Origin of the sequence: Pseudarthrobacter sulfonivorans (assembly GCF_031454915.1) — a bacterium.
Taxonomy (GTDB): Bacteria; Actinomycetota; Actinomycetes; order Actinomycetales; family Micrococcaceae; genus Arthrobacter; species Arthrobacter sulfonivorans_C.
Map to the genome: position 1 here is coordinate 115,344 of NZ_JAVDRS010000010.1, position 57,671 is coordinate 173,014.

Annotated in this window: 49 protein-coding genes (2 of these 49 cut by a window edge); 13 read left to right on the forward strand and 36 right to left on the reverse strand. The window is 64.7% G+C overall.

Going from position 1 to position 57,671, the window contains the following annotated elements; all coding sequences use genetic code 11:
* A protein-coding gene (locus J2808_RS19470; RefSeq protein WP_309820108.1) for a bifunctional [glutamine synthetase] adenylyltransferase/[glutamine synthetase]-adenylyl-L-tyrosine phosphorylase crosses the window boundary here: on the reverse strand, positions 1-1,487 show its beginning. 1,525 nt of this gene lie to the left of the window's left edge; 1,487 of the gene's 3,012 nt are visible here — the first part of the coding sequence; its start codon is at positions 1,485-1,487; its stop codon lies off the left edge, out of view.
* Between the two features lie 9 nt (positions 1,488-1,496).
* A complete protein-coding gene (gene glnA / locus J2808_RS19475; RefSeq protein WP_309819943.1) occupies positions 1,497-2,837 on the reverse strand; it encodes a type I glutamate--ammonia ligase in 1,341 nt (446 codons plus the stop codon).
* Between the two features lie 266 nt (positions 2,838-3,103).
* Between glnA and panB the strand changes: the two genes are divergently transcribed.
* Entirely contained in the window at positions 3,104-4,009 is a 906-nt protein-coding gene (panB, locus tag J2808_RS19480) for a 3-methyl-2-oxobutanoate hydroxymethyltransferase (protein ID WP_309819945.1), read from the forward strand.
* A 131-nt stretch (positions 4,010-4,140) separates the two neighbouring features.
* Here panB and J2808_RS19485 read toward each other — a convergent pair whose 3' ends face one another.
* On the reverse strand, positions 4,141-4,305 hold the full coding sequence (locus J2808_RS19485; protein WP_309819948.1) for an SPOR domain-containing protein: 165 nt from the start codon (positions 4,303-4,305) through the stop codon (positions 4,141-4,143).
* A 123-nt stretch (positions 4,306-4,428) separates the two neighbouring features.
* Here J2808_RS19485 and map point away from each other — a divergent pair, with 123 nt between their 5' ends.
* The 3 genes from map to J2808_RS19500 all read left to right on the forward strand — a co-directional run bounded on the left by map (position 4,429) and on the right by J2808_RS19500 (position 8,480).
* A complete protein-coding gene (gene map, locus J2808_RS19490) occupies positions 4,429-5,307 on the forward strand; it encodes a type I methionyl aminopeptidase (protein WP_309819950.1) in 879 nt (292 codons plus the stop codon).
* A 57-nt stretch (positions 5,308-5,364) separates the two neighbouring features.
* Complete coding sequence (gene ppgK / locus J2808_RS19495; RefSeq protein ID WP_309819952.1) at positions 5,365-6,168, forward strand: polyphosphate--glucose phosphotransferase; 804 nt, start codon at positions 5,365-5,367, stop codon at positions 6,166-6,168.
* 347 nt (positions 6,169-6,515) lie between these two features.
* The gene (locus J2808_RS19500) at positions 6,516-8,480 is read left to right on the forward strand and encodes a beta-galactosidase trimerization domain-containing protein (protein WP_309819954.1); all 1,965 of its coding nucleotides are present in this window, start codon (positions 6,516-6,518) and stop codon (positions 8,478-8,480) included.
* A gap of 46 nt (positions 8,481-8,526) precedes the next feature.
* On the opposite strand, the gene nrdR is transcribed toward J2808_RS19500, so the two are convergent.
* The 3 genes from nrdR to J2808_RS19515 all read right to left on the reverse strand — a co-directional run bounded on the left by nrdR (position 8,527) and on the right by J2808_RS19515 (position 11,076).
* The gene (gene nrdR / locus J2808_RS19505; RefSeq protein ID WP_309819957.1) at positions 8,527-9,033 is read right to left on the reverse strand and encodes a transcriptional regulator NrdR; all 507 of its coding nucleotides are present in this window, start codon (positions 9,031-9,033) and stop codon (positions 8,527-8,529) included.
* A gap of 123 nt (positions 9,034-9,156) precedes the next feature.
* Positions 9,157-10,533 carry a histidinol dehydrogenase gene (hisD, locus tag J2808_RS19510; RefSeq protein ID WP_309819960.1) on the reverse strand — a complete coding sequence of 459 codons (1,377 nt, stop codon included), beginning with the start codon at positions 10,531-10,533 and terminating at the stop codon, positions 9,157-9,159.
* A 9-nt stretch (positions 10,534-10,542) separates the two neighbouring features.
* The gene (locus tag J2808_RS19515; RefSeq protein WP_309819962.1) at positions 10,543-11,076 is read right to left on the reverse strand and encodes a hypothetical protein; all 534 of its coding nucleotides are present in this window, start codon (positions 11,074-11,076) and stop codon (positions 10,543-10,545) included.
* 136 nt (positions 11,077-11,212) lie between these two features.
* Between J2808_RS19515 and J2808_RS19520 the strand changes: the two genes are divergently transcribed.
* Positions 11,213-11,710: a flavin reductase family protein gene (locus J2808_RS19520; RefSeq protein ID WP_309819964.1), complete on the forward strand. Its 498-nt coding sequence runs from the start codon at positions 11,213-11,215 to the stop codon at positions 11,708-11,710.
* Here J2808_RS19520 and dnaE read toward each other — a convergent pair.
* The 25 genes from dnaE to dinB form a co-directional block, all read right to left on the reverse strand.
* A complete protein-coding gene (gene dnaE / locus J2808_RS19525; RefSeq protein ID WP_309819965.1) occupies positions 11,707-15,264 on the reverse strand; it encodes a DNA polymerase III subunit alpha in 3,558 nt (1,185 codons plus the stop codon). The two genes, J2808_RS19520 and dnaE, sit on opposite strands and share 4 nt — an antisense overlap.
* A gap of 105 nt (positions 15,265-15,369) precedes the next feature.
* The gene (locus J2808_RS19530; RefSeq protein WP_309819967.1) at positions 15,370-16,296 is read right to left on the reverse strand and encodes an RluA family pseudouridine synthase; all 927 of its coding nucleotides are present in this window, start codon (positions 16,294-16,296) and stop codon (positions 15,370-15,372) included.
* Entirely contained in the window at positions 16,289-16,861 is a 573-nt protein-coding gene (lspA, locus tag J2808_RS19535; RefSeq protein ID WP_309819969.1) for a signal peptidase II, read from the reverse strand. The genes J2808_RS19530 and lspA overlap by 8 nt, the downstream gene beginning before the upstream one ends.
* A gap of 91 nt (positions 16,862-16,952) precedes the next feature.
* Complete coding sequence (locus tag J2808_RS19540; protein ID WP_309819971.1) at positions 16,953-17,648, reverse strand: DivIVA domain-containing protein; 696 nt, start codon at positions 17,646-17,648, stop codon at positions 16,953-16,955.
* A 179-nt stretch (positions 17,649-17,827) separates the two neighbouring features.
* A complete protein-coding gene (locus J2808_RS19545) occupies positions 17,828-18,115 on the reverse strand; it encodes a YggT family protein (protein WP_309819972.1) in 288 nt (95 codons plus the stop codon).
* 121 nt (positions 18,116-18,236) lie between these two features.
* Positions 18,237-18,767: a cell division protein SepF gene (locus tag J2808_RS19550; protein ID WP_309819974.1), complete on the reverse strand. Its 531-nt coding sequence runs from the start codon at positions 18,765-18,767 to the stop codon at positions 18,237-18,239.
* An 89-nt stretch (positions 18,768-18,856) separates the two neighbouring features.
* Entirely contained in the window at positions 18,857-19,579 is a 723-nt protein-coding gene (locus J2808_RS19555) for a YggS family pyridoxal phosphate-dependent enzyme (RefSeq protein WP_309819976.1), read from the reverse strand.
* 2 nt (positions 19,580-19,581) lie between these two features.
* Positions 19,582-20,277 carry a purine nucleoside phosphorylase YfiH/LACC1 family protein gene (locus J2808_RS19560; protein ID WP_309819978.1) on the reverse strand — a complete coding sequence of 232 codons (696 nt, stop codon included), beginning with the start codon at positions 20,275-20,277 and terminating at the stop codon, positions 19,582-19,584.
* Positions 20,278-20,285: 8 nt separating this feature from the next.
* Positions 20,286-21,518: a cell division protein FtsZ gene (gene ftsZ / locus J2808_RS19565; RefSeq protein ID WP_309819980.1), complete on the reverse strand. Its 1,233-nt coding sequence runs from the start codon at positions 21,516-21,518 to the stop codon at positions 20,286-20,288.
* A gap of 200 nt (positions 21,519-21,718) precedes the next feature.
* The gene (locus J2808_RS19570; protein ID WP_397428094.1) at positions 21,719-22,648 is read right to left on the reverse strand and encodes a cell division protein FtsQ/DivIB; all 930 of its coding nucleotides are present in this window, start codon (positions 22,646-22,648) and stop codon (positions 21,719-21,721) included.
* Entirely contained in the window at positions 22,641-24,017 is a 1,377-nt protein-coding gene (gene murC / locus J2808_RS19575) for a UDP-N-acetylmuramate--L-alanine ligase (RefSeq protein WP_309819985.1), read from the reverse strand. Before murC ends, J2808_RS19570 begins: the two co-directional genes overlap by 8 nt.
* The gene (gene murG, locus J2808_RS19580; RefSeq protein WP_309819988.1) at positions 24,014-25,114 is read right to left on the reverse strand and encodes an undecaprenyldiphospho-muramoylpentapeptide beta-N-acetylglucosaminyltransferase; all 1,101 of its coding nucleotides are present in this window, start codon (positions 25,112-25,114) and stop codon (positions 24,014-24,016) included. Before murG ends, murC begins: the two co-directional genes overlap by 4 nt.
* A gap of 6 nt (positions 25,115-25,120) precedes the next feature.
* On the reverse strand, positions 25,121-26,518 hold the full coding sequence (ftsW, locus tag J2808_RS19585) for a putative lipid II flippase FtsW (protein ID WP_309819990.1): 1,398 nt from the start codon (positions 26,516-26,518) through the stop codon (positions 25,121-25,123).
* 2 nt (positions 26,519-26,520) lie between these two features.
* Positions 26,521-28,098 (reverse strand): UDP-N-acetylmuramoyl-L-alanine--D-glutamate ligase, encoded by a 1,578-nt coding sequence (murD, locus tag J2808_RS19590; protein WP_309819991.1) that lies wholly within the window; start codon positions 28,096-28,098, stop codon positions 26,521-26,523.
* Positions 28,080-29,189, reverse strand: a complete 1,110-nt coding sequence (gene mraY / locus J2808_RS19595) for a phospho-N-acetylmuramoyl-pentapeptide-transferase (RefSeq protein WP_309819993.1) — start codon at positions 29,187-29,189, stop codon at positions 28,080-28,082. Before mraY ends, murD begins: the two co-directional genes overlap by 19 nt.
* Positions 29,186-30,652, reverse strand: coding sequence for a UDP-N-acetylmuramoyl-tripeptide--D-alanyl-D-alanine ligase (locus J2808_RS19600; protein ID WP_309819995.1), 1,467 nt, complete (start codon positions 30,650-30,652; stop codon positions 29,186-29,188). Before J2808_RS19600 ends, mraY begins: the two co-directional genes overlap by 4 nt.
* 6 nt (positions 30,653-30,658) lie before the next feature.
* Positions 30,659-32,299, reverse strand: coding sequence for a UDP-N-acetylmuramoyl-L-alanyl-D-glutamate--2,6-diaminopimelate ligase (locus J2808_RS19605; protein ID WP_309819997.1), 1,641 nt, complete (start codon positions 32,297-32,299; stop codon positions 30,659-30,661).
* Positions 32,300-32,384: 85 nt separating this feature from the next.
* Positions 32,385-34,187 (reverse strand): peptidoglycan D,D-transpeptidase FtsI family protein, encoded by a 1,803-nt coding sequence (locus J2808_RS19610; protein ID WP_309819999.1) that lies wholly within the window; start codon positions 34,185-34,187, stop codon positions 32,385-32,387.
* Between the two features lie 95 nt (positions 34,188-34,282).
* Positions 34,283-34,951, reverse strand: coding sequence for a cell division protein FtsL (gene ftsL / locus J2808_RS19615; RefSeq protein ID WP_309820001.1), 669 nt, complete (start codon positions 34,949-34,951; stop codon positions 34,283-34,285).
* Positions 34,948-35,940, reverse strand: coding sequence for a 16S rRNA (cytosine(1402)-N(4))-methyltransferase RsmH (gene rsmH, locus J2808_RS19620; protein ID WP_309820109.1), 993 nt, complete (start codon positions 35,938-35,940; stop codon positions 34,948-34,950). The genes ftsL and rsmH overlap by 4 nt, the downstream gene beginning before the upstream one ends.
* A 167-nt stretch (positions 35,941-36,107) precedes the next feature.
* Positions 36,108-36,536, reverse strand: a complete 429-nt coding sequence (gene mraZ / locus J2808_RS19625) for a division/cell wall cluster transcriptional repressor MraZ (protein WP_190988940.1) — start codon at positions 36,534-36,536, stop codon at positions 36,108-36,110.
* 401 nt (positions 36,537-36,937) lie between these two features.
* Complete coding sequence (locus J2808_RS19630; protein ID WP_309820003.1) at positions 36,938-39,280, reverse strand: multicopper oxidase domain-containing protein; 2,343 nt, start codon at positions 39,278-39,280, stop codon at positions 36,938-36,940.
* Positions 39,277-39,978: a hypothetical protein gene (locus J2808_RS19635; protein WP_309820006.1), complete on the reverse strand. Its 702-nt coding sequence runs from the start codon at positions 39,976-39,978 to the stop codon at positions 39,277-39,279. The genes J2808_RS19630 and J2808_RS19635 overlap by 4 nt, the downstream gene beginning before the upstream one ends.
* A 279-nt stretch (positions 39,979-40,257) precedes the next feature.
* The gene (locus J2808_RS19640) at positions 40,258-40,632 is read right to left on the reverse strand and encodes a DUF3040 domain-containing protein (RefSeq protein ID WP_309820008.1); all 375 of its coding nucleotides are present in this window, start codon (positions 40,630-40,632) and stop codon (positions 40,258-40,260) included.
* Between the two features lie 267 nt (positions 40,633-40,899).
* Positions 40,900-42,123 (reverse strand): DNA polymerase IV, encoded by a 1,224-nt coding sequence (dinB, locus tag J2808_RS19645; RefSeq protein WP_309820010.1) that lies wholly within the window; start codon positions 42,121-42,123, stop codon positions 40,900-40,902.
* 74 nt (positions 42,124-42,197) lie between these two features.
* On the opposite strand from dinB, the gene J2808_RS19650 reads away from it, so the two are divergent.
* Complete coding sequence (locus tag J2808_RS19650) at positions 42,198-42,725, forward strand: hypothetical protein (RefSeq protein WP_309820013.1); 528 nt, start codon at positions 42,198-42,200, stop codon at positions 42,723-42,725.
* Entirely contained in the window at positions 42,722-43,816 is a 1,095-nt protein-coding gene (locus J2808_RS19655; RefSeq protein ID WP_309820016.1) for a polyprenyl synthetase family protein, read from the forward strand. The genes J2808_RS19650 and J2808_RS19655 overlap by 4 nt, the downstream gene beginning before the upstream one ends.
* Before the next feature lie 8 nt (positions 43,817-43,824).
* On the opposite strand, the gene J2808_RS19660 is transcribed toward J2808_RS19655, so the two are convergent.
* Positions 43,825-44,178 carry an Rv2175c family DNA-binding protein gene (locus J2808_RS19660; RefSeq protein WP_190988944.1) on the reverse strand — a complete coding sequence of 118 codons (354 nt, stop codon included), beginning with the start codon at positions 44,176-44,178 and terminating at the stop codon, positions 43,825-43,827.
* A gap of 240 nt (positions 44,179-44,418) precedes the next feature.
* Between J2808_RS19660 and J2808_RS19665 the strand changes: the two genes are divergently transcribed.
* Positions 44,419-45,765: a LysM peptidoglycan-binding domain-containing protein gene (locus J2808_RS19665; protein WP_309820020.1), complete on the forward strand. Its 1,347-nt coding sequence runs from the start codon at positions 44,419-44,421 to the stop codon at positions 45,763-45,765.
* 114 nt (positions 45,766-45,879) lie between these two features.
* Complete coding sequence (gene pknB, locus J2808_RS19670; RefSeq protein WP_309820022.1) at positions 45,880-47,946, forward strand: Stk1 family PASTA domain-containing Ser/Thr kinase; 2,067 nt, start codon at positions 45,880-45,882, stop codon at positions 47,944-47,946.
* 40 nt (positions 47,947-47,986) lie between these two features.
* Here the strand turns inward: pknB and J2808_RS19675 are convergent, their stop codons facing one another.
* Both J2808_RS19675 and J2808_RS19680 read right to left on the reverse strand, forming a co-directional pair.
* The gene (locus tag J2808_RS19675; protein ID WP_309820024.1) at positions 47,987-49,378 is read right to left on the reverse strand and encodes a class II 3-deoxy-7-phosphoheptulonate synthase; all 1,392 of its coding nucleotides are present in this window, start codon (positions 49,376-49,378) and stop codon (positions 47,987-47,989) included.
* Positions 49,379-49,449: 71 nt separating this feature from the next.
* The gene (locus J2808_RS19680) at positions 49,450-50,172 is read right to left on the reverse strand and encodes a lysophospholipid acyltransferase family protein (RefSeq protein WP_309820026.1); all 723 of its coding nucleotides are present in this window, start codon (positions 50,170-50,172) and stop codon (positions 49,450-49,452) included.
* Between the two features lie 111 nt (positions 50,173-50,283).
* Between J2808_RS19680 and J2808_RS19685 the strand changes: the two genes are divergently transcribed.
* The 3 genes from J2808_RS19685 to J2808_RS19695 are packed head-to-tail and all read left to right on the forward strand — an operon-like array spanning position 50,284 to position 52,567.
* Complete coding sequence (locus J2808_RS19685; RefSeq protein WP_309820027.1) at positions 50,284-51,105, forward strand: alpha/beta hydrolase; 822 nt, start codon at positions 50,284-50,286, stop codon at positions 51,103-51,105.
* A complete protein-coding gene (locus J2808_RS19690; RefSeq protein WP_309820029.1) occupies positions 51,102-51,890 on the forward strand; it encodes an alpha/beta hydrolase in 789 nt (262 codons plus the stop codon). Before J2808_RS19685 ends, J2808_RS19690 begins: the two co-directional genes overlap by 4 nt.
* Positions 51,887-52,567 (forward strand): hypothetical protein, encoded by a 681-nt coding sequence (locus J2808_RS19695; RefSeq protein WP_309820031.1) that lies wholly within the window; start codon positions 51,887-51,889, stop codon positions 52,565-52,567. Before J2808_RS19690 ends, J2808_RS19695 begins: the two co-directional genes overlap by 4 nt.
* Positions 52,568-52,625: 58 nt before the next feature.
* On the opposite strand, the gene J2808_RS19700 is transcribed toward J2808_RS19695, so the two are convergent.
* The gene (locus tag J2808_RS19700; RefSeq protein ID WP_309820033.1) at positions 52,626-53,717 is read right to left on the reverse strand and encodes an ROK family glucokinase; all 1,092 of its coding nucleotides are present in this window, start codon (positions 53,715-53,717) and stop codon (positions 52,626-52,628) included.
* A gap of 177 nt (positions 53,718-53,894) precedes the next feature.
* Here J2808_RS19700 and J2808_RS19705 point away from each other — a divergent pair, with 177 nt between their 5' ends.
* Entirely contained in the window at positions 53,895-55,703 is a 1,809-nt protein-coding gene (locus J2808_RS19705; protein ID WP_309820035.1) for an AMP-dependent synthetase/ligase, read from the forward strand.
* A 97-nt stretch (positions 55,704-55,800) separates the two neighbouring features.
* On the opposite strand, the gene J2808_RS19710 is transcribed toward J2808_RS19705, so the two are convergent.
* On the reverse strand, positions 55,801-57,671 hold the 3' portion of the coding sequence (locus J2808_RS19710; protein WP_309820037.1) for a pyruvate carboxylase. The gene runs 1,525 nt beyond the window's last position; 1,871 of the gene's 3,396 nt are visible here — the last part of the coding sequence; its start codon lies off the right edge, out of view — the gene reads right to left on this strand; its stop codon occupies positions 55,801-55,803.

Consider the following 57,671-nt stretch of genomic DNA (forward strand, 5'->3'; position numbering starts at 1 on the left):
AGCGGGCGGTAGAAAATTCGTTCGTGGAGTTCGCGGACGGACCGTTTGGTTTTGTGCCACTGCGCCAGCAACGCGTCCGGGTGTGGCCGGTCGGTGGAGAACGGGCCCAGCACGGCCTTCGCGAGGGCGCGCAGGGCGGCTTCGCCGGCCGGCATCAGGTGCGTCCGGCGGAGCTGGAACAGCTGGATCCGGTGTTCCAGCAGCCGAAGGTAGCGGTAGGCCTGGTCGAAGGCGGCGGCATCGGACCGGCCAATGTAGCCGCCGGCCGAGAGGGCAGTGATGGCCGCGGTGGTATCCCTGCGGCGGAGTGATTCGTCGGACTTGCCATGCACCAGCTGGAGCAGCTGCACCGTGAACTCGACGTCACGGAGTCCGCCGCGGCCCAGCTTGATCTGCCGCTGTTCCTCGGCGGCGGGAATGTGTTCGGTGACCCGTCGGCGCATCGCCTGCACTGATTCGACGAAGCCCTCGCGTCCGGCGGAACTCCAGATAAGCGGTGCCACCGCCTTTTCGTACCGTTCCCCGAGTTCCCTATCGCCGGCGATGGTGCGCGCCTTGAGCAGTGCCTGGAACTCCCAGCTCTCCGCCCAGCGGGCGTAGTAGCTTTCGTGGGAAGCCAGGGTGCGGACCAGCGGCCCTGATTTCCCCTCCGGCCGGAGGTTGGCGTCCACTTCCCAGAGGCCGGGTTCGCGTGCCACCGAGGAGATGGCCCGGGAAATACCGGCGGCAAGGGCTGTACCGATGGTGCTTGCCCGTGCATCTTCCAGATCATCGGCTTCGATGACGTAGATAACGTCGACGTCGGAAATGTAGTTCAGTTCCCGGGCTCCGCACTTGCCCATGCCGATCACTGCCAGGCCTACGCCGGCAACTTCCTCGGCGCTGAACTGTTCAGCGGCCTCCGCCCGCGAAACTGCGAGGGCGGCCTCGATGGCAGCTCCCGCCAGGTCGGCGAGTTCAGCTCCGACAGCAGGCATAAAGTCCAGCGGATCAGCAGCGCACAGGTCCTTAACGGCCAGGTCCACCACTCCCCGACGATAGGCCGTTCGCAGGGCCGCATACGCCTCAGCGCCGGTCACCCCCGCCACCGGACGGGCGGACCGCGGGTCCGCAAGCACTGACCCCAAAAGGGCTGCACGGAGCTGCTCCGGATCCGCGGGCATCGGTTCAGGGCTGGCCGTGACCTCGAAAGCCGTGAGGTGTTCCGGATGGCGGATGAGGAACTCGCCCAGCGCTTCAGAGGCCCCCAGTACGCGGTAGAGCGGCTCGCTGGTCTCCGGATCGGCGGCTGCCAGCTCCCGCAGCTGCGGGTGCTTTTCAATCAGCCGGACCAGCGACTGCAGCGCGGTGTCGGGGTTGGCGGCCATCTGCAGGCCGGCGAAGATCCTGTCCTCGTCCAAACCGTCCAGTTCCGGGGCAGCGAGAAACCGCTCACCCTTCTCCAGGTCACTGAAGCCGGCCGAGATGAGGCGGCGGGCGAGGCTCACCGCCACCGCTTAGAGAATGCCGAGGTTGCGCTGCAGTTCGTAGGGCGTCACCTGGAGCCTGTAGTCCTGCCATTCGGCGCGCTTGTTGCGCAGGAAGTGCTCGAACACCTGCTCACCGAGGATCTGGGGCATCAGTTCGGAGTCCTCCATGGAGCGGATGGCGTCGTGGAGGCTGGCGGGCAGGGGGTCGTGGCCCATGGCCCTGCGCTCCGCAGAGCTGAGTGACCAGACGTCGTCCTCGGCTGCGGCCGGCAGGTCGTAGCCCTCTTCGATCCCCTTCAGTCCGGCTCCCAGCAGGACGGCGTAGGCAAGGTAGGGGTTCGCTGCAGAATCAATGCCGCGGTATTCGATCCGGGCGGACTGGCCCTTGCCGGGCTTGTAGAGCGGAACCCGGACCAGTGCCGAACGGTTGTTGTGGCCCCAGCTGAGGTAGCTGGGTGCTTCGCCGCCGCCCCAGAGCCTCTTGTAGGAGTTCACGAACTGGTTCGTCACGGCCGTGAACTCCGGGGCGTGCTTCAGGATGCCGGCGATGAACTGGCGGGCTGTCTTGGAGAGCTGGAACTCAGCGCCCGCTTCATAGAAGGCGTTGGTGTCGCCCTCGAACAGCGAGAAGTGCGTGTGCATGCCGGAACCGGGGTGGTCGGTGAACGGCTTGGGCATAAAGGTGGCGTACGTGCCTTGCTGGAGGGCCACCTCCTTGATCACGGTGCGGAATGTCATGATGTTGTCCGCTGTCTGCAGCGCGTCCGCGTACCGGAGGTCGATTTCGTTCTGGCCGGGTCCTGCTTCGTGGTGGCTGAACTCCACGGAGATGCCCACCGACTCCAGCATGGTGACGGCCGTGCGCCGGAAGTCCTGGGCCACGCCCCCGGGAACGTGGTCAAAGTAGCCGCCTTCATCCACAGGGACGGGCGCACCGTCGGGGCCCGGTTCCTGGGACTTGAGGAGGTAAAACTCGATCTCCGGGTGCGTGTAACAGGTGAAGCCCATGTCGGCGGCCTTGGCCAGCGTGCGCTTGAGGACGTTCCGGGGATCCGCAGCGGACGGTTCGCCGTCCGGGGTCAGGATGTCGCAGAACATGCGCGAGGTCTGCTCAGTCTCACCGCGCCATGGCAGGATCTGGAACGTGGACGGATCCGGCTGCGCCAGCATGTCCGATTCGAACACGCGCGCCAGGCCCTCGATGGCTGAACCGTCAAAGCCGAGGCCCTCTTCGAAGGCGCCCTCAACCTCAGCGGGGGCGAGGGCCACCGACTTGAGTGAACCCACGACGTCGGTGAACCACAAACGTACGAACCGTACGTCGCGCTCCTCGATTGTGCGCAGGACAAACTCTTGCTGGCGGTCCATTAAGGCCTCTTCTCCGGTCAAACGGTCATGCCCCGGATCCGCGGAAACGGCGGCCGGCAGCAGTTCACCATCACTTTACTAAGCAATTGCCGCTGATGCGGGAGACGGCGCCGGACGTAACACAGCGTTAACACGTCAATCCTGCCCTGCCCTGCGGACAACTGGCCGATGTACCCGCCGGGCTGCGCCCCGAATATGACAGGGATCACCGTCCACAAGCCAGACGGCGGTGGCTCGGACGGCCTGTACCGCATTACGCTCTTGCCATGGCCCCAACCAATAGCTCTGAGTCAAGCGCGTCCGCCGAAGTACCCGCTCCTTACGGCAACGGAGCTGCACAGGTGCAGCCGCCGTCGTCGGACGGGTCCGCGAAGCCCGCGCCGAGAGTGCGCCTCCACCACCTGCAGCAGGCCAAAAGGGACGGCACCCGGTTCGCCATGCTGACCGCCTATGAGCAATACAGTGCGGAGATCTTCGACCAGGCGGGCATTGATGTGCTCCTGGTGGGCGATTCGGCGTCCAACAATGTCTTTGGCAACGAGACCAGCCTCCCGGTGACGGTGGATGAGCTCCTCCCGCTCTGCCGCGCTGTGGCGAGGTCGGCCAAGCGCGCCTTGGTGGTGGCGGACCTGCCGTTCGGCAGTTATGAGGTCTCGGTGCAGCAGGGTGTGGAAACAGGCGTCCGCTTCCTTAAGGAGGGCCTTGCCCACGCTGTCAAAATCGAGGGCGGAAAATACTACGCGGACACCGTCCGGGCCATGGTCCAGGCCGGCGTCCCCGTAATGGCCCACATCGGTTTCACCCCGCAAAGTGAACACGCCTTGGGCGGTTACCGGGTCCAGGGGCGCGGCGACGACGCGCAACGCCTGATTGACGACGCCGTGGCGCTGGCTGAGGCGGGGGCGTTCGCCGTCCTGATGGAAATGGTTCCCGCGGACACGGCCGCCGCCGTTGACGCGGCCGTGAGCGTGCCCACCGTTGGCATTGGCGCTGGAAGCGCGACCACCGGGCAGGTGCTGGTGTGGCAGGACATGGCAGGGCTCCGGGGCGGCCGGATGGCGAAGTTCGTGAAGCAGTATGCCGATCTCCGCACCACCCTCAGCGACGCTGCCAAAGCCTACGGCGAGGAAGTCCGGTCGGGCCAGTTCCCGGGCCCGGAGCACTCCTTCTAAAGCAACGGCCGCCTAAGGCAGCGGCCACCGGTCCGCGCCTGTTCGCCAGAGGGTGTGGCACCGTCTTCTACCGTTGGGCAGTGGCCGTGGCGCTCAGAATCCGACGGCGGCAGGCAGGTACCGCTGACCGTTCAGTCCTCGTCGCCCTTTTCCCAGGCCTCATTGCGGGCCCGGACTTTTTCGAGGGCGTGTTCCGCTTCCTCCCGCGTCTTATAGGGGCCGATCAGCTGGCTCCAGTCCGAGAGGGCATCTTCTTCAACCTCGTGCGTGTTCACGTTGTACCAATACTCGGCCATTAGTGCTCCTTCGTTCCGGCGGGCAGGAAGCCGCGGCTGTGACCCGCGTAACCTAAGTGCCGGCGGGCCACGGTTTGGCCCTCGCGTTACTTGGCGTTCTGCGGTGCCTTATATGATCAATCTATGCCTTCCCTAGCCTCGACTGCACCCACCGGCACGCTTACCCGGGGAACGGTCAGCCCGCAGCTGTCCGTTCCGGCGTCCATCCCGCGCCCGGAGTACGTGGGCAAGCCCGGACCGGCCAAATTCACCGGCTCAGAGATCAAATCGGCCGAGACCATCGAGAAAATCCGGGTCGCCAGCAAGATCGCCGCGCAGGCGATCGTTGAGGTGGGCAAGCACATCGCACCGGGTGTCACCACCGACCAACTGGACAAGGTGGGCCACGAATTCCTCCTGGACCACAAGGCCTACCCGTCCACCCTGGGTTACCGGGGATTCCCCAAGTCCCTGTGCTCGTCGCTGAATGAAGTCATCTGTCACGGCATCCCGGACAGCACCGTTGTCCAGGACGGCGATATCCTGAACATCGACATCACGGCGTTCATTAACGGTGTCCACGGCGATACGAACTACACCTTTCTTGTGGGCGACGTCGACGAGGAATCCCGGCTGCTGGTGGAGCGCACGCAGGAGTCCCTCAACCGTGCCATCAAGGCCGTGGCGCCCGGCCGCGAGATCAACGTCATTGGCCGCGCCATCCAGTCCTATGCCAAGCGGTTCGGCTACGGCGTGGTGCGCGACTTCACCGGCCACGGTGTGGGTGAGGCGTTCCATACCGGCCTGATCATCCCGCACTACGACGCCGCGCCTGCCTACAACACCGTGATCGAGACGGGAATGGTGTTCACCATCGAACCCATGCTGACGCTCGGAACCATCGAATGGGACATGTGGGAAGACGACTGGACGGTTGTCACCCGCGACCATAAGCGGACCGCGCAGTTTGAACACACGCTGCTGGTCACGGAATCCGGCGCGGAGATCCTTACACTCCCCTGAATCCCCTCGGTCAGCCTCCCGGCCTGCCCGCCCGCCCTGCCACGAACGGATAAAACATTGGCCAAGAAGGACGAGAAGTCGCACAAAAAAGCCCCGCTGATCGGCATCGACATCGGTGGTACCGGAATCAAGGGCGGCATCGTCGACCCCAGGAAGGGCAAGCTCCTCGGCGAACGGTTCCGGGTGCCAACTCCCCAGCCGGCCACTCCAGAAGCTGTGGCCGACGTTGTGGCGCAGGTGGTGGCCGAGCTCTCCGGCCGCCCCGAGGCACCCGCCGCCGATTCGCCGGTGGGCGTCACCTTCCCCGGCATCATTCAGCACGGTGTGGTGCATTCTGCAGCCAACGTGGACAAGAGCTGGCTCAACACGGACATCGACGCCCTGCTCACGGCCCGCCTGGGCCGTCCAGTGGAGGTCATCAACGACGCCGACGCCGCCGGGCTGGCGGAAGCGCGATTCGGTGCCGGCGCCGGGATTGAGGGCACCGTCCTGGTCATCACACTCGGTACCGGGATCGGATCAGCCTTCATCTTCAACGGCCTTCTGGTGCCCAACGCAGAACTGGGCCACCTGGAGATTGACGGCTTCGATGCCGAAACCAAGGCTTCGGCCGTTGCCCGCGAACGGGATGGCCTGAGCTGGGAGGAATACAGCGTGCTGCTGCAGCGCTATTTCGCCCACGTCGAGTTCCTCTTCTCCCCGGAACTGTTCATTGTGGGCGGCGGCATCTCCAAGCGCGCGGACGAGTACTTGCCCCGGCTGAAGCTGCGCACTCCCATCGTGCCTGCTGAGTTGAAGAATGAGGCCGGAATCGTGGGCGCCGCCGTCGAAATCGCTGTGAAGCACAAGTACATCAAGTAGCAATCGGCTGAACCTGAAGCGGATTCGGCGGCGGTAATGATGGTCACCGGTCCGGTTCAACGGTGCGCGGCATCGCCCCAAGCGGTCGGTGCCGCCGTCACGGTCTGCGGCTGGACCCCCTTGTGCAACGAGCAACCATTCGCCCACACTGGTTGGGGGATGTGGAAGGGGGCTCCCTCAGCAGGAAGGCAGTCATTTTGTACCGTCCCGGACGAAGGCCCGAAATTTCCAGACGTAACTTTGTTTACGTCACGCTCGGCGCTGCCGCCGTTGTGGCTGGATGTGGCGGTAACTTGCTGAGCCGCGGAGATAACACGGTACCGGGGCAGGGTGAGCTCCCGCCGATCGTGGAGCCGCCGTCCGCGGAGCTGAGCTGGGTCTCCGATGCGCGCGTCGCGGGGTTCGAGACCTTTGCGGGCGATCCGGCAGTTGATGCACGCCTGGACGTGTTTGCGGCCGCGCATGTGAGCGTGGTGGTGATCGATTCCGACCTCTCCTTCTACATGACCGACGCGCGCTTCGAGGAGAGCGCGGCCTACATCGAGGCGGTGGCGAAGAAATGCCATGAGCGCGGCATGAAGGCTGTGGCCTATTGCTCCTTGCTGGAGGCGCTTACTGAAAACGCGGCCTCTGTGCCCAACACCATGTGGAAGGACCACCCGGACTGGGTGCAGCGCGGCATCGACGGCAAAGCGAACAAGTTCGTCGGCGGCGCGGGCCGCGCGTTCTGGGTGCCGGCGGGGACCGAGAGCGCCTGGCTCTGCCCCACCTCGGGCTACCGCGACTACTTCATCAACCGCGTGAAGAGGCTGGCGCAGACCTCACTCGACGGTTTGTGGGGGGACGTCCCGCTGCTCTCGGACATCGTCGGGGTGTGGCCATGCACCAACGCCTCCTGCGCCGCCAAGTTCCTTGCCGAGACCGGGCTCGCCCAGCCCACGCGCGTGGATTGGAACAATCCAGTGTTTCGCCGCTGGGTGGCGTGGCGCCACGGGGTCATCCACGAGTTCGAGCAGGCGGTGCTTGCCGGTGCGCGCACGGTACGGCCCGACTTCCAGCTCATCGTCGAGACCGACACCATGGACCATAGCGGCGGCACGGTGCAGGGCCTCGACGGCGCCAGCCGCGACGACGGTGACGTGCTGCGCGTGTGGGAAGTGAGCACCGCCAGCGACGAGACCGGCATGCGCGAGGCGCCCGCCGACGATTGGATCTCGATGGCGATCATGATGCGCCACGGCCGCGGCTGCGCGGGCAAGAACCCGAGCTGGGTGATTTCCTACGGCAAGGAGACCGACGACGCCGAGCGGGTCATGGCCATTGCCATCGCCGGTGGCGTGCGGCCATACGAGAGCCAGATCCCGCTCCTCAACAACACCGTGGGCGACGCCTGGCGCGGCAAGATGTATGGCTGGCTCAAGGACAACAACGACATCTGGGCCGGTGAGAGCGCCAACCCGGTGGCGGTGATCTTCTCCAGCGTGAGCCGCGATTTTATCGACCGGAACGCCGGCGGAGGACTCTATACCAGCACCAATCGGGCTGATGAGGACTGGTGGGCTACTACGCCGACGGACTCCGCCAAGAACCTGCCCTACCTCGGCGAATACCGCGGCATCTGCAAGGCCCTCATCCACGCGCACGCGCCGTACGACGTCGTCACCATGCCGCACTTGTCGCCGGCGTGGCTCGCGCCCTACCCGGTGGTGGTGGCGCCGCGGCCGGCGGCGCTTTCGGATGGGGAGATCGCCAGCCTGAAGAGCTATGTCGAGGCTGGCGGCACGCTGCTGGTCACCGGTGGTACCGATGCCGGCCTCTTCGATGAGCACGGCGTGCTGCGGGCCCAGCCGGCGCTGCTGCAGGCCTTTGGCGTAAGTGCCGGCGCCAACTGGTCGCGCACGTCGTACGGCCTCGGTGCCGTGGTGCTGGTGACCGAGCAGGTGGGGCAGACGTACTACCAGACCACCGATGCCTCAGTGACAACCGAGCTGGCGCGGATCCTGGAGGCGGCCGGGCGCACCATTGTCACCGATGCGCCGCCCGCGGTGGTCATCGACCTGCGACAGCGCACGGAGCACCGTCTGGATGTGCTCTTCGCCAACATCGACGGCCTCGATACTGGCGGGTTCACTGCGGAAAGTGCCAGCTTCCAGGTCGCCATCCCCTGCGGCGGAAAGATGCCACGGCGGGTGACCGTCACGCAGCCGGGGGATGCGGCGCCGGCGGAGATACCCTTCACGCATGAGGGCGGCCGCGCGGTCTTCGACGTGACCGTGGGCGCGCTCCTGTTGGCCCGCATCGCACTTACGTAGTAGGCGAACCGACTCCCGCCATCGTGGCGACCAACTCCAGGCCGACTTATATGGGACTCTTTTCGGAGTTCTTCGTGCTCTTCGCTGCCGGTCCAGCGGTTTCAGCCACGGACTCGTGGCGGAGCAGCGCAATGGCTGTTTCGAAGTCTTCAAGGGATTCGAAGGCCTGGTAGACACTGGCGAAGCGCAGGTAGGCCACCTGGTCCAGCTTTTGCAGAGGACCCAGGATGACGAGTCCAACTTCGTGCGCCTCAATCTCCGCAGCCCCCGAGGCACGGATCTGCTCCTCGACCTCCTGGGCAAGGAGCGCGAGGTCATCTTCGCTGACCGGGCGGCCCTGGCAGGCTTTACGGACGCCGTTGATGACCTTGCTCCGGCTGAACGGCTCGCCGACGCCGGAACGCTTGATGACGGAGAGGCTGGTGGTTTCGACGGTGGTGAACCGGCGGCCACATTCAGGGCACTGGCGGCGGCGCCGGATGGCTGAACCGTCGTCGGCCATGCGGCTGTCCACAACGCGGGAGTCCGGGTTGCGGCAGAACGGACAGTACATGGTGTCCCTTCCCTCGATCGTCAGCTATCAGTCTACGACCGCATCTTAGTCAATAACAAGCTTGTAATACCACATGTAGTAGTCGAGCCACTACATGTAGTGCATTTCGTGCCGTTTCCGGAATCAGGCGGTTGTGCTGAAGCGGGCCGTCACAGCATCGCCGTGGGCCGGGAGGTCTTCCGCCGCCGACAGGCTCACGATGTGGCCTCTGACTTCCTCAAGGGCTGCCCGGCTGTAATTGACCACCTGGATGGCGCGCAGGAAAGTGGTGACGTTCAGGCCCGAGGAAAACGCAGCCGTACCGCTGGTGGGCAGCACGTGGTTTGACCCCGCGCAGTAGTCCCCCAGGCTGACGGGACTGTAGTCCCCCACAAAAATCGCTCCGGCGTTGCGGATCCTGGCGGCCACCGCGGGCGCGTCCGCAGTCATGATTTCAAGGTGTTCAGCGGCGTACGCATCGCACGCGGCGATGCCCTGCTCCAGGTCCTCCACCAATACAACGCCCGACTGGGGACCGGACAGGGCCTCACACACACGCTGTGAATGCTTGGTGATAGCCGCCTGCCGGTCCAGTTCGGCGCGGACCGCCACGGCAAGATCCTCTGAATCGGTGAAGAGTACCGATGCCGCCTTGGGGTCGTGTTCGGCCTGGCTGATCAGGTCCGCGGCCACCAGGTCCGGTTGAGCGGAGGAATCGGCCAGGATGGCAATCTCCGTGGTTCCGGCCTCGGAGTCGATGCCCACCACTCCCTTGACCAGGCGCTTCGCCGTTGCCACAAAAATGTTTCCGGGACCGGTCACCACATCCACGGGATCCAGCGCGGGTCCGGCGTCGCCTGCCTGCACGCCATAGGCAAACGCCGCGATGGCCTGCGCGCCGCCGATGGCGTACACCTCGCTGATGCCGAGCAGGGCGGCCGCCGCAAGGATGGTGGGGTGCGGAAGGCCGCCGAAGTCCTTTTGCGGCGGTGAGGCCAGTGCGATGGATTCCACGCCGGCCGCGAGGGCCGGGACAACGTTCATGATGACCGACGACGGGTAAACGGCCAGGCCGCCGGGAACGTAGAGTCCCACACGCGAAACCGGCACCCAGTTCTGGCTCACCAGCGCACCATCGCCAAGTTCGACGTCGACATTGCGCGGCCGCTGTCCGTCGGCGAACTGCCGGGCACGGCTGATGGATTCCTCCAGCGCGCTGCGGACGGCGGGATCCAGCTCCGCCAGTGCCTTGGCCAGCGATTCGGCGGGGACCCGGGGATGTACCTGCTCAACTCCGTCGAACCGGAGGGCAAGGTCGCTGAGCGCCGCGAAACCCTGCTGGCGGACGGCGCTAATGATGTCGAGCACTTTTTCTTCAGCATCCGCCACCGTGTTCTGCCGGGCGCGAGGCACAGCGGCCCGCAATCCGGCCAGGGTCAGGCCCCGTCCGCGCAGATCGACCGTCCGGAAGCTGACGGTGGCGGTTGACGGGGTGGCTGGAGATTCAGAAGAAATGGTCACCGGACTATTTTACGCGCCGGGCGCCGTGCCTTCGGCGAGGGGTGCGCTTCCGCCGTCGGGCCCCTTCTTCAGCAGGTTCAGCAGGTTCAGCACAAACACGCATGTTGCGGTTGCCGCAGGCCAGAGCAGCAGCACAGACATCGAGCGAAGGGAGAATGCCACGCTGGAACTGATGGTTGTATCCACCTGGACGCCCCACAGCCGGCCCGCCCCCACGCCGGTCTGCCAGGCAACGAGGGCGCCGACGAGTCCACCGGCCAGGCTGAGGAGGAAGGCAGATTGCGCAGCCCTGCCGGCTTTGTCCGTAAGGAAAACGGCCACCAGGCAGCCGGCGAAAACGAAAAGGCCGGCAAGGGTAAGGTCCCGCGGCAGCCACACCGACGGATTGGTCCCGTCAGCGAGTGTGGGATTGCGGGTGATCAGGTTCAGCCCGCCCGGGGCGAGCAGCCACCACAACAGGCCCGCGGGCACACCACCGGCCGCGGCAGCAACAAACCACTTCCACGGCAACCGGGCGGACCGGCGACTGATGTGTTCACTCATGAAACAAACCTTAACAAATGTTCGCTGCACGAGGTCAGATGACGTGGGTTGTCAAACGATTCCGCCGTGCCCTGCCGGACCAATACCCTTAAGTAAGAGTCCATTTCAGCATGCTTTCCAGGGAGCCATTTTCACGATGTCAGACACCACGCCGTTTGAGGGCACGTTTAAGGAGATGTTCCGGCGCCACGCAGCCGGCGTCGCCATCATCACGGTGAACTACCAGGGTGAGCCATACGGGTTTACCGCCACGTCAGTTGCGTCGTTGTCAGCACAGCCACCGCGGTTCACCTTCAACATGGCCCGCAGCTCAAGTTCGTGGCCGGCCGTGGCCAACGCCACGCACCTGGGCGTCCACATGCTGGGCCTCGAGAACCAGGCCCTGGCCGACCGCTTTGCGCGCACGAAGGACCGCTTCGGCGGAGACCACTGGGAGCTTGGCCCTCACGATGTCCCGGTCCTCAAGGACGTCGCGGGCTGGCTGATCGGCAAGATCCAGATGCGGCTCTCCTTCGAGAATAACGCCGTGGTGGTTGTCGAAGTGGTGGAGGGCGCCGTGGGCGAAGACGGTTCGCCACTGCTGTACCACTCGGGCAGCTACGGCCAGCCGGTCCCGCTGGACTACGAAATCTAGTAGTCCAGGCAGGTCGGACCGAGAAGGACCTTTAGGTCCCCGAACAGCGACGGGCTTGGATTGACCCTGAGGTGGACCGGCAGCGCCATGACTTCGGTCCGGGTGTCCCCCTGCAGGTGCAGCCGGACTTCCGAGTTCCCACGATGGTTCCGCAGGACATCGCCGAGTTCGGTGACCACGGCCTCGGTGGCCTTATGCGTGGGCATGGAAATCTGCAGCGGACCGTTTGTCCCCTCGCTGAGGTCCGGGACGCTGAGTTCCATGCAGTTCAGTGCCACGGCGCCGTCGTCGCGCCGCTGGAGCCGGCCTTTCACCACCACCACCAAGTCCTCCGCCAGGACGGATGCGATGGGTCCGTAGACCTGGCCGAAGAACATGACCTCTACGGAGCCGCCAAGGTCTTCGATTTCGGCGCGGGCGTAAGCATTGCCGCTCGCCTTAGCGATCCTGCGGCTGAGCGAGGTGATCATGCCCGAGATGGTGATGATCGCGCCGTCGTGCGGGCCGTCATCGGCGATGATCGAGGTGATGCTCTGGTCAGCGTGCTGGCTGAGGAGTCCTTCAAGTCCCTGCAGCGGGTGGTCTGAGACATAGAGGCCCAGCATGTCCCGCTCGAAGGACAGCTTGTCCTTCTTCTCCCACTCCGGCAGGTCGGGTATCTCAATACTCAGCGAGGCCTCGGACTCGGCTTCCTCGAAGCCGGCGAAGAGGTCGAACTGGCCGATCGCCTCGTTGCGCTTGAGGGTGATGACCGAATCGATGGCCTCCTCATGGATCATCGCCAGCGCGCGCCGGTGATGGTTAAGGGAATCGAAGGCGCCAGCCTTGATCAGGGATTCAATGGTGCGCTTGTTGCATACCACTGCGGGAACCTTCACCAGATAATCCTTGAAGGATGTGTAGGCACCTTCCTTTTCGCGCGCGGCCACCATGGCTTCGACGGCGTTGACGCCCACGTTTCGGATGGCTCCCATTCCGAAGCGGATGTCGTTACCCACCGGGGTGAAGTTCAGCGCCGACTCGTTGACGTCCGGCGGCAGCACGGTGATTCCCATGCGCCGGCACTCATTGAGGTAGATGGCCGATTTGTCCTTGTCATCACCCACCGAGGTCAGGAGGGCGGCCATGTACTCCGGCGCATAATGCGCCTTCAGGTACGCGGTCCAATAGGAGATCACGCCGTACGCGGCCGAGTGTGCCTTGTTGAAGGCGTAGTCGGAGAACGGGAGCAGGATGTCCCAGAGGGTTTTGACGGCGGCCATGGAGTAGCCGTTGTCCTGCATACCCTGGGAGAAGCCGGCGAACTGCTTGTCCAGTTCCGACTTCTTCTTTTTGCCCATGGCGCGGCGGAGGATGTCTGCCTGGCCGAGGGAATAGCCGGCAAGTTTCTGTGCCACGGCCATAACCTGCTCCTGGTACACAATCAGGCCGTACGTCCCGCCCAGGATTTCAGCGAGGGGTTCCTTGAGCTCGGGGTGGATCGGAATGACTTCCTGGATCCCGTTCTTGCGCAGGGCATAGTCGGTGTGGGCGTTGGCACCCATCGGACCGGGACGGTAGAGCGCCAGAACAGCCGAGATGTCTTCGAAGTTGTCAGGCTTCATCAGCTTCAGGAGCGCGCGCATCGGGCCGCCGTCGAGCTGGAACACACCCAGCGTGTCGCCCCGGGCCATCAGTTCGTAGGAGGCGACGTCATCGAGGGCCAGGCTGTCCAGGTCCAGGTCATGGCCACGGTTGAGCTTGATGTTCTCCAGGGCGTCGGAAATGATCGTCAGGTTTCGCAACCCCAGGAAGTCCATCTTGATCAGGCCCAGGCCTTCGCAGGTGGGGTAATCGAACTGCGTGATCACCTGGCCGTCCTGGATGCGCCGCATGATCGGGATGACGTCAATGATGGGGTCCGAGGACATGATGACGCCGGCGGCGTGCACACCCCACTGGCGTTTCAGGCCCTCGATGCCGAGCGCCGTCTCGAAGACCTTGGCCGCCTCGGGATCGGTGGAGATCAGCTGGCGGAAGTCACCGGCCTCGCTGTAGCGCTTTGAGTCCTTGTTCTGGATGTCCGCCAGCGGAATGTCCTTGGCCATCACCGCCGGAGGCAGGGCCTTGGTGAGCTGCTCGCCCATGCTGAACGGGTAGCCCAGCACGCGGGAGGAGTCCTTGAGCGCCTGCTTGGTCTTGATGGTGCCGTACGTGACGATCATGGCCACGCGTTCATCACCGTATTTGCGGGTGACGTAGTCGATCACCTCGGACCGGCGCCGATCATCGAAGTCGACGTCGAAGTCGGGCATCGAAACGCGGTCCGGGTTGAGGAAGCGCTCAAAGATCAGGCCGTGGTGAAGCGGGTCAAGGTCGGTGATGCGCATCGCGTAGGCAACCATCGAGCCCGCGCCTGAGCCACGGCCCGGACCGACGCGGATGCCGTTGTTCTTGGCCCAGTTGATGAAGTCGGCCACCACCAGGAAGTAACCGGGGAATCCCATGGACGTGATCACTTCGAGCTCGTAATCAGCCTGCGTGCGGACCTTGTCCGGGACCCCGCCCGGGTACCGGAATTCCAGCCCGGCCGCTACTTCCTTGACCAGCCAGGATGTCTCGTCTTCGCCCGGCGGGCAGGGGAACCGCGGCATGTAGTTGGCGCCGGTGTTGAACGAGACTTCGCAGCGCTCGGCAATCAGCAGCGTGTTGTCGCACGCGTCCGGGTGGTCCCGGAACAGCTCGCGCATCTCCTGCGGCGACTTGAGGTAGTAGCCGCTGCCGGAGAACGCGAACCGGGATCCGCCGTTGTCGTACGTGGGCTCCAGCAGCGTGGAACCGGACTGGATCGCGAGCAGCGCCTCATGCGCCTTGGCGTCGTGTTCGTGTGTGTAGTGCAGGTCGTTGGTGGCCACCAGGGGCAGGTTCAGGTCCTTGGCCAGCCGCAGCAGGTCCCCCGTGACCCGGCGTTCGATGTCCAGCCCGTGGTCCATGAGTTCGCAGAAATAGTTCTCCGCACCGAAAATGTCGCGGAATTCAGCGGCTGCTTCCACAGCCTCCCGGTACTGGCCGAGGCGCAGCCGGGTCTGGACTTCTCCCGACGGGCAGCCCGTGGTGGCGATCAGGCCTTCGGAGTACGTGTTCAGGAGCTCCCGGTCCAGCCGCGGCCACTTGCCGAAGACGGCATCCAGGGAGGCGATGGAAGACGCCCGGAAGAGGTTCCTCATGCCGGCGTTGTTGTAGCTCAGCAGCGTCATGTGGGTATAGGAACCACCGCCGGAAATATCGTCTTTGCGCTGGTGTTCCTCGCCCCAGCGGACACGGCTCTTGTCCGTCCGCGCGGTGCCCGGGGTGACATAGGCTTCGACGCCGATGATCGGCTTGATGCCTTGGTCGGTGGCACGTTTCCAGAAGTCGAAGGCGCCGAACAGGTAGCCATGGTCCGTGGTGGCGAGAGCCGGCATGCCGAGGCGTTCGGTCTCATCGAAGAGCTCCCCCAGACGGGCGGCGCCGTCCAGCATGGAGTATTCGGTGTGGTTGTGGAGGTGGACGAACGAGGCATTGCTGGAAGTCACCGGACCATTCTAAGCGCTGGCGGGATGCCTCCGGCCCAGCCACGCAGCGGGCACGGGACGGGTGGGCCTACTTTGTGACCGACGGCTCAGCGCCCACCGGCAAGGTCAGGCCTGGCCCGACTCCAGAACTTCGAGGGCATAGGCCAGGTCCTGGGGGTACTCGCTGGTGACGGTCACACGCTCGCCGGTGACCGGGTGGTCGAAGCCGAGCTGGCGTGCATGCAGCCATTGCCGGGTCAGGCCTAGGGTTGCGGCGAGGCGCGGATCAGCCCCGTAGGTGAGGTCACCGGCGCACGGGTGCCGCAATGCTGAAAAGTGCACACGGATCTGATGCGTACGGCCCGTTTCCAAGTGCACTTCCACCAGGGTTGCCTTGCCGAAGGCTTCCAATACCTCGTAGTGCGTGATCGACGGGCGGCCGTCCTCGATAACAGCAAAGCGCCAGTCATGTCCGGGATGCCGGCCGATCGGGGCGTCGATGGTGCCCTCCAGGGGGTCCGGCAGTCCTTGGACCACCGCGTGATACACCTTGTCCACGTTGCGTTCCTTGAAAGCCCGCTTCAGGGCGGTATAGGCGCGCTCCGTCTTGGCCACCACCATGACACCGGACGTGCCGACGTCGAGCCTGTGGACGATGCCCACGCGTTCAGGGGAACCCGACGTCGAGATGCGGTAACCCGCACCGGCGAGGCCACCCACCACAGTAGGTCCCACCCATCCCGGCGAAGGATGCGCGGCAACCCCTACCGGCTTGTCCACCACCACAAAATCGTCGTCGTCGAGCAGGATCTTCAGGCCTTCCACAACTTCCTCCACCACTTCGAGCGGGTCCCGTCGATCAGGCACCGTCACTTCCAACACATCCCCGGCCACGAGGCGCGCGGATTTGCCCAGTTTCTTGCCGCGGCTGACAACGTTGCCTTCGGCAATAAGTGTCGCCGCCAGGGACCGGGAAATGCCCAGCAACCGGGCGAGCCCGGCATCAGCCCGGGTTCCGCCGAATTCCTCGGCCACTACTACGCGCTCAGGCATCCTCAGCCTTTTCCTTGGGGGCCGCAACGTGCCGTGAACCGTCCAGCGAGATCCCCCGCAATGTGAGGATGCAAATGATGGACACGGCGGAGACCACTGCAGAATCGGCGATGTTGAAGATCGCAAAATTGGGCAGCTGGATGAAGTCCACCACGTGCCCCATGCCGAACGAAGGTTCCCGGAACAGCCGGTCTGTCAGGTTGCCCAGCGCACCGCCCAGGAGAAGCCCTAAGGCCAGCGCCCACCATATGGAACCGAGCTTGCGCACCTGGAACAGGATGGCAATGGCGACTCCGGCCATGATGATGGAAAACACCCAGGTGACGTTCTCGCCGATTGAAAAGGCCGCGCCGGAATTCCGGATGAAGTACCAGTGGAGGAGGGGCGGCAGCACCTCGATGCGCTCCCCCTCCACCATGGTGGTGGTGACCCAGATTTTGGTCAGCTGGTCAAAGGCATAAGCAAAGACTGCAAAGCCTGCAAAGAGCGAGAGCAGCAGCGTCTTCCCCGGACGGGGCGTTGAAGGAACCGGGTGTGCAGCGTCGGCGGCAAGATCGTCAGTCATGGTGCTTTCATTAGTAAAACCGATGTTAATCACAAAAGCCGGTGACCGAGGAATCCTCAGCCACCGGCTTTCAGAATACGTGCTTGACGGACTAGTTCGCTTCGACCTCAGGGGCTGCGACGGAACCGCGGGCGTCAAGGTCGCGCAACTGGCCTTCAATGTAGGCCTTCAGGCGTGAGCGGTAATCGCGCTCGAAGCCACGGAGCTGTTCGACCTTGCGCTCCAGGACGGAGCGCTGCTGCTCCAGGGCACCGAGAATCTTGCGGGACTTCTCCTGGGCATCGTTGACCAGGCTGCTGGCCTCGATCTGGGCCTCAGCGATGATCTTGTCCTTCTGCGACTGGCCATCGGCGACGTGACGGTCGTGCATCTGCTGTGCCATGGCGAGCAGGCCGGCAGCGGACTCGGCGGAGACGGTGCTTCCGGCGGCCGGTGCGGGGGCAGGAGCCGGGACGGCTGCAACGGTAGCCACCGGCTCGGCTTCCTTCTTCTTCGCAGCGTCGGCAGCCTTTGCCTCGACTTCGGCCTTCGCCGGAGCCTCAACCTTGTCCGCCTTGACGGGCGCGGGGACCTTCTCAACCACCGGGGCGGCTGCAGCGGAACTGGCCGGCACGGCGGAACCCGATTCGGAAAGCTTCTTGCGGAGCTCGTCGTTCTCCTGGTTCAGGCGCCTGAGTTCCACAACGATTTCGTCCAGGAAGTCGTCAACTTCGTCCTGGTCGTAGCCTTCGCGGAACTTGGTCGGCTGAAAGCGCTTGTTGACAACGTCTTCTGGCGTCAAAGCCATCTGGTCACCTCATTGGTCTAGTTAGTCAGTAGGCCTTCCGGCCGTCAAAACTACGGTACCTAAATTTTGTCTGGTTCCTCTAATTCAACACTGGGTGTCAAACCGGAGATTTCTTTCGCGTTACGCGGATAAGTTCGTTTCCACGAACTTCGCCCGTGCCCGCTAGGTCTTGTCGAAGATTACGCGAAACCCCTGGTCACCGCCATCGCGATGCTCACCGCGATGAAAAGGACCAGGAATCCGAGGTCCAGTGTCACGCCGCCGAGCCGCAACGGCGGTATCACCTTTCGGAGCACCTTGAGCGGCGGATCGGTTATCGAATACACCGTGTGGGCGGCCACGAGGGCAACACCGCGGGGACGCCACTCCCTGGCGAACATCTGGACCCAGTCATAGACCAGGCGGATGATCAGCGCCACAAAGAACAGAAGGAGGGCGATATAGACAAGTCCGAAAACAATTCCCATGACTTAACTCATATCTCCATGTCCATTCCGGATACCGCAGTGCCCTGCCAACGTTTCTTGTCTATTTCAGCACAGATGCCAGACAGGTGTACCTGCCTGGCATCCGCAATAAGCTTTATGGCTAACTTTGGTTGAAAAAGCTGGCCTGGGTCTCGCTGACCTTCTTGTCGTCGCCGATGACCTCAATGTACGACGGCGAGAGCAGGAAGACCTTGTTAGTGACCCGTTCGATGCTTCCCCGGAGGCCGAATACCAGTCCCGCCGAGAAGTCTACGAGGCGTTTTGCGTCCGCTTCACCCATGTCTGTGACGTTCATGATGACGGGAATGCCATCACGGAAACTCTCACCGATGAGCTTGGCGTCGTTGTAGGACCGCGGGTGGATCGTGGTGATCTGCCGAAGTCCGGACGTTTCTTCGCGGCTCGAGGCCGCACGCTTGATGGGGGTCACAGGTGCGCGGTATTCCTCTTCGGGGGCGTGGGACGTCTCTCGGCTGACTTCGCGGACCGGTGCCGGGGCCCGGCGTTCCTCGCGGTCAACTTCCATTGAATCGTCCTCGTCCTTACGTGTTGTGGTGTGCTCGGACTCGTAGTGTTCATCGCCGTCGGCGAGCCCAAGATAGATCATTGTCTTGCGCAGAGCGCCGGCCATGGTCGACTCCTAATCGTGTCCGTAGGCGGGCCGCCCAATAACTTGACAGCACTGGAATCCCCCGCCACTCACTTCCTATGTGCTCGACGCTACCCCACGGCGGGACGCGATCCGAGAATATCGGAACCGATTCGCAGGTGTGTCGCTCCGAACCGGATGGCCTCTTCAAGGTCCTGGCTCATGCCCGCGGAAATGGCTGTGGCCGCCGGATGTTCGGCCACCAGGGACGCTGAAATGGCCGCGAGTTTTTCAAATGCGGCCTCCGGACTGGCCCCCAGGGGGGCAACGGCCATCACGCCGGCCAGTTCCAGTCCGGCGGCCGCGGCCAGCTGGTCGGCGAGCATCGGCACTTCTGCCGGTGAGGCGCCACCACGGTGGGCGCCGGCGTCGTCGTCCAGACTGACCTGGATGAAGCACTGCAGGGCGTTCCGGCCGGTGGTGTCCTGCTCGATGGCGATGGCCCGTTGCAGGCCATCAACCAGGCCGGGACGGTCCACGGAATGGAGTGCGTGCGCATATTTGGCCACGGACTTGGCCTTCTTGCTTTGCAGCTGTCCGACGAAATGCCAGTTGATGCCAAGGTCTGCCAGTTCCTTTGCCTTCGATGAGGCTTCCTGATCCCTGTTCTCGCCAACGTCGCCGACGCCCAGGGCCGCGAGGCGCCTGATGTCTGCGGCCGGATGGAACTTGGTGACCACTATCAGTGTGGGCAGCTCACCGGCGCGTCCGGCGGCCAGGGCGGCCGCCTCGATACGGTGCTGAACGGCTGCGAGCCGCTCCGCGAGCTGTGCAGTTCGCGCTGAGTCTTCCACCGTCATTCCTTGCCCTCGGACCACACCAGCCCGGCGAACCGCCCGGTGCTGGTGGACCGCCGGTAAGAGAAAAGCTGGTCGCTTTCCAGCGTGCATGGGCCGGCATATTCGATGACCACACCGGCAGCCTCCAGTTGGCTGCGGGCCCCGGCAGGGAGATCCAGCCCGGCAGTCCCCCAGGACGTCGTAGCCCAGGTTGACGGCACCTGTCCGGCCACCTGGGCCCGCAATTCAACGGGCACCTCGTAGCAGCTGCCGCAGATTGATGGGCCGAGCCAGGCGCGGATGCCGGTGGCCCCTTCCGCCTGCATCCGTTCAACGGCTGCCGGGAGGATCCCGTTCGCGATCCCCGGGCGGCCTGCATGTACGGCGGCCACGACCGGACCGTCGGCGCCCTGCCCTACGAGCACCGCCGGGATGCAGTCGGCCACCATTACCGCGAGCGGCAGCCCCCGTGAAACCATGCCGTCTGCTGTCGGCACCGGTGTGCCAGGCTCCATCATTTCCACGGTGGTGCCGTGGACCTGGTCCATGAACCGCAGGGATCCAGGGGTCAGGCGTGCGGCGTCCTCCAGCATCCTGCGGCGTCGTCGGACATCAGTGGCGTCGTCCCCGACATGAAGGGCGAGATTGCCCGCTCGGGTGTCCGTGAAAGCCACATGCACGCCGGGGGCGACTTCAGCCCGCCAAAGGAACAAGCCGTGCCCTACTTCAGGAAGTCGGGGACATCCAGGTCATCGGCACGGTTTCCCGAGAGATCCGGCTCCACCACAGAGGGAAGGTCGACGTCGAAACCTGAGTCGGCGGGGACGGCCGACGGGCGCTGCTGCCCCCAGTTGCTCAGCCCGGACGCGCCGACGCCAGCGTGCACGGGCTGGACGTTCATCTGGTGGCTGCCACCCGATGTGGGTGCCTGGGCGGGCGCTGGAGCTGCTGCGGGGCGCTGCGGGGCCACCTGGGGCTGGGACTGGTCCATGGAGGGCGAGGTGGCCTTGACGTCATCGAAGCCTGCGGCAATGACGGTGACCCTGGCTTCATCGCCAAGAGCGTCGTCAATGACCGCACCGAAGATGATGTTGGCTTCGGGGTGGGCCACTTCCTGGACCAGGCGGGCAGCTTCATTGATTTCAAACAGGCCGAGGTCAGAACCGCCCTGGATGGAGAGCAGGACACCGTGGGCTCCGTCGATGGACGCTTCCAGCAGCGGGGACGCGATGGCCAGTTCTGCCGCCTTCACGGCGCGGTCTTCGCCGCGGGCGGAGCCGATGCCCATGAGCGCCGAGCCCGCGCCCTGCATGACGGACTTAACGTCAGCGAAGTCGAGGTTGATCAGGCCGGGGGTAGTGATGAGGTCAGTGATGCCCTGGACACCGGACAGCAGGACCTGGTCAGCGGAACGGAAAGCGTCCAGGACGGAGACGTTGCGGTCGCTGATGGACAGGAGCCTGTCATTCGGGATCACGATCAGGGTGTCCACTTCGTCGCGGAGGGCGTCGATGCCCGCCTCGGCGGAGCCGGCACGGCGGCGGCCCTCGAACGTGAACGGCCTGGTGACCACACCGATGGTCAGCGCACCAAGGGAACGGGCGATTCGGGCAACGACGGGGGCTCCACCGGTACCGGTGCCGCCACCCTCGCCAGCGGTCACAAACACCATGTCTGCACCGCGGATGACTTCTTCGATCTCGTCTGCGTGGTCCTCCGCAGCCTGCTTGCCCACCTCAGGATTGGCCCCTGCGCCGAGCCCACGGGTCAGCTCACGTCCGACGTCGAGCTTGACGTCGGCGTCGCTCATCAGCAGCGCCTGCGCATCTGTGTTGATGGCGATGAACTCGACACCCCGGAGGCCCACCTCGATCATGCGGTTGACTGCGTTCACGCCACCGCCGCCGATGCCGACGACCTTGATGACGGCCAAGTAATTCTGCGGAGCTGCCACGTTACGTGTCCCTTGTTCGTGTCCTATTGCGAAAACTGTGGAGTCGGGCTTGAAGCTTGCAACCCTAACCTTCGAGTTGAAGGTTATAGTTATGTCAAGTAACTCATGTCTGGAACGCTATTTCCTATGGTTCGGACATTCAATAACCGGCGCCGCGTGTCGCGGTAATACGGTAAAGATTGCAACTTCCGAAAGAGCGCTCAACGCGTCACCGGATGCCGGGGCGCGCTCACATCGTACACGCGCACGGGGTTCTTCGGATCCGCGGGAACCTTGAGCAGGGCTTCGAGCACTTTGGCCTTGAGCTCCTTCTCCCCCGCATTACCCCAAATGATGGTCTGCCCGTCAACCAGCTTCAGTTCCACGGCGTCCACGGACTGGGCGGAGGCGTTGGAGAGCTTCGACAGTACGTCCGGCGGGAGTGCCCCCAGGACCTCAGCCGTGGCTTGGAAAAGATCCTTGCCGATGGTGCCGGCGCCGCCGTCAATGACCGGCAGCGAAACCGAGGACGGGTCTGCCGTGGTGGCCAGCACCACGCCGTCCACGTCAACCAGCCTGTACCGCTCCCCTTGCTTGACCAGGGCCACAGGGATGCGTTCCAGAACTTCCACCACCAGTTCGGAAGGCGGCCGCGCCTGCGTCGTCACGGACTTGACCTGGACCAGGGGCTCCAGCAGCCGGCCCACCTCATCGTCGCTGACCTGTGGGAGTGGTTTTCCTTTGAGCGGCTCCAGCGCGGCCTGGACCTGGTCCGTGGTCACCAGCTTGGTCCCGGTTACCGAGATGGTTCCCACGGCAAGGATGGGAGAAAAGATGGCAGCGGCCAGCAGCGCCGCGACCAGCCCCAGGACAGTTCCCAAGGCAACAAGGATGTGCCGTTTCCGGCGCTTTGCCGGGGGTTCTGGGAATACCAGCACGTTGCCAGACGCAGGCGACTTTTCCCGAGCGGTGTCCGTGTCCGCGTTTTTCTCCTTTTTCCCCCCGCCCGTGGATGAGGCCCCTGGAAGGGGGGCGCTTTTGGATGCGGAAATGACGTCCGGTCCCGTCGGCGGGGTCTTGGCCGCGGGTTGTCGCACCGCCGGTTCCCGCCGTGCAGGCGAAGCGTATGTGGGGCGGCGCGGGCTACCCATCGAGGGCCTGCACAATCTGCGGCCCGAAGCTGGTCACGTCTCCGGCTCCGACGGTCAGAATGATATCGCCCGGCCCGGCGGCCTCCACCAGGGCCGCCACAGCTTCGTCCGCCGCCACGAGGCGACCGCCGGACGCCAGGTGGTCGCCGATGAGCTGGCTGGTAACGCCGGGGATCGGATCCTCGCGGGCGGGATAAATGTCCAGGACCAGCGCCGTGTCTGCCAGGTTCAGTGCGGCGGCGAACTCGCCGGCGAACTCCCTGGTACGCGAGAACAGGTGCGGCTGGAACACCACATGGACACGGTGCGTGCCCGCCACGGAGCGCGCCGCCGTCAATGCTGCGCGGACCTCGGTTGGGTGGTGGGCATAGTCATCAAACACGCGCACACCGCGCGCTTCGCCCTTTAGTTCAAATCGCCGGGACGCGCCGGAGAAGTCCGCCAGGGCGCGCGCAGCAGCTCCGGCGTCGACCCCAAGCTCCAAGGCGACAGCTACGGCGGCAGCCGCGTTGAGTGCATTGTGCCGGCCCGGGACCTGCAGCTCCAGGGCGAACCGCCCGGCGGCTGAGGAAACCTCCACATGACCCGGGCCGCCGTCGTGCAGTACCAGGTCCGCCCGGTCAGAGGTTCCGTACAGGAGCACCCTGGTGGTGCCTCGGGCCTTGGTGCGTTCCGCAAGGGCCAGCGCGCCGTCGTCGTCCGCACAGGCGATCAGGACGCCATCTTCCGGCAGCAGCTCCGTGAAGCGGTCAAAGGATTCGTAGACGGCTTCGGCGGTGCCGTAGTAATCCAGGTGATCAGGTTCAACGTTGGTGACCACAGCGATTTTCGGCCGGTAGTTCAGGAAGGAACCGTCGGATTCGTCCGCTTCGGCCACAAAAATGCCGGACGCGCCATGTGCTGCGTTGACGCCGAGCGCAGGCACGTTGGCACCGATGGCAAACGAGGGGTCAAGGCCTGCTCCCTGGAGCAGGACGGCGATCATGGAGGTGGTGGTGGACTTTCCGTGCGTTCCCGCCACTGTCACCACGACGTCATCCCCCATGGTGGCAGCCAGCGCTTCCGAGCGGTGCAGCACGGGCAGGCCTGAGTCGCGCGCAGCCACCAGTTCGGGGTTGTCCGCACGGATCGCCGAACCTGCCACCACCGTCTGGGCGTCGCCCAGGTTGGAGGCGCGGTAGCCCACGGCTATGCGGGCCCCGGCGGCAGCCAGTTCCGCCATGACCGGCAGGTCCTTGGCGTCGGAGCCGCTGACGGTGACGCCACGGGCCACCATAATGCGGGCGACAGCGGACATTCCCACGCCGCCAATGCCGATGAAGTGGACGCGGCCCAGGGACTCCTGGCTGCGGATGCTTGCGGGGGTCATGCGGACACCGCTTCCAGGACAAGATCAGCCATGCGCTGATCGGCATTTCTGATGCCCAGCCGGCGGGAGTTGGCTGCCATCGTAGCCAGCCGGCCGGCGTCGGTAGCCAACGGGATGAGCTCGTGGGTTATCCACTGGGCGGTGATGTTCTTGTCCGCGACCAGGAGGGCGCCGCCGGAGTTCACGAGCCCAGCCGCGTTGAGCGCCTGCTCGCCGTTGCCGATGGGCAGCGGGACAAATACTGCGGGCACTCCCACTGCGGCCACTTCGCAGACAGTTGCTGCGCCGGAGCGTGCCAGCAGCACGTCAGCGGCGGCGTAGACCTGTTCCATTCCGTCCACGTACTCCACCTGCTGGTAGCCATCAGCGGTGAGCGGGCCGCCGTCGGGACCCAGGACGGTTTTGCCGCGGCCGGTGATGTGCAGCGTTTGGATCCCGGCGGCGCCAAGCTCCTGCGCCGCAGCGGCAATCGCCCGGTTGATGCTCTGGGCGCCGGAGGACCCACCCGTCACAATGAGCGTGGGCTTATGTGCGTCCAGTCCCAGTGCCCCGCGCGCGGCGGCGCGGGCGGAGTCCCGGTCGAGGCCGGAGATCTCGGTCCGCATGGGCATCCCGACATGGCGGGCGTGCCGCAGCCGGGTCGTGTCGAAGGCGGTGGCCACGTGACGGGTCAGGAATGACCCCACGCGGTTGGCCAGGCCTGGCCTGGTGTTGGCTTCATGGATAACGATGGGAATCCCCCGGCGGCGGGCAGCGAGGTACAGCGGCGTGCACACGTAGCCGCCCACCCCCACCAGCACGTCAGCTGAGGCCTCGTCCAGGATGCGGCCTGACTGCCGCACCGCCCCGGCCAGCCGGGCGGGCAGCTTCAGCAGATCCAGGGAAGGCTTTCGGGGAAAGGGAACCCGGTCGATGGTGGCCAGCTCCACGCCGGCGGCCGGCACCAGCCGGGTTTCCATGCCCGCCGGCGTACCCACGGCAAGCAGCCGGGCCTCCGGGGCTGCGGAGCGGAGGGCCGCCGCGATGGCCAGGAGCGGGCTGATGTGGCCGGCGGTTCCGCCGCCCGCGAGGACAATGGACAGGTTCTGGGAAGTCATCTGGTGCTAGGTACGCTTTCTTGCGGTCTTGGTGGGGCGGGTGGATCCCCCGGCTTTTTTGGCGCCGAACTTCAGCATTCTCTTGGGCCGGAGTGCGGGCGCCATCTGTTCACGCGCGAGCGACAGCACCACCCCCACGGCGCAAAGGGACATCAGCAAGGCCGAGCCGCCGTAGGAAATGAACGGCAGGGGCACACCGATGACGGGCATCAGGCCGGTCACCACGGCCATGTTAACTGTGGCCTGGCCCAGCAGCCACACCATGATGGTGCCTGCCAGGACCCGGTGGAACATGTCCTCCTGTGCCACCACCACGCGGTAGATGGCGGCTCCGAGGATGGCAAAGAGCACCAGCACGACGACGGTGCCCACCAGGCCGAGCTCTTCGCCGATGATGGCAAAAATGAAGTCGTTGTGGGCTTCCGGAATCCAGCTGTACTTCTGCCGGCTTTGGCCAAGGCCCACGCCGAACCATCCGCCCGAAGCGAGTCCATAGAGCCCGTTGGTGGCCTGATAGTTGGCGTCAATGCCGTCGGCACAGGACTGCCCCGTCCACCAGGAGGTGATGCGGCACATCCTGTTTGAACTGGTGATGGCCATCAGGGCCGCGCCGGCAGCGCCCAGCAGGGCCGCGAAGCCGAAGACGTACAGCGGTACGCCGGCGAAGAACAGCGCGGCGGCGGCGATCATCATGATGATCATGGCCGTGCCCAGGTCGTTGCCCACCAGCACCAGGACCACAATCGCCGCGGCCACCGGGGCTACAGGGATCAGCACGTGCGGCAGGCGGCGCAGCAGCTTGCCTTTGCGGGCCAGGACGGTGGCCATCCAGAGGGCCAGGATCAGTTTGGATGCCTCGGACGGCTGGAAGGTGATGCCGCCGATATCGATCCAGTTCTTGTTGCCGTTGACCTCGTCGCCGATGACCTGCACAAGGGCCAGCAGCACCACCACAGCTCCCAGTCCCAGCCAGGCCAGGCGTTTGAGCCACACGACGTTGACCCGGGAGAGGACGAACATCGTGAAGATGCCGATGCCGGCGAACATGCCCTGCTTGAGCGCGTCACCGTAGGGCGACTTTCCGGCGGCGATGGATTCAACACTGGAGGCCGACAACACCATCATGATGCCGATGGCGGTCAGGGCAAGCGTGGAGCCCAGGATGAGGTAGTACGTCGAGCCGTTCCGGGAGGTCCCGGTTCCTTCCAGGGCAGACCAGAATCCCCGGTACCAACCCCGGATCAGTTGAGGCACAGTTCCGGCCCCGTGGGTCCCGGCTGCGGGTTTGGACGTTGCGGGCTTCGAGGCCGCGGGTTTCGAGGGGGTGGGCTTGGAACCTGTGGGCGAAGCTGGTTTCCCGGCGCGCAGCTGTGAAGCCTTGGGCCGGGTGGGCGTGCTGACCATTGTTACTCCTCGCCGGTCTGGGCCTGCCCTTCCACCAGCTCGCGGACAGCTTCGATAAAGGCGTTGCCGCGGTGAGCATAGGAAGAGAACTGATCCATGGAAGCAGCCGCCGGTGCCATCAAGACGGTGTCACCTGATGCGGCCAGCTGCGCCGCTGCCGCAACGGCCCGGGACATCACGTCCGCCCCGGAAACCGGAGAGTCGGCCGCGATGGCTCCGCCCGTTGCGGCAGTCTGCGTATTTTCAGTGTCGCCCGCGGGAGTGGTGATCACGCGGACATCCGGCGCGTGTCGCTGCAGGGCCTCGGCCAGCGGAGCGGTGTCGACGCCGATGAGCACTACTGCCTTCAACCGGGGCGCCTGCTCCCGGACCAGGTCGTCATAGCTGACCCCCTTGGAGAGTCCACCGGCGATCCAGATGACGTTCTCAAAGGCAGCCAGTGACGCCGCTGCGGCGTGCGGGTTGGTGGCCTTGGAATCGTTGACCCAAAGCACACCGTTCTGGCGGGCGACTGTCTGGATGCGGTGGTTGCCCGGCACGTAGTCCTGGATGCCCCTTCGCACCGCCTGCGCGTCCACTCCATATGCACGGACCAAGGCGGCCGCGGCAAGGGCATTGGCCACCATGTGGCGGGGAGCAAACTGCCCCAGGTCCGTCATCGACGCCAGCTCGGCGGCGCTGTCCTTGCGCTGTTCGATGAAGGCCCGATCCACCAGGAGGCCTTCCACCACGCCAAGCATGCTGATGGCCGGGGTGACTGTGGTGAAGCCGACGGCCCGGCAGCCCTCCACCACGTCGGCGTCCTCCACCATCCGTTCGGTTTCGATCTGCTCGGCGTTGAAGATGCAGGCCTTCTGGGTCCGCGCGTAGACCTTCGCTTTATCGGCGAGGTAGGAGTTGTAGGAACCGTGCCAGTCGACATGGTCTTCGGCCACATTGAGGCAAACACTGGCCACGGGAGACAAAGACTCGGCCCAGTGCAGCTGGAAGCTGGACAGTTCAACGGCGAACACGTCGTACTCAACGGGATCGCGGAGGGCATCGAGGATCGGCGTTCCCACGTTGCCTACGGCAATGGCTTTCAGGCCCGCGGCCTGCAACATCGACGCCGTCAGGCCAACCGTGGTGGTCTTGCCGTTCGTGCCGGTGATGGTCAGCCAGTCAGCCGTCTTGTGCCCCTCCCGGACACGCAGCCGCCAGGCGAGTTCGACATCGCCCCACACCGGAATGTGCGCACGCGCCGCAGCGGCGAGCAGCGCCTGGTCGGGTCGCCAGCCCGGCGAGGTCACGATCAGGTCGGGGAAGCTGCCATCTACCTTGGGGATCCTGCTGACGGCTTCTTCGCCGAGGAGCACGTCCACGGCGCCGACGATCTTCAGGGTGTCGGCCTGCGCCTTGGCGGTCTCGCTGGTGGCGGCGTCCACCACTACCACCCTGGCACCGAGTTCAATGAGGGTGTCTGCCGCGGCGAAGCCGGAGACGCCGATACCGGTGACCACAACATGCAGGCCCGCCCAGTCGGAGTCCCAGCTGACGAGGTTCTGCAGGCGGGGGGAAACAGTCACAGGAGCACAACCCATTCAGCGTAGAAGACACCCAGGCCCACGGCTACGAAGAGCCCGCCCAGGATCCAGAAACGGACAACGACTGTGACTTCGGCCCAGCCTTTGAGCTCGAAGTGGTGTTGCAGCGGTGCCATCTTGAAGACGCGTTTACCGCCGGTGATTTTGAAGTAGCCCACCTGGATGATCACCGACAGCGTGATCAGGACGAACAGGCCGCCGACGATGCCAAGGAGCAGCTCGGTCCGGGACAGGATGGCGAAGCCTGCAATGGCGCCGCCGATAGCCAGGGATCCGGTGTCACCCATGAAGATCTTGGCCGGCGAGGTGTTCCACCAGAGGAACCCCACCAGGGCTGCACTCAGGATGGCCGCCAGGAGGGCCAGGTCAAGGGGATCGCGGACGGAATAGCAGCCGCTGCCCGCCTGACGCGGTGAGCCACAGGCCTGGTTGTTCTGCCATATTCCCATCAGGGTATAAGCGCCGAAGACCATGACCGAGGCTCCGGCTGCGAGACCGTCGAGGCCGTCCGTCAGGTTCACGCCGTTGGTTGCTGCCGTGACGATCAGATTGGACCAGAGGACAAAGAGAATGGCGCCCACAACCGTGCCGGCGAAGGCAAGGTCCAGCCAGGGAATGTCGCGGACCAGGGAGATTTTGGTCGAGGCCGGCGTGAGTCCGTCGGAGTCGGGAAAGTTCAGTGCCAGGACGGCGAAGGCGATGCCTACTGCCGCCTGGAGGATGAGCTTGGCTTTCGCGTCCAGCCCCAGGCTGCGTTGGCGGGAGATCTTGATGAAGTCGTCGAGGAAGCCCACCAGCCCCATCCCGACCATGAGGAAAAGCAGGATCAGGGCCGACGCCGAAGGTCCGGCCGAGGCCGGGTTCATCATCCACATGATCAGGTGGGTCAGCCCATAGCTGAGCAGGACTGCCCCTACCACCACGGTTCCGCCCATGGTGGGAGTGCCGCGTTTGGTGTGGTGCGAGGTGGGTCCGTCATCGCGGATGAACTGGCCGTAGCTCTTGCGGACGAGGAGGCGGATAAACAGCGGGGTTCCCACCAGGGCGAACAGCAGGGCAAGTCCTGCGCCGATCAATAGTGCAATCACAGCAGCTCGCTCCTTTCATCGGCAGGTTCCGTGGTTTGTGGGGGTAATGCTATCCGATCGCCCAAGTGGCGCAGTCCTACGCTGTTGGAGGACTTGAAGAGCACCAGGTCACCGGGTTCAAGCTCCGCGTTGAGGAGGGTGTAGGCGTCTTCCACCGTTTCGGCAAAGACGCATTCATCGCCCCAGGAACCCTCCTGGACGGCAGAAACATACAGGGCCCGTGCCTCCCGGCCAACAACCACCAGCCTTGAGATGTTCAGGCGCACCACCTGGGTGCCCACGGCAGTGTGCTCCCGGATCGAATCAGGTCCCAGCTCCAGCATGGCGCCCAGGACTGCCCAGGTGCGGCGCCCGCGGCCCAGGTCGGCCAGTGTGCGCAGTGCGGCACGCATGGACTCAGGATTGGCGTTGTAGGCGTCGTTGATGACCGTGACGCCGTCGGGGCGTTCGGTGCGTTCCATCCGCCAGCGGCTGGCCGCCGACTGCGTGCTGAGGGAAGCTGTGATGTCACGGCCCGGCACGCCGGCCGCATGTGCCGCCGCTGCTGCGGCGAGAAGATTTCCGGTGTGGTGGGCGCCGATAAGGCGGCTGCTGACGCGCAGGGCGGCGTCGTTGCCGGGCAGGACAAGGTCGAATTCAGGGTTGCCCGCCGCATTGGTGTCCGGATTGTCAGCCCGCACGGTGGCCTCAGGGCGTTCTTCGGCGGAAAAGCCCAGCACGGACGCGCCGGTGCGGGCGCGCATGCCGGCGACCCGATCGTCGTCGAGATTCAGGATGGCAGTGCCGGCGGGCGCGAGGGCCTCCACCAGTTCTCCCTTGGCCTGCACGATGTTTTCCACGCCGCCGAACTCCCCCGCATGGGCGGTGCCCACCCCGAGGACTACGCCGATGTCAGGCTTGACCATGTCGGCGAGGTAGCTGATGTGCCCGATGCCGGTGGCACCCATCTCGATCACCAGATACCGGGTTCCGGTGTCGGCCCGGAAGACCGTGAGCGGCACGCCTACTTCGCCGTTGTAGGAACCCTGCGGTGCAACAGTAGGGCCCTGCGTGGTGAGGATTCCCGCGAGGAGGTCCTTCGTGGTGGTTTTGCCGGCCGAACCGGTGATTCCGATGACCGTCAGGGATTCGCCGGCGGCGGCCCGGGCCGCGCGGATGCGGCGGACTGCTTCTGCGGCAAGCGCGCCCAGGGCCAACACGGCGTCCTCCACCAGGACGGCGGGATAATGGACGCCGTTCGGCCCGGTGACGGGGCGCTCCGCGAGAACCAGCACCGCACCGCGGCTGAAGGCAGCCGTGACAAAGTCGTGGCCGTCCGCGTGCTCGCCTGGTTTCGCAATGTAGAGCGAGCCGGGCGAGGCTTCGCGCGAATCGGTGACTACCGAAAGCGGGGTGATCCCCGGATCGGCGTCCAGGCGGCCGTTTGTGATTTCGGCGATTTCCGCCGCAGTAAGTGCAATCATCTCGGTCTAGGACTCTATCCGGTCGTCTTGGAGAACGTTGAATCCCTTGGCTGTCAAGGCGTTCCGGAGTTCCACCCGGTCATCGAGGGCAAGATTGACTCCCTTAACCTCTTGCCAGACCTCGTGTCCGCGGCCGGCAACCAGGATGGTGTCCTGCGGGCTGGCCAGCTCGACGGCCCGTTGGATCGCGGCGTCCCGGGGATAAATCTCTTCGATGACGCACTCCAGTGCGTCCTGTTGTTGCGCGGCCCAGGCGCCCGTGAGGACGTCCGTCCGGATGGCTGCTGCATCCTCGTCATGGGGGTCGTCATCCGTGATGATCACAACGTCGGCGAGCCGGGCAGCGATGGCCCCCATGGCGGGACGCTTTCCCTGGTCCCGCTGTCCGGTCGCCCCGAAAACAACAATCACCCGGGAACCGGAACGCGGAGACCTGACGGCCTCAAGCGCGCGTGCCAGGGCATCGGTGTTGTGGGCGAAATCGACGACGGCGGCGGGCTCCTCGGAGACGAGTTGCATGCGGCCGGGTACAGCCACGGTAAAGGGGTCATGGGCTGTCAGGGCCGCCTGCAAGGCAGCGTTGTCCACTCCGCCGGCAAGGACCATCACCGTGGCCAGCGCCGCGTTGGAAACGTTGAAGGCGCCGGGCAGGCCGGTGTGGACCTGGATCGTGGCGCCGTCGGGCCCGCTCAGGGTGAACGCGGTACCCAGGCCGCGCGGCGCGGTGGCGGTCACTGTCCAGTCGGCCGAAGCGCCGCCCGGTGTCGTGGCGAGGGTGGTGACCGGGATCTCGGCCGCCGCGGCAAGCTTGCGGCCCCACTCGTCGTCGACCGTCACCACAGCCGTGCGGGCGCGGCGGGGCGTGAACAGCTCCGCCTTGGTGGCGAAGTATTCATCCATGGTCCCGTGCAGGTCCAGGTGGTCCTGGGTCAGGTTCGTGAACCCGGCGACGTCGAACACCACCCCGTCAACGCGCTGGAAAGAGACGGCATGGGAAGAAACTTCCATTGACGCCGCGTCCAGTCCCCTCTCCCGCATCAGTGCCAGCAGGGCGTGGACATCCGTTGATTCCGGCGTGGTCAGGAGGCTGGGAATCGGGTCCCCGCCGGCGAGGATTTCGATGGTGCCGATCAGGCCGGTCCGTTGTCCCAGGGAACGGAGCAGGGCGTTGATGAAGTAGGTGGTGGTGGTCTTGCCGTTTGTGCCGGTCACACCGAAGAGTCGCGGCTGCTGACCGGCTGAAGGCTGGCTCCGGTAGATCATGGCGGATAGGGGACCCACCACGTTGCGCGGCGCCTCCACCACCAGAACCGGCACGGCAGTGTCTGCTGACAGGGCAAGAAGCCGCGCGCCGGCGTCGTCGGTCAGGACCGCTACGGCTCCCCTGTCCACTGCCTGGGACACAAAATCAGCGCCGTGCCGGGCGGCGCCCGGCAGCGCGACGTACAGGTCGCCGCGTTCCACGGTGCGCGAGTTAAGCGAAATCCCTGTGACACCGACCGCAGCGGAGGCGCCCGGGACCGGGACGCCAATGGCTTCGCCAATGCTGTCCAGCCGGACTGCGGCAACTGCCGTCGGCCTGAACCGGGATACAGGGGGTTCCCCTCCCGGCCCGGTATGACTGCCTGGTTCGTTCTGCTCTGACAAGGGGTCTCCGATGGTGCTAGTGGATCATGCCCGCGCGGAACTGCTCCCGGTGCGGGCGGTAAAGGTACAGCTGCGTGGCGTGGTGCTACTTGGCGTACTGCGGCAGCCGGGCCGGTTCGCCCGTGGACGGCTTGACGTTGTAGGTGCGCAGTGCCTGGCTCATGACCGAGCGGAACACCGGCCCCTGGGTAATGCCGTAGATATTGCCCTTGGGACGCTGAAGTACCACCTCAACAATAAACCGGGGATCATCCATCGGTGCCATCCCCACAATTGAAGCGGTGTAACCGCAGAATCCTGACTTCCCGTCGTCGCACGGCGATTCAGACGTTCCGGTCTTGGCCCCCACCCGATATCCGTCGATCGCAGCGTCCTTGATCTGGCCCTCGGTCACCGCGCTCTCCAGGATGTCCTGGACCTGCTGCGCAGTGCTGTCGGACACCACCTGCCGCGACGGCTGCGGAGCTACTTTTTCCTCAGTTCCGTCTGCTCCAACATAGGAGTCAATCAGCCGCGGCTGGAGCATCACGCCGTTGTTGGCGATCGTCTGGAAGGCGCGGACCGTCTGCAGGGTGGACTGGGACACGCCCTGGCCGAACAGCACGGTGTACTGCTGGCGGCTGTCCCACTGGTCCGCCGGTGCGAGGATCCCGGAAGCTGTTGCGGGCAGTCCGATGTTCGGCGCCTCCCCAATGCCGAACTTCCGCAGCCAGTCGTAGCGTTGCTGCGGGGTGAGCCGCGAGCCGGCAGCAACAGTACCTGTGTTCATGGACCAGCCCAGGATGCCGGCCAGCGTACGTTCTTCGGTGCCGTGCGTAAAGGCGTCCGTGAAGGTCTGGCCGTCCACGGTGTAAGAGGGTCCCAGCGTGAAGGTATCCAGCGGGCTGGACTTTCCTTCCTCAATCAGTGCCGCGGCCGTAATCATCTTTTGCACGGAGCCTGGTTCATAGGCCGCAGTCACTGAGCGGACGCCCCTGTCCTTGGCGGCCACCCTCCCCGGATCGTTCGGATCCGGGGCATTGGAGTCTGCCATGGCCACGAGGTTCCCGGTCTTGGCGTCCATCACAATAATGACGCCCCATTCGGCACTCTGGTTGTCCGTGGAACTCTGGATGGCCTGCTGGGCGAAGTACTGGAGGTCCGAGTTCAGTGTGAGCCTGACGTTCTTGCCGTCCTCAGGCGGCGTCAGCTCATCCACGCCGACGGGAATCCTCAGGCCGTCGGCACCGATTTCGAAGAGCCGCTTGCCGTCTTTACCGCGAAGCAGCCCATCCTGGGTCTGCTCGATGCCGGCCTGGCCAGTGCTGCCGTCCTGCAGGAAGCCGATGATCCCGCCGGCCACAGACCCATTGGGGTAGACACGTTTGCTGACGCCCTCGGTGACGATGCCTGGGATCTGAAGGTTCGAAACCCTGTCTTCGACGTCCGGCTTAAGATCCTTCGCCACGATGTAATAGCGCTGTTCGCCGGTGACAGCTTCACGAATGGCGTCCTGGCTCATGCCCAGGACCAGCGCCAGTTCTTTTAGCCCCTGCTCCCGGCTGACGTCCACGAGTTTGTCTTTGCCATCGACTTTGGCAAGGCGTTTGAACGTCTCGGTCTTGGTGTTAACAGTCTGATCCACCACCACGTTGTACCGGATCACACTGTTGGCCAGGACTGTGCCGTTGGCGTCCAGGATGCTGCCGCGCTCGGCAGGGAGGGTGGTCTCGCGCATGCGGTAGTCAAGGGCCGCAGCGGCCATCCCACCGACGTCCAGGCCCTGGACCATAAAGAGCTTCCCGCCCACCACCAAAAGCAGTGTCAGCATGATCCCCAGGCCGAGGCGCAGCCGCTTGGTGGCATTGGGCACCTTGCCGCCTTTTGCCTTGCCGGTCCTCTGCGCCACCGTAATTCCCTTGCTGCTCGCCTTGTTGCCTGCTGTGGTGCCCGGCTGGTCGCCCGGCGTTCTTGCCTGACCGGCTGCTTTTCAGCGGAGGTCAGTTACTGCCCGGGAACCTTCTGCTCCGGTGCCGGAACGGAACCGCCGTGAAGCTCAACGGCGGGAACCCGGCGGGCCGGCTTTTCGGCCGGGGCTTCAACAGCCGCAGCCGGCACCCGTGCAGCGGGCTTTTGGGTAGCCGGCTTGCGGTTTACCAGCGGTTCCGATGCCGAGGGCGGCGGAACCACAGTAAGCACCCCTGCGATCGCTGGAGCCGGGATAACAGCGCCAGCGGCGCCACCCTTGACGGCCGGGGTTGCCTTGCCCGTGACGCTAAGGGTGGAAAGGTCGATCTGGCCTTTGACGGTGGAAGCTACCATTCCCAAGTCTCCCGCCTTTGCTGCCAGATTCTGTGGAGCTTCGAAGTTCTGGAGCTGCTGTGTCAGATCCTGGTTCTGCTTGGTCAGCGTGCTCTGCTTGCCCCTCAGTTCCACAAGCTGGTACTGGGAGGTTGACACGGAGATATTAAGGACCAGCACGGCCATGAGCGCTACGGCGAGCAGCGCGAAGCACATCACCACAAATGGCGCGCGGCGCTTCTTGGGTGCAGAGCGCACCACCGACAGGGGTGTGCGCTCCTTGCGGCCCGGGCCGGCAGGATTGGTCCTTGTCGCCGGGGCCGCCGTGATACCGGAAAGGACCGGGAAGTTCTTGGCGGCGGCGGTGCTCATGCTTCTCTCCTGGTTCTGATGCGTTCCACGGCGCGCAGCCTGGCAGAAGCGGCGCGGGGGTTTTCGGCGATTTCGACGGCGGTGGGTACCTCGGTGCCCTTGGTCAGGGTTTTGAGGGGGGCTTTGTGTTCCTCCAGTTCCACCGGAAATCCGAGTGGTGCGGAGGACTTGGAGCCGGCCTGGAAGACAGACTTGACGATCTTGTCCTCGAGGGAGTGGTACGACATCACCACAATGCGCCCGCCCAGCGCGGTTGCTTCCACTGCTGCGGGAACGGCGCGTTCCAGCACCTCAAGTTCCTCGTTGACTTCGATCCGCAGCGCCTGGAAAGTCCGTTTGGCCGGGTGGCCGCCGGATTTGGCGGCAGCCGCCGGAACCACTGAGCGGATCTGTTCCACGAGTTCTCCCGTCGTGGCGAAAGGCTTGACGGCGCGTGCTGCGACGATCCTGTTGGCGATCCGGCCGGCAAATTTTTCCTCGCCCCACTTCCGGATAATCCTGACAAGATCCTCTTCGCTGTAGTTGTTGACCACATCGGCCGCAGTCTGCCCGCGGCTCGTGTCCATCCGCATGTCCAGCGGCGCATCAAAGGAGTAAGCGAAGCCACGCTCGCGCTCGTCCAGTTGAAGGGAGGAAACGCCGAGGTCCATCAGGATGCCGTGGACTTCCTTGACGCCCAGGTCCTCGAGGACGTCGGCGATTTCGTCATAGACGGCATGCACAAGGTCCGTGCGGTCAGCGAAACGGGCCAGCCGTTCCCCGGCCAGCGCCAGAGCTTCCTCATCACGGTCGATACCGATCAGGTGCAGGTCGGGGAACCGTTCCAGCATGGCTTCGGAGTGGCCCCCCATGCCGAGCGTCGCATCAATGGCAATGGGGGTTTCGCCGCGGAGCCGTGCGGCTTCGAATCCTGGCGCCAACAAATTAATGCACCGGTCCTTGAGGACCGGTACATGGCGTTCGGACGTCGGCTTCGGGTGGTCGTTCATGCCTTCGTCCTTTCGTTTGGCGGGTGCGGCGTGGTGCTTCTTAAGCCAGATCCCCATCCGCGCCTATCGTCCTGCCAGCCTGACTCCGGGGAAGTGAGCCAGGTTGACTGTCCGATGGGCGGCTGGAGATCTCGTTCAAGAAGCGGTCTTCTGTGCCGTTCAGGTGATCACAGAATCCCCGGAATGGCGTCGTCGGTCTCAGAGAAAGCAGTTTCCTTCTCCGCCAGGTACTCGTTCCAGGCCTGGGCGTCCCAGATCTCGGCGCGGGTTCCTGCGCCAATTACGGCCAGTTCCCTGCCAAGGCCTGCATACTCCCGGAGCGCAGCCGGTATGGTCACGCGCCCCTGCTTGTCAGGTACCTCGTCCGAGGCTCCAGAGAGAAAGACACGAATGTAGTCACGGGCCTGCTTGGAGGAGATGGGCGCCTCCCGCATTTGCTCGTGGACCCTCGCAAATTCCTGCTCACTGAAGACGTAGATGCAACGCTCCTGGCCCCTTGTGAGAACCAGCCCGGCGGCAAGTTCCTCGCGGAACTTTGCGGGGAGGATAATCCGTCCCTTTTCGTCCAGCCGGGGCGAATGTGTGCCAAGAAACACTGGCCCACCGCCCGTCTGCCGTCAGGAACTGCACATCCCCTAATGTTGCAACTACCCTCTTATGTCCTCCACATTACTCCACTTTCCCCCACAGTCAACGCAAAACAGGCCAGGGTTCCCCCTTTTGAGGATGTATGCCCCGGAATGGCGCGGAATGGCCAGGTGGATGGGAGTGGAGGCCAGGTGGATGCAATCGGGGCACCAAGGATTGCTTCCCGGCAACGGCGTGGATGGCGGGGGCCGGCACGGCAAGGCACGGTGATATTACCGACCGTGAATCGGTGGCGCGCCATCACAGGCCGTCATTCCGCGACAAATGCCGGGTGCCCCGCCGTAGCGGCATGAGCACGGGGGCAAGGGAAGGGGCAGGACGGTTTAGAGCGCCTTAGGGCAGGAGCCTCCTAGGCCGCTACCACCGGAATCTTCCGCGTAAAGAGGACCTTTTCGGTGATCCAGTCCAGCAGGTCCACGGTGAGCCAATACGTGCCGGCTGCCGGCGGGCGCAGCAGCATGTCATAGCGTTCGGCGGCACCGAAATTAATAAGGTCGGACTTCAGGGGTCCGGTGTGTGAAATCGGCCGCGCTGGTCCCGTAGGGCTGGAGGTATCCCGGAATGGCCGGCCGTCGTGCGATATGAGTTCAGCCATGGCGACAGGCATACCTTTTGAGTCAGTGAAGCGGGCGTTCACCGGGAAGTAGTTGGCGTTGAGCAGGCGCAGCAACGTGGGCTTGACCTCGCCTCCCGCCATCCTGGCTCGAAGGCGCGTGAGGAAGATGGGGCCCTCTCTCTTCGGGACCCGCGCCAGTTCTCCACCGAGCAGGTAAAAGTGCCTGGGTTTGAATTTGTCCAGTCCCGCGTCCTCACCGGAAAGCCCCGCGGCGTGGTTGAGTTCGTGCCAGCGGGGATCCACGGAGTACGGGACGAGGATCGACTCGGTGTCGATGTCGTATTCCGGGCCGTCAACGAACGCCCGCCTGGCGCCTTTGGCCACCGGATACCGGGGGTCGGACGCCGGGTCGATGATCAGCGGACCGAACATGCCCATCTGGACGTGCAGCGGGGTGTTGACATGGCAGTGGTAGAAGTATGTGCCGGACGCTCCCCTATTCGGGTCGCCGGGCTCCCCCCGTTCGGGGCGCCACTGATAGGTATAGCTCCCCGAGACCTCGAAGGAGGTGTGGCCGACGCCGTCGTTGCGTGGATCCGGCTCTATTCCATGCCAGTGGATGGTGTGGACCTTCTTGCTCGGGCGGACGGTTCCGTGGAACACCTGGCCCTCCGTGATGCGGATCAGGGGTGCCGGAAAGATCCGGCCGGACCTCTCGGTCTCGAACGTCCACATCTCGAATTCACCGCCGTCGTCGAATTTCATTTCGCGGTTTAAGAACTTGAACTCAAGCGCAACATCAGGCTTCTTCCGGAATTCCGTTTCTGGGCGTCCCTCGTGCATTTGGTGGGAGCTGAAATCGACCTGGCTGCGGTATAGCTCGTGCTCCGCCTCATTGGCTTCGCCCGGCGCCGCAACTGTCCAGTGGCCCACCAGCCCGCCGGGATACATGCCGCCCCTCGCTACCTGGGAGGGTTCGGCGTGGCAGTGCATGGGGTAGTGCCAGTCCTCTTTCCGGGCATTCCACACCTCGTCTATTACCTCCGGTGGCCGCCGAAGCGGCAGCATGGAGTCCTTGCGGTCCAGGGGGTGCATCTCGACGACGTCCTCCCACTGCTGCAGCACCACATGACCGTCAGCGTCGACCCTTCCCCCGTTACGCGGAAACATCTTCCCGTTCCGGTTGACGGTCCAAAGGTGGTTTCCGTGAAAGTGGAGCTGGTGGTGGACGACGCCGGCGTTGAGGAAGCGCATGAGCTGGCCGGTCCTCACAGTGCCCTTAGCAGCGCTCAGGCTGAAATCACGGACGTCGACCTGCCGGGCCGAACCCGACATCAGGGTGTCCTCCTCACGCATGCGGTTCAGCTCTTCGTCCGTTGACGCGGCCAGCGATTGGAAGCCGCTGCGGCCGTTCAGCGTGAAATACCGTGGAAGCACCGGAGTCTTATCGGGATCCACGGTTCCGTTACGCGACGCGATGCCGGCCCATACCGGGTCAACGTTGTGCAGCATCCACAGCCACTGGCGCTCGAATTCCGGACCATCGGGCATGGGCACCCACGGCGATTCCGGATCGATGACCAGAAGTGCCCCGTACAGGCCCAGGACGCGCTGGACCGGGTCTACGGTCGGGTCGGCAGGATAGGCTCCGGGATCGCAGTAAAGGTAGGTGCCTGCCGCCGGGGCCGGAAATTCCACGTATCCAGTTTGGCCGGGTTTGATGGCGCCTGAACTGACGTGGCCGTAGTCCGCACCGGCGTTGAGGAACTGGAGTTCGTGGTCCTGGGCCAAGTGGTTGGTGACGCGGATGCTGATGGTGCTGCCGGTTTCGGCAATCAGTGTCCGGTCCGGGAAGAAGCTGGCCCAATATTTCTGGCGAACCAGGAATTCACCGGGGTTGGCATCGTCCTTGGCGGCAGGTTCAGGGCGACCGAATGGGGGAACTGCTGCGTTCAGCGGGTAGGTGCGGCTTGCCTCGATCCGGCCGTCGCGCAGGAAAACCCGGGGGTATACCGTCAGGCTCGGCTTTGGGTCATTCACCATCGTCCACCGGTCACCGAATCCCCGGTGGTAGATACGGGAGCCGTCCACCATGGGCAGGTATCCGTCGTTGATGTGGAGTTCGAGGGGGCTCATGACTTCACCTGGCTGACAGTTAGGGGAGGAAGGGTGAGTGTGGCCGTGCCGTCGTGTTCCGGTTCCGAGTACTCCAATTCCATCGCGGCCGCATCATGTGGTGCCAGGTAGCTGATCCACAGATGCTCAGCAGCCCCGGGATCGACGGCACGCATGCCGCGGTCGAAGTCCAGGGGGGTGACTGTGGTCGCGGATGGGAGCAGCCTGAGTCGCAGTTGGCCAGGGCTGAAGAGGACTGCTTCCTGGCTCGAGTTGTGGAGTCCAACCTCAAGGAGGATGACGTCGCCCCATGTCAGGTTTAGGGGCTGCGGCCAGTCGGGATCCTCCGGCGGTGCGCTGTCATGCCCGTGGGAACTCGAGGGGAGAACCGCTTGGTTTGCGGCCCGATGGAAACCGCCCGCGCCGGCCGTGGTGGCGCCCAGGGCAACGGCTTCGGGACCGGTGAGCAGGGCGGCTGCGCTCTCAAGTGACCGGAAGGCCGGACGGCCCGCCGCGTTCAGCCGGGCCAGCCGGCCTGCCCGGGTGACGGACAGGACGCCAAAGGCGGTGTCCAGTTGCGTCGCCGGCCGTGGAACGCTGCGGGCGACGGCCCCGTACGCGGCGCCGGCCACCATCAGGATGGCTCCGCCCCCCATGATGAGTCCGAACTGGCGGCGGCTCAGGACAGGGCCGGAGATCAGGGATGGGCGTGAATCCATGGAACGTGCCTCCACTTGGTTGGCAATAACGCCCAATGATGCTTCCGGGTCCCTGTAGAAAACTTGCAGGGTTGGAAGCCAACCTTGTAGTGGACGCCCTGGTGGCTCCGTGAGATTAAACGCAGAAGACCCGCCGGGGCGGGTCTTCTGCAGCGGTCCCACTCTGCAGGAAGACCTGCACGGGGAGCGAAGTGGAGTGCGAAAGGGGAGAAAAAGGACGGCGATCAGTACGGCGGGCAGTTCAGCACGAAGAACCGTGCAATCAGCGGAGGCAAAGCCTCATGATTGGTCGCGGCGACGCTCGTCCCAGCGTTCCTCCAGGCTGGACATAAATGAACTCCGGGGCTTTCCGGACTTTCCTGTGCCTGAAGCGGAGCCTGGCTTAGCACCGGCAGCGTTGCGCATTGTGGCGAAGTAGACTCCCCCGCCCATCACAACAAAGCCCAGGACTCCCACAAAGATGTTCTGGAGCGTGACGCCAACCAGAAGCAGGAAGATCCCCGCAAGCGCGCACAGCACACCAATCACCACATGGCGGGTGGACCAGGTGCGTCCCGGATCCGACCCCATGGAATTTGCGAACTTCGGATCGTCCTCGTGCAGCTGCTTCTCCAACTGCTCGAGCAGCTTCTGTTCGTGCTCCGAGAGCGGCATCACGACCTCCTTAAGTAGGCCAACGTCCGGGCTGGTCCCATCCCGTACTCCTGCTCCAATAACGACCGGCATGTCCGGGAGGTTCCCGCCCCGCCGACAACGGCAGAATGCGAACACCGGTATGAGGCTGATTGGAACGGCAGCATGTCCAAGAAGTCCGGCAGTAACTGAAAACTATGTACATATAAGGATAGTTTGTCGGGGGCCGTTCTGAAAGACGGCCGTCACCGGCCGGAGCCGCCGCCGGCATTCGGACCGGACTGCCTGTCAATGCCCTTTTCCGGGATCCAGGAGACTGGCAGGGAGTACGGATTTGTTGCCGAACTTCCGGCTGACCTGGTCCAGCACCTGCTCCGCCGCCCGCCAGTTGTCATCCCGGCGGTCGAGGCTCAGCTGCAGGGAAGTTTGGGCGGCCTCCTCAAGCTGTTCAGCCCGGATGCCCACCAGCCGGACAGCCATGGGACGCGTGCCCACTGATTCCAGGAGCTGGAGCACCACCGCATGGATCAGCTGGGCGCTGTCCACGGGCGTATGGACTGTACGGCTCCGGGTAATGGTGGAAAAGTCGGCGTAGCGCAGCTTCAACGCAACTGTCCGCGCCACCATCCCTGAAGCCCGCAACCTCCCGGCAGTGCGATGGGAGAGCCGCAGCAGCTCCCTGCTGATGAGCGAGTGGTCGCCGGTATCCACTGCGAAGGTCTCTTCGGCCCCGATGCTCTTCTCCAGCCTGACCGGGGTTACTGCCCGCGGGTCGATCCCCCAGGAAAGCCGGTAGACATGCTCACCGGTGGCCCCGAGCACCTTTTTGAGGGACGTTACGGGCGTGGCCGCCACATCCGCCACGGTCCTGATGCCCATCCGGGCCAGGACATCCGCAGTCTTGGCACCAATTCCCCACAGCGCACCAACGGGCAGGCTGTGCAGGTAAGGCACCGTCTCGTCGGGACCAATCAGCAACAGCCCGTCCGGCTTGCAGCGGGTGGAAGCAATTTTCGCGACGAATTTGCTCGCCGCAATGCCCACCGACGCTGTGATGCCCAACTCGGCAGCGACGCGACGGCGGATCAGTTCACCGATTTCGCGCGGGGTGCCCAAGCGCCGGATCGCGCCGCTGACATCCAGAAAGGCTTCGTCGACACTCAGCGGCTCCACGAGTTCAGTGATGGACTGGAAAATTTCCATCAGCTGTGCAGAAACTTCGTAGTAGAGCTTATGGCGGGGTTCAATAATGGTGGCCTTAGGGCACATCCTGGCCGCAACCACCATGGGCATGGCGGACTTAACCCCGAAGGCACGGGCTTCATACGATGCCGAAAGGACTACTGAACGGTCCGCGGGGAATCCTACAATGACAGGTTTTCCGCGAAGTTCCGGACGCGTGCGAAGTTCTACGGAGACAAAAAAGGCGTCCATATCCACGTGCATAATGCAGTTGCGTCGAAGCTCCCGAAGACCCGCTTCGGTGTACTGGTTGCTCCGGTCTGGCCCCACAAGGGAAATTCTATCGGTTGGTACTGACTAAACTGGAGGCTGAGCCCGGCATCAACCCCAGGAGGAAAGTCCCTGTGACGGTCACGAGAAGTCTTAAGCCAACAGGATTAGCGGCACTGGCCGCCGGCGCAATGCTGGCACTTGCTGCCTGCAGCCCCGCGGCGCCCGGAGTGACCACATCGCCTGAAGACACATCATCACCCACATCGGGCCCCTCCAGCGTCACCGCTTCGGCAAGCCCCACGGCATCACCGGGAACGTCGGCCACAGTGGGCCAAATTGTGGAGGGTTTTCCGGAAAAGCTGATACCGGTGATGCCCGGCGCTACCGTGATCTCCAGCAGTTTCGACAAGACCTCCCAGCCCTCCACGGTGGCACTGGTGGCCAGCCTCAAAGCCCCCGCAGCCGCCGTCGTGGACTTCTACACAAAGCACCTCAAGGGGCTGGGATTCAAAGCCGTACCGGGCGACGCGGTCGGGGCCGTGGCGTCCAAGGATTTTGTCCGGAACGACAACGAGACAGTCAACGTCGCGATAGTCGAAGCGGCCGGCGTTTCCACCTTCACCATCGGCGCCAACGTGGCAGTTGAGTCAGCCAAGTGACGGTTTCGGAGCAGCTGAGGCTTGAACAGGCCGCCTTCGTAGCCGCTGTTGCCGGTGAACTCACCGACTTCCTCACCACGCGGCAAGCCCTGGTGGCAGCAATTTCCCCTGACATCGAACCCCTGATGGGCTCGATCTCCAATCTGGTGACCGGCGGCAAGAGGCTCCGGGCCCTCATGTGCTACTGGGGGTGGCGGGGCGCCGGCGGTGACCCTGACGCCGGGCAGATCGTCACGGCAGGATCGGCGCTGGAATTGTTCCAGGCCGCCGCCCTTATCCACGACGACATCATCGACCGTTCAGACACCCGGCGGGGTGGGCCAAGTGTCCACCGCCGCTTCAGTCAACTGCACGACGCGCAGGGCTGGGCACTGGACAGCGAACGGTTTGGACATGCGGCCGCCATCCTGACCGGCGACATGTGCCTGTCCTTCAGCGAAGAGGCGTTCACCGAGATCGGCGGGCAGGCGGCATCAGGAAGCCGGGCGCGGCTGATCTTCAATCTCATGCGCACCGAAGTGATGGCCGGGCAGTACCTGGACATCCTGGAGGAAGTAGCCGGCCCTGTCCGGGACCGCGCAGGAGCGGTGACCCGCGCCCAGTCGATCATCAGGTTTAAGTCCGCGAAGTATTCCACCGAGCACCCCTTGGCACTTGGCGGTGCACTCGCCGGGGCCTCTGATGAACTCCTCCGGGGATACTCGGCCTTTGCCTTGCCCCTGGGCGAGGCGTTTCAACTGCGCGACGACGTCCTCGGAGTCTTTGGCGACCCCGTCACCACCGGCAAACCGGCCGGGGACGATCTCCGCGAAGGCAAGAGGACTGTCCTTATTGCATTGGCACTCGAACAGTCATCGGCCGAAGAATCAGCGTTCATTGACGCCAAGCTCGGCAGCCCGGACCTGGGTGACGGAGACGTGGCCGAGATCCGCCGGATCATTGAAGAGTCCGGGGCGCTTCAGGCAACCGAACTGCTGATCGGCGAATTCGGCACGGCCGCCTACGACGCCTTGGAACTGTTGCCGCTCGACGAATTGCCAAAAACCGCGCTGCGGCGGCTGGCTGAAGCGACTGTCAGCCGAGCCGCCTAAGTTCAGCCCTACCAGGCCAGGGTCTGAGCCCTGCGCCTGATTTCGGTTTTGCGGCCTTCCCGCAACGCATCAATCGGCCTGCCGCGGAGCGAGTCGTCGGCGGTGAACAGCCAGACGATCAGGTCCTCGTCGGAGTAGCCAGCGTCAGCCAGGACCACGATGGTGCCCCGCAGGCTGTCGACAACCTGGCCGTCCTGGATGAAAGCCGCCGGAACGGACCGTATGCGCCGCTCGCCGACCCGCAGCGCCGCCAGGGCGCGTTCATCAATAAGGCTGTGCACTTTCGTAATCGAAACGTCCAACAACTGCGCGACATCAGGCAGGGGCAGCCACTCGCCCACAAGGCTTTCTACGTTACTCACGGATCAAGGTTGCCACGGCCGGAGCCCTGCCGCCTAGTCCGCTTTCACAGGCGCCCCTCAAAAGAGGTGACACACCATAAATCCGTCGCTGCCGGAAAATGCCAAGTTCTTGTGCTAGGGCCAAATTCATGAGAGATTCACATAGATCTCATTTGTAACAGTAATAACTCAAGCCACACTAGTATCAATAGTCACAATGCATTACACCGTCCCCGGCAGTTATAGAAGAGGATTCCATTCATGACGATGTCCCGCTTGCCAAAGCAGACCCCTCGCCCGAGTCTGCCCATGATTGCTGTCACCACGGCGGCACTTCCTGCGGTTGTCTTGTCATCCTTGGCCCTCGCCCAACCCGCCGCTGCACAGGCACCCACCCGCCCTCTCCCCGCGACACTTGCCGCCGCCATGAAGGCCCAGGCGGCCGAAGGCGCATCAGCCCTTATCCCGGCGGCCTTGGTTTCGACAACGATTCCGGCAGCTTTCCAGCCCGCACAGCGTTCAGTCCCAGCCGCATACACGATCGCCCGGGGCGATACCATCAGCGCCATTGCCCGGAAGTTTGGACTCAGCACGAGCGGAGTCCTCAAGCTCAATAACCTTCGGACGAACACGATCATTTACCCCGGCCAGAGGATCAAGCTGTCCGGTTCGGCTTCGTCCCCTGCGGCGGCTCCGGCCAGGGCAGCCGCGGCCCCGGCTGCGCTGGCCAATTCCGGAGGGACCTACACGGTGAAGCCCGGCGATACACTCGGCGCGATCGCGGCCCGGCACAATGCCAGACTGACGGACATCTTCAGCTGGAACGGCCTGAACGCGCGCTCCGTCATCTACCCGGGCCAAAAGGTAAAGGTCGGCGCCAGCAGGACAACGGCCCCGAAGCCTGCGTCCGCTGCGGCTGCCCCTGCTCCGAGCGGCTCATACACAATTAAGGCCGGCGATACCCTGTCCGGCATCGCTTCCAGGCACGGAGTCAAACTCTCGAAAGTCCTGGCCGCCAACCGGCTGAGCGTCACCAGCGTCATCTACCCGGGCAACAAGCTGGTCATTCCCGGCGCTTCGGTCCAGCCAGCCTCTTCCACTCCGGCTGCCAACGTGACACCGCTTGTGCCGAGCTCATTCCTTGGTTTCACCTACCCCAAAGCCGTAGTCAGCTCCGCCAACCAGAACAAGGCATTGCTGAACGCCTCCCCCGTACCGTCCCGCGACCAGATGCGCACCATTGTGGCCGACACAGCACGTGCCATGGGAGTAAAGCCGTCCCTGGCCCTCGCCTTCGCATACCAGGAATCAGGCTTTGACCAGCGCGCTGTCTCGCCCGCCAACGCCATCGGAACCATGCAGGTCATTCCGACCTCCGGCGAGTGGGCCTCGGACCTCGTAGGGCGGAAGCTGAACCTGCTGGATCCCTACGACAACGTCACCGCCGGCGTGGCCATCATCAAGCGGCTCATTGACACCAGCAAGAACCTGGACTCGGCCATCGCCGGGTACTACCAGGGCCAGTACTCCGTCAGTAAGTACGGCATGTACGACGACACCAAGGTGTACGTTGCAGCCATCAAGGCGCACCAGAAAAACTTTGGCTGACCTGCCAGCACGCGACGCCCCAGGAGCGTGCTGAAACCGACACCAAAAATAACGATCAGGGTCCGGACCGCAAATCGGTTCGGACCCTTTTCATTGCGGGATTAGGATCGTAAGGTGCAGGAACACGTGTCTGACCGTCTCGTTGGAACGCTGGTGGATAACCGCTACGCGGTCCGCTCCAAACTCGCGCGCGGCGGCATGTCCACCGTTTATCTGGCAACGGATCTGCGCCTGGAGCGGGATGTAGCCCTCAAAGTCCTCCATCCCCATCTGGCAACTGACGAGACCTTCCTGGGCAAGCTGGGCCAAGAGGCGAAAGCCGCCGCGAAACTTTCCCATCCGCACGTTGTGGGCGTTCTGGACCAGGGCAACGATGGCGGGACGGCCTACCTGGTGATGGAGTTCATCAAGGGCCATACCCTCCGTGACGTCATCAGGTCCAAGGGTGCGCTGCCTCCCCGCCTGGCGCTGGCCCTGATTGATCCTGTAGTGGAGGGCCTCGGCGAGGCCCATGCCGCCGGACTGATCCATCGTGACGTCAAACCGGAAAACGTGCTGATCGCCGACGATGGCCGCATCAAGATTGGCGACTTTGGCCTGGCCCGCGCCGTCACCACGTCCACCAGCACGGGAACACTGATCGGCACCGTGGGCTACCTCTCCCCCGAGCTTGTGCTGGGAAAGCCCGCTGACGCCCGCAGCGACATTTACTCGGTGGGGATCATGCTGTACGAGATGCTGACCGGCCAGCAGCCGTACGACGGCGAGGTCCCCATCCAGGTCGCCTACAAGCACGCCCACGAAACAGTGGGTCCGCCGTCGGCCCTGGTGCCTGGGCTTGCCGCCGAGATGGATGAACTCGTCCAATGGTGCACCGCCAGCGATCCCGAAAACCGGCCCGTGGACGGCCATGCCCTGCTGCAGGAACTCCGCCATATCCGCACTAACCTCACGAATGCCGAGCTGGACCTCCGGCCTCCGGCTGCGGTCCCCGCCGGGCAGCAGAATGCCACCGAGATCATCGCACGGACGAACAATCCCACCGCCGCGTTGTCGGCCTTCCCCCGGCCGCAGCCCCCGCAACCGTCGCGCGAGCCGCACTCCCCTTACGCGCCGCATGCCCTGTATCCGCCGGATGACCCTCCGGACACGCAGTACATTCCGTACGCGCAGGATAACCGGAACCAACCCGCCCCACTCAGCAAGCGTGCGCAGCGCAAACATGACCGGGATGACGAGAAGGCACGGTCGCGGGCGGCAGCGACCCCGGTCAGGAGCCTGCGCGAAGGCAACCCGCGGCGTCGCGGAGTGCTGTGGGCCGTGGTCCTCATCATCATCGCTTTGCTTGCCACCGGGGCCGGCTGGTTCTTCGGCATGGGACCGGGTTCAGCAGCCACCATTCCGGTGGTCGCCAACAAGTCGGTGGCGCAGGCGCAACAGTTGCTGAGCGACGCGGGCTTTCAGTCACGGACCAACGACGTGTTCGACGACGACGTCCCCTCGGGACTGGTGGTGGGTTCAGAACCGGCGGCCGGGACTGAGATCAGGAAGTTCCAGCCAGTGGCACTGTTTGTCTCCAAAGGTCCCCAGCTGTTCGAACTGCCCACCCTGACGGGCGGAACGCTGGAGGAAGCCAAGAATGCCCTGAACCAGGCTGAAATGGCCTTGGGTAAAGTCACGGAACAATTCGATGACGCAGTTGCCGCCGGCGTTGTCCTCGCCCAGGATCCGGCCTCCGGCACTCCCACCCGGCACGGAACCCCCGTGAATCTGCTGGTCTCCAAAGGCCCGCAGCCGATTCCCGTGCCGTCCGTTGTGGGCATGGAGGAGGACGACGCCGTTGACGCCATCGAGGCGGCCGGCCTAAAGGCTGACGTCCTCAAGGACGAGGTCAACGATCCCAAGGTGCCCAGGGGTTCGGTAGCCGCGCAGTCGCCGGCCACCGGAAACCTGACGAAGGGTGGAACCGTGACGCTGACCATCTCCGACGGGCCCAAACTGGTCAACGTGCCCAGCTTCATCGGCAAGCAGGCCGCGGAAGCCCGCAAGGGACTGGAAGCCCTAGGGTTCAAGGTTGAAGTCAACAACGTCCTGGGCGGCTTCTTCGGCACGGTCCGGGATCAGGACCCTGTGGACGAGGAAGTCCCGGAAGGATCCGTCATCACCATCACGGTGGTGTAACCGGCGGCCTGCCGGCTACACCACCGCGGTGGTCAGGTGATCAGTGCTTGGCCAGTGCGCCGGCTACAAGGAACGCCATCTCAAGGGACTGCATGTGGTTCAGGCGCGGGTCGCAGACCGACTCGTACTTGTCCAGGAAAGCTTCCTGGTCCACGGGATCGGCACCGCCGAGGCATTCAGCGACGTCGTCACCGGTCATCTCCACATGCAGGCCGCCGGGGACGGTGCCCAAGGCGTGGTGCACTTCGAAGAACCCGCGCACTTCGTCAATGACGTCGTCGAAATTGCGCGTCTTGTAGCCGTTGGGCGACGTGACGGTGTTGCCGTGCATGGGATCCGTGACCCAGAGGACCTGGGCGCCGGAAGCGGTGACCTTCTCGACGACGGCGGGGAGCTTCTCGCGGATGTTTCCCGCACCCATGCGCGTGATGAATGTCAGGCGGCCGGGTTCGCGTTCCGGGTCCAGTTTGTCGATGAGGCGCAGTGCGTCGTCACCGGTCGTGGACGGGCCGAGCTTCACGCCGATCGGGTTGCGGACCCGGGAGAGGAAATCGATGTGGGCGTGGTCAAGCTCGCGGGTACGCTCCCCGATCCACAGGAAGTGCGCGGAGGTGTCGTAGGGGAAGCCCGTGCGGGAGTCGATGCGCGTCAGTGCCCGCTCGTAATCCAGCAGCAGGGCTTCGTGGCTCGCGAAGAATTCAACACGCTTGAGCGCTTCGAAGTCGGCGCCGCAGGAGGCCATGAACTTGATGGCGCGGTCAATGTCACGAGCCAGCGACTCGTAGCGCGCGTGGGCAGGATTTTCCGTGAAGCCCTTGTTCCACTGGTGCACCGAGCGCAGGTCCGCGAACCCGCCCTGAGTGAAGGCCCTGATGAGGTTCAGGGTGGAGGCTGAGGTGTGGTACGCCCTGAGCATCCGGCCAGCGTCGTGGCCACGGGATTCAGGGGTGAACTCGTACCCGTTGACGATGTCGCCACGGTACGCCGGAAGGGTCACGCCGTTGCGGGTTTCGTCATTGGACGAGCGGGGCTTGGCGAACTGGCCCGCCATCCGGCCCATCTTGATAACGGGCATCGCGGCACCGTAGGTGAGCACCACGGCCATCTGGAGGATGGTCTTGACGCGGGCACTGATCTTGTCCGCGGTGGCGGCTTCGAACGTCTCGGCACAGTCGCCGCCCTGGAGCAGGAACGCCTTGCCCTGGGCCGCAGCTGCCAACCGCTCACGCAGGACGTCTACTTCGCCGGCAAAGACGAGCGGCGGGAGCACAGAGAGTTCGCGGACCGAGGCGTCGAAAACGTCCTTGTCCTGCCAGCTCGGCTGCTGGGAAACAGGAAGATCCCGCCAGTCATCAAGGCCAGGATAATTGGCTGCTCCGCTCTGGGCGGTGCTGGACGGCGAAAAGGCAGGTTTTGCAGATAGCTCAGTCACTATCTAAGACTAATGCGCGTTGGAGGCTTCGGGACACCTGACCGTCACGCGTCCGGAGAGCCGCGTCACAGTCAGCCTGCGGCCGGGTCCTTGCGGTCAGTTTCGGTGGTTCCGGCACCGGCGAGCCGGAGTTTTACCACGGCGGCGTATTCGTCCACATACTCCTGGCCGGAGAGGCGCATGAGTTCGAACATGATTTCGTCAGTGACTTTCCGCTGCACTGCCCGGTCCTCGGCCTGGTCAGCGTACTGGCTGAAGTCCAGCGGAGCACCAAAAATCATGCCGATCCGGCGGATATTCGGCAGCCGTTTGCCGATGGGCTGAACTTTGTCGGTACCGATCATCGCCACCGGAATCACCGGGACCCCGGCCTGCAGCGCCAGCTTGGCCACGCCCACTTTGCCGCGGTAGAGACGGGCGTCCGGGCTGCGGGTCCCTTCCGGGTAGATCCCCAGCAGGCCGCCGCTGGTCAGGACATCCATTCCGGCATTCAGTGAAACCGCCGACGCCGCCCCGCCGGACCTGTCCATGGGCAATTGGTTGGTGAGCCTGAAGAACATGGCCGTCAGCCGGCCTTTGACACCGGTGCCTGTGAAGTACTCGGACTTGGCAAGGAAAACGACCGGCCTGGGAACCATCAGCGGCATGAAGATTGAATCGGAGAACGACAGGTGGTTCGAGGCGATGATGGCCGCGCCCTCCGCCGGAATGTTGTCCAGGCCCTTGACCCAGGGGCGGAAAAGCAGCCGCAGCACCGGCCCGAGGAAGATCCTTTTCATGACCCAATAGAACACGTCTCGAACCCCTCCGGAAGCCTGCCGGCTGGCCCTTTGTTGGGTCAGGCCAGCAATTCAATGCAACCCTACTCTAGTGAGATTTGTCCCGAACAGTGACACGATGGTGTCATGACAGAAAGCAGCACTCCGCCCCGGCCTGCCGCTTTCAGCTACCCCGGCCACGGTCCCAACGCCAGGACCGGGATTGCCATCTGCCACGGCTTTACCGGCAGCCCCCTCAGCGTCCTGCCCTGGGCAGAAGACCTCGCCGCCCGAGGATTTGCCGTATCCGTGCCCCTCCTTCCCGGCCATGGGACGGACTGGCGGCAGCTCGCACGTTCGAACTGGCGCGAGTGGTACGGCACCTTCGAAGCGGCGTACCAGGACCTTGACGCCCGCACAGACCGCTGTTTTGTAGCCGGGCTGTCGATGGGTGGTGCCATCGCGCTGCTGACGGCCGCCCGGCATCCGGTGGCAGGGGTTTCCGTGGTGAACCCCGGGCTTAGCTTCTACGACCGCCGTGTCCGCGTCATTGGCGTACTGAAGTATTTCCAGCGCACCACGCTGCCCATCCAGGAGGAACAGCCGACGGCGGCGGTCACCGAAGACGGCGACTACTCACGGACGCCGCTGGCAGCGGTGCATGAGCTTAAGAAGCTGTTCGGCGCAGCCGTCCGCGGGCTGCACAAGATAGAGGCCCCGGTGCAGGTCTTCAAGTCGCGCGCCGATGCCGTGGTGCCGCCCACCTCGCTTTCGGCCCTCCGGCACCGGCTGGGTCCGCGGCTGGTGGAGGTGGTGGATCTTCACAACAGCGGCCATGTGGCCACCCTGGATGTTGACGCGCCGGAAATTTTCGCCCGTTCCAGTCAGTTCTTCCTCGATCACTCAGCCCGTTTGGCAAGTCCAACCAGCACGGCAAACGCCCCGCATCGCACCTCGGAGATTTTATGACCGGCCTTCCGGACCACAGCCCTTTCAGCAGCACCGCCACCGGTAACGGCACCCGGATCGGGGTGGTCCTCTCCCACGGGTTCACGGGCAGCCCCCACGGGCTGCGCGCCTGGGCACAGTCGCTCGCGGACGAAGGTTTCGCCGTACGGATGCCGCTGCTTCCGGGCCACGGCACCAGTTGGCAGGAGCTCGCCCGGACGCGCTGGACGCAGTGGCATGGAGCGCTGGACGACGCTTTCCTGGAGCTCGATGCCCAGTGTGACCATGTCTTCGCCGCGGGATTGAGCATGGGCGGCGCACTGGCACTGAGGATCGCGGCAACCAGGCCAGTCAGTGGCGTGATCCTGGTGAACCCCGGATTGGTCATCGATGATCCCCGCGCACCGCTGGCCGGCATCCTCAAACTTGTCCTCAAGAGCACCCCAGCCATAGCCAACGACATCCTCAAACCGGGCATGGATGAAGGCGCCTATCCGCGGACTCCTGTAGCGGCTGCCCACGAATTGAACAAGATGTTCAAGGACACCATCAGGCTGCTCCCCCGCGTCACGGCACCGGTCCGCGTTTTCCGATCGACGGTGGACCATGTGGTCTCAGACTCCAGCATCATGGCTCTGCGCCGTGGCCTGACCCATGCCCCGTTGACCCTGTCATCCCTCGAGAACAGCTACCACGTGGCCACACTGGATCACGACGCCGAGGAAATCTTCCGCGGATCCGCGGACTTCATCCGGACGGTGCTGGCGGACACGGCAGCAGCCCACCTTCAGGAGGGCCGCCCATGACCAGGCCCGACTCCGGCTCGCCGGACCAGAGCGCAAACCAGGACGATGCGGTCTGGCTCGACCTTGTGGCCCGGCTGGAGGGGAAGTCCCCCGACGGGAGCAGCACCGAGGACGGCGACCCTGCTCCCGCCGCCCCTGACAGTCCCGATAGTTCCGGCAATCCCGCCAAAGACGGAGCAGGCCCTGACACCACGGGCCCGGACGCGACCACGGACGCACCCGCCGACACGCCCGGACGGTCCGCGACTTTCCGCGACTTTGACCCCCTGGGCCTGGCTGGCCGGGCCCCCATGGAGTTGTCTGCGGCCGACCGGCTGGCGGCCGCCCCCGGACCGCCCGGTGGCGGCCCGTCCCGCTCCGGTGACGATGCCGGCGCCGGGCACTACCCCCGGGACGGCGGGAGCGCCGGGCCGCGCGACTATGACGTGCAGGACGACGGCGGCGACTTCGTTCCGGAAGAACCGCCAAGCCTGTCCGGAACTGATCCGCTGACCATGCTCGCCTGGCTTGGCGCAGTGGGTGCGCCGTTGGCTCTGCTCCTGTCCGTCATGTTCTGGCGGTCAGCGCCGCTGTTGGCGATATTGGGCATGGTGACAGCGTTCATCCTGGCGGTGGTCTACCTGATCATGAAGCTGCCCCAGGAAAAAGACGAGAACGACGACGGCGCCCGCGTCTGAGCTGCCTGCCCTCACCCCAGTGACGGGCAACTGGCAGCTTCCACATTGACGCGAGCGTTTAGCTGCGCACGCGGCTGCTCACCCGGGACAAATCCGCGGCTCCGATGAGCCCTGCGTTGGGTCCGAGCGCTGCCAGCTCGATGCCGGCCGCCGGGCGGAAGCCACGGCCCGTCAGGTTCCTGGCGAACGCCTTGCGGGCCGGCTCCACCAGCAGGTCTCCCGCAGAACAGAGTCCGCCGCCAATCACAAAGAGCCCCGGGTCCAGCGAGGCTGCCAGGTTCGCCAACCCAAGGCCCAGCCACTCGCCCACTTCGTCCAGGAGTTCGCGGCACGCCGCGTCGCCGGCCAGGGCCAGCTCAGTGACTATCGCCCCGGTGATCAGGTCCGTGCTGCCGCCAACGGACGCCAGCAGCTCCTGGGCCACCGGCGAATTGGCCGCCGCCAGGATCCTCGCCTCGCGCCCCAATGCATTGCCGGAGGCGTACTGCTCCCAGCAGCCCCGGTTGCCGCACTCACAGCGGTGTCCGCCCGGCATGATGATCTGGTGGCCAAATTCGCCGGCGACGCCAAACCGGCCGCGCTCCACGCGGCCATCCATCACCATCGCACCGCCGATGCCGGTGCCGAGGGTGATGCACACCATCCTGTCCTCACCTTGCCCCGCACCATAGCGCCATTCCGCCCAGGCTGCGGCGTCGGCGTCGTTCGTCAGCAGGATGGGCCGGCGCAGGAGGCGCTGCAGGTTGGCCCGCAAAGGCTCATTGCGCCACGCGAGGTGCGGACTGAAAAGCACCGTTCCGCCGTCCAGGTCCATCCACCCGGCCGCCCCGATGCCCACTGACCGGATCCGGTAGCTGGCGCCAAGCTCGTCAACGAGTTCTACGATGACCTGCTCCACGGCCCGCGGGTCACTGCCGGGAGTGGACCGGCGCGATTCACTGAGGATCCTGCCGTCAGCGTCCACTACACCGGCCGCCACCTTCGTGCCGCCGATGTCGATCCCGATCGCGAGGCCCTTGCGTCCAAGCCGCAGATGCTCGCGGAACCGTTGTCCCCGCCACGGCTGCGTCCGCGCAGGCCGGGGCCGCCGCCGCCACGGCACTGGACGCGTGGGCGGGCCGGCCTGCTCGCCGGGGGACGTTGCATACATAGTGCCCCATTCTAGGCGCGCTCCGGCCACGGTTCCGGAAGCCTGGCCCGGTGCGTTTCGGACACCCGTTGACTCCAATGTTACTGGCCAGTAGGTTTAATGCAGCACGGCCACGTGGCAGGCGTATTAGTCTTTAGGCATACCCTGTGCGGGTCTATGGATATCAAAGGAGCTATAGTGCGCGAATTCAGTGTTCCGCCGCTGGTTGTTGTCCCACCGGAAACCAACATCACCGATCTTGTGCTGCGGCAGGCCGCCAAGCCCAGCAACCCGGCGCTGTTCTCGCGGCTGAATTCCGCTGGCGCCTGGCAGGACGTCTCCGCGAAGGACTTCCTGGCCGACGTCTCCGCGCTTGCCAAGGGCCTGATCGCAAGCGGCGTGGGTGCAGGCGACCGGGTTGGCATTATGTCGCGCACGCGCTACGAATGGGCGCTCATTGACTTCGCCATCTGGTTTGCCGGCGCTGTTTCGGTGCCCATCTACGAGACCTCCTCCCCGTCGCAGGTTGCCTGGAACCTGGGCGACTCGGGCGCCGTCGCCGCCTTCGGCGAAGCCGCCCACCACGAGGACATCATCCGGCAGGCGGCCACCTCCGAGGGACTTACCGCCCTGCAGCACGTCTGGCAGCTCGAAGGCGCCGGGCTGGACGCGGTCCGCGAAGCCGGGCGGGACGTCAGCGACGCCGACCTTGAGGCCCGCCGCAGTGCCGCCAACCTGGACGACATCGCCACCATCATCTACACGTCAGGAACCACGGGCCGGCCCAAGGGCTGCGAGCTGACCCACGGGAACTTCGTTGAGCTCTCCGACAACGCCCTGGCCATCATCGGCGAGATTGTGCACGAGAACGCCAAGACCATCATGTTCCTGCCGCTGGCGCACGTGTTCGCGCGCTTCATCTCCGTTCTGGCCATGGCCGCCGGAACCACCGTGGCGCATACCCCGGACATCAAGAACCTGCTTGCCGACCTGCAGAGCTACGAGCCCACGTTTATCCTGGCTGTTCCGCGGGTCTTCGAGAAGGTCTACAACTCGGCGCTGACAAAGGCCGAGGACGGCGGCAAGGGCCCCATCTTCCACCGGGCCGCGGATACCGCTATCGCCTTCTCCAAGGCCAGGCAGGCAGGGCACGTTGGCCTCGGCCTGAAGCTCCGCCATGCACTGTTCGACAAGCTGGTCTATGGCAAGCTACGTGCCGCCATGGGCGGGCATGTTGCCCACGCCGTGTCCGGCGGCGGGCCACTGGGAGAGCGACTGGGCCACTTCTTCCAGGGCATCGGCCTGCAAGTGCTCGAGGGCTACGGCCTGACCGAGACTACCGCCCCAATCTCCGTCAACACGCCCTCGCTGATCAAGATCGGCTCCGTGGGGAAGCCCCTGCCTGGCAACTCGGTGAAGATTGCCGAGGACGGCGAGATCCTGGCCAAGGGCGTCTGCGTCATGCGCGGCTACTACCAGCGCGATGACCTGATGGCGGATACGTTTGCCGATGACTGGTTCCGCACCGGCGACATCGGACGGCTCGATGACGACGGCTTCCTGTGGATCACCGGCCGCAAGAAGGAAATCATTGTCACGGCCGGCGGCAAGAACGTGATCCCCGCCCTCCTGGAAGACCAGATCCGGGCGGATGCGCTGGTTTCCCAGGTCCTGGTGGTGGGCGACAACCGGCCGTTCATCGGCGCACTGGTGACCCTGGACCAGGAAGCCCTGCCGGGCTGGCTCCAGCGCCACGGCCTGCCGAACACCACCACGCTGGATGAGGCGGTGGAGAATCCCGTGGTCAAGGCAGCCGTGCAGGACCTCATCACGCAGGCCAACGCCTCGGTGTCGCAGGCGGAGGCCATCAAGTCATTCCGGATCGTCGCTTCGGACTTCACGGAGGCGTCCGGCCACCTGACGCCGTCCATGAAGGTGAAGCGGGCCCAGGTGATGAAGGACTTCGAGACAGTCATCGAGGAAATGTACGGCGCGCCGCGCAGCTAGCGGATATCCGTCCCAAGCAAACAACAACGCGGGGTCACTTACCGCCCATGGGAGAGTCCCCATTGGGCGGGAAGTGACCCCGCGTTGCTTTAAGTGGCTACTCGACGACGAGGAGTAGGTCCCCGCCCTGGACCTGCTCCACTGCTGAAATGGCGAGGCGTGAGACTGTGCCTGCCACCGGCGTCGTGATGGACGCTTCCATCTTCATCGCTTCGATGGTGGCCACGGTGTCTCCCGCATTGACCGTATCGCCGGCCTTGACCGTCACAGTGACAGCGCCGGCGAACGGCGCGGCGACGTGGCCCTGCTGGGCCGGATCCGCCTTCTCGGCAGCCTTGACGTTGCTCACCACGGAACGGTCACGGACAACGACGGGGCGGGACTGTCCGTTCAGCGTGCACATCACCGTGCGCATGCCCTTTTCGTCGGGCTCGGACACGGCCTCCAGCGAGGCAATCAGCCGGACGCCCTTTTCGAGCTGGATCTCGTGCTCGGCGCCACGCTGAAGACCATAGAGGTAGTCGCGGGTGTCGAGTACGGAGATGTTGCCGTAGGTCTCCACGCTCTTGAGGTAATCCTTGGTGGGACCCTCGAAGAGAAGCCGGTTGAGGGTACCCTGCCGGGTCTTGGAATCGCTCTTGAGCGCGGCGCTGTCCTCGGGGCTGAGGTCAACGTCGCGGACCTTGATGCTGCGGCCCTGGAGTGCCTTTGTGCGGAACGGCTCCGGCCAGCCTCCGGGCGGGTCGCCGAGTTCGCCGGACAGGAACCCGATGACGGAGTCGGGGATGTCGTAGTTCTGCGGGTTCTCGTTGAAGTCCGCGGGATCAGCGTTGAGTCCCACCAGGTGCAGGGCGAGGTCGCCCACTACCTTCGAGGACGGCGTGACCTTCACCAGGCGGCCCAGGATACGGTCCGCGGCGGTGTACATGTCCTCGATCGCCTCGAAGCGCTCCCCCAGTCCCAGCGCCATGGCCTGCTGGCGCAGGTTGGAGAGCTGGCCGCCAGGGATTTCGTGCTTGTAGACCCGGCCTGTGGGGCCCGGCAGTCCTGATTCGAACGGCGCGTAGACGCGGCGCACGGCCTCCCAGTACGGCTCCAGTGAGCTGACTGCGTCCAGGTTCAGGCCGGTGTCCCGCGGAGTGTGGGCAAGCGCCGCCACAAGGGCGGAGGCTGAGACCTGGCTGGTGGTGCCGGCCAGCGATGCGGATGCAACGTCCACGGCGTCGACGCCGGCGTCAACTGCCGCGAGCAGGGTGGCCAGCTGGCCGCCGGCGGTGTCGTGGGTGTGGAGGTGGACCGGGAGGTCGAAGCGTTCACGGAGGGCGGCAACCAGCTTGGCGGCCGCCGCCGGGCGGAGCAGCCCGGCCATGTCCTTGATGGCCAGGATGTGGGCGCCGGCGTCGACAATCCGCTGGGCCAGTTCCAGGTAGTAGTCCAGCGTGTAGAGCTTCTCATCGGGGTTCAGCATGTCCCCGGTGTAGCAGAGGGCTACTTCCGCCACTGCCGTGCCGGTGGCACGGACGGCGCGGATGGCGGGGGCCATCTGGTTCACGTCGTTCAGGGCATCGAAGATGCGGAAGATGTCGATGCCGGTGGCCGCAGCCTCGTTGACGAAAGCCTCGGTCACCTCTTCCGGGTACGGCGTGTAGCCAACGGTGTTCCGGCCGCGCAGCAGCATCTGCAGGCAGACGTTAGGCAGCGCCTTCCGCAAGGCAGCAAGGCGGTCCCACGGATCCTCGCCGAGGAAACGCAGGGCCACGTCATAGGTGGCGCCGCCCCAGGCTTCGACGGACAGGAGTTCCGGCAACAGCGCGGTAACGGCTGGACCGGCCGCCACGAGGTCGCGGGTGCGGACCCGGGTGGCAAGGAGCGACTGGTGGGCGTCGCGGAAAGTGGTGTCGGTGACAGCAACAGCCGTCTGTTCGCGCAGGGCCTTCGCGAAGCCTTCCGGGCCGAGCTCCTGGAGGC

What these genes read in the sequence shown, in the direction of transcription:
- glnA (WP_309819943.1), bottom strand. Translation starts at nt 2,837, where the DNA reads ATGGACCGCCAGCAAGAGTTTGTCCTGCGCACAATCGAGGAGCGCGAC.
- panB (WP_309819945.1), top strand. Translation starts at nt 3,104, where the DNA reads ATGGCCCCAACCAATAGCTCTGAGTCAAGCGCGTCCGCCGAAGTACCC.
- J2808_RS19485 (WP_309819948.1), bottom strand. Translation starts at nt 4,305, where the DNA reads ATGGCCGAGTATTGGTACAACGTGAACACGCACGAGGTTGAAGAAGAT.
- map (WP_309819950.1), top strand. Translation starts at nt 4,429, where the DNA reads ATGCCTTCCCTAGCCTCGACTGCACCCACCGGCACGCTTACCCGGGGA.
- nrdR (WP_309819957.1), bottom strand. Translation starts at nt 9,033, where the DNA reads ATGTACTGTCCGTTCTGCCGCAACCCGGACTCCCGCGTTGTGGACAGC.
- J2808_RS19515 (WP_309819962.1), bottom strand. Translation starts at nt 11,076, where the DNA reads ATGAGTGAACACATCAGTCGCCGGTCCGCCCGGTTGCCGTGGAAGTGG.
- J2808_RS19520 (WP_309819964.1), top strand. Translation starts at nt 11,213, where the DNA reads ATGTCAGACACCACGCCGTTTGAGGGCACGTTTAAGGAGATGTTCCGG.
- J2808_RS19530 (WP_309819967.1), bottom strand. Translation starts at nt 16,296, where the DNA reads ATGCCTGAGCGCGTAGTAGTGGCCGAGGAATTCGGCGGAACCCGGGCT.
- lspA (WP_309819969.1), bottom strand. Translation starts at nt 16,861, where the DNA reads ATGACTGACGATCTTGCCGCCGACGCTGCACACCCGGTTCCTTCAACG.
- J2808_RS19540 (WP_309819971.1), bottom strand. Translation starts at nt 17,648, where the DNA reads ATGGCTTTGACGCCAGAAGACGTTGTCAACAAGCGCTTTCAGCCGACC.
- J2808_RS19545 (WP_309819972.1), bottom strand. Translation starts at nt 18,115, where the DNA reads ATGGGAATTGTTTTCGGACTTGTCTATATCGCCCTCCTTCTGTTCTTT.
- J2808_RS19550 (WP_309819974.1), bottom strand. Translation starts at nt 18,767, where the DNA reads ATGGCCGGCGCTCTGCGCAAGACAATGATCTATCTTGGGCTCGCCGAC.
- J2808_RS19570 (WP_397428094.1), bottom strand. Translation starts at nt 22,648, where the DNA reads ATGGGTAGCCCGCGCCGCCCCACATACGCTTCGCCTGCACGGCGGGAA.
- murC (WP_309819985.1), bottom strand. Translation starts at nt 24,017, where the DNA reads ATGACCCCCGCAAGCATCCGCAGCCAGGAGTCCCTGGGCCGCGTCCAC.
- murG (WP_309819988.1), bottom strand. Translation starts at nt 25,114, where the DNA reads ATGACTTCCCAGAACCTGTCCATTGTCCTCGCGGGCGGCGGAACCGCC.
- ftsW (WP_309819990.1), bottom strand. Translation starts at nt 26,518, where the DNA reads ATGGTCAGCACGCCCACCCGGCCCAAGGCTTCACAGCTGCGCGCCGGG.
- murD (WP_309819991.1), bottom strand. Translation starts at nt 28,098, where the DNA reads ATGGGTTGTGCTCCTGTGACTGTTTCCCCCCGCCTGCAGAACCTCGTC.
- J2808_RS19600 (WP_309819995.1), bottom strand. Translation starts at nt 30,652, where the DNA reads ATGATTGCACTTACTGCGGCGGAAATCGCCGAAATCACAAACGGCCGC.
- ftsL (WP_309820001.1), bottom strand. Translation starts at nt 34,951, where the DNA reads ATGAGCACCGCCGCCGCCAAGAACTTCCCGGTCCTTTCCGGTATCACG.
- rsmH (WP_309820109.1), bottom strand. Translation starts at nt 35,940, where the DNA reads ATGAACGACCACCCGAAGCCGACGTCCGAACGCCATGTACCGGTCCTC.
- J2808_RS19630 (WP_309820003.1), bottom strand. Translation starts at nt 39,280, where the DNA reads ATGAGCCCCCTCGAACTCCACATCAACGACGGATACCTGCCCATGGTG.
- J2808_RS19635 (WP_309820006.1), bottom strand. Translation starts at nt 39,978, where the DNA reads ATGGATTCACGCCCATCCCTGATCTCCGGCCCTGTCCTGAGCCGCCGC.
- J2808_RS19640 (WP_309820008.1), bottom strand. Translation starts at nt 40,632, where the DNA reads ATGCCGCTCTCGGAGCACGAACAGAAGCTGCTCGAGCAGTTGGAGAAG.
- J2808_RS19665 (WP_309820020.1), top strand. Translation starts at nt 44,419, where the DNA reads ATGACGATGTCCCGCTTGCCAAAGCAGACCCCTCGCCCGAGTCTGCCC.
- J2808_RS19685 (WP_309820027.1), top strand. Translation starts at nt 50,284, where the DNA reads ATGACAGAAAGCAGCACTCCGCCCCGGCCTGCCGCTTTCAGCTACCCC.
- J2808_RS19690 (WP_309820029.1), top strand. Translation starts at nt 51,102, where the DNA reads ATGACCGGCCTTCCGGACCACAGCCCTTTCAGCAGCACCGCCACCGGT.
- J2808_RS19695 (WP_309820031.1), top strand. Translation starts at nt 51,887, where the DNA reads ATGACCAGGCCCGACTCCGGCTCGCCGGACCAGAGCGCAAACCAGGAC.
- J2808_RS19700 (WP_309820033.1), bottom strand. Translation starts at nt 53,717, where the DNA reads ATGTATGCAACGTCCCCCGGCGAGCAGGCCGGCCCGCCCACGCGTCCA.